This window comes from Flectobacillus longus (genome assembly GCF_030056705.1).
In the GTDB taxonomy this organism is placed as follows: Bacteria; Bacteroidota; Bacteroidia; order Cytophagales; family Spirosomataceae; genus Flectobacillus; species Flectobacillus longus.
The window spans coordinates 1-57,671 of record NZ_JASHIC010000006.1 but is presented as its reverse complement, the minus strand read 5'-3'; the positions used below and the strand labels follow the sequence as shown (position 1 = coordinate 57,671).

At 37.5% G+C, this 57,671-nt stretch carries 47 protein-coding genes, 1 tRNA gene and 1 riboswitch (1 of these 49 running past the window's edge); of the genes, 25 read left to right on the top strand and 23 right to left on the bottom strand.

Features of this window, described 5'->3' with window-relative positions; all coding sequences use genetic code 11:
* Positions 1-143, bottom strand: the beginning of a protein-coding gene (locus QM491_RS05475) for an aldehyde dehydrogenase (NADP(+)) (RefSeq protein ID WP_283326268.1). It extends 1,324 nt beyond the left edge of the window; only the first 143 of its 1,467 coding nucleotides appear in the window; the start codon lies at positions 141-143; the stop codon falls past the left edge of the window.
* A gap of 80 nt (positions 144-223) precedes the next feature.
* A complete protein-coding gene (locus QM491_RS05470; protein ID WP_283326472.1) occupies positions 224-1,138 on the bottom strand; it encodes a dihydrodipicolinate synthase family protein in 915 nt (304 codons plus the stop codon).
* Positions 1,139-1,435: 297 nt separating this feature from the next.
* On the opposite strand from QM491_RS05470, the gene QM491_RS05465 reads away from it, so the two are divergent.
* The 4 genes from QM491_RS05465 (at position 1,436) to QM491_RS05450 (ending at position 3,347) form a co-directional block, all read left to right on the top strand.
* Positions 1,436-2,305, top strand: coding sequence for an AraC family transcriptional regulator (locus tag QM491_RS05465; protein ID WP_283326267.1), 870 nt, complete (start codon positions 1,436-1,438; stop codon positions 2,303-2,305).
* Positions 2,306-2,481: 176 nt separating this feature from the next.
* Positions 2,482-2,631 (top strand): hypothetical protein, encoded by a 150-nt coding sequence (locus tag QM491_RS05460; protein WP_283326266.1) that lies wholly within the window; start codon positions 2,482-2,484, stop codon positions 2,629-2,631.
* A 162-nt stretch (positions 2,632-2,793) separates the two neighbouring features.
* Positions 2,794-2,973: a hypothetical protein gene (locus tag QM491_RS05455; protein ID WP_283326265.1), complete on the top strand. Its 180-nt coding sequence runs from the start codon at positions 2,794-2,796 to the stop codon at positions 2,971-2,973.
* A complete protein-coding gene (locus QM491_RS05450) occupies positions 2,970-3,347 on the top strand; it encodes a type II toxin-antitoxin system death-on-curing family toxin (RefSeq protein ID WP_283326264.1) in 378 nt (125 codons plus the stop codon). The genes QM491_RS05455 and QM491_RS05450 overlap by 4 nt, the downstream gene beginning before the upstream one ends.
* A 230-nt stretch (positions 3,348-3,577) precedes the next feature.
* Here QM491_RS05450 and QM491_RS05445 read toward each other — a convergent pair whose 3' ends face one another.
* The 3 genes from QM491_RS05445 to QM491_RS05435 all read right to left on the bottom strand — a co-directional run bounded on the left by QM491_RS05445 (position 3,578) and on the right by QM491_RS05435 (position 9,061).
* Positions 3,578-5,938: a glycoside hydrolase family 127 protein gene (locus QM491_RS05445; protein ID WP_283326263.1), complete on the bottom strand. Its 2,361-nt coding sequence runs from the start codon at positions 5,936-5,938 to the stop codon at positions 3,578-3,580.
* 64 nt (positions 5,939-6,002) lie between these two features.
* Positions 6,003-7,253 carry an NAD(P)/FAD-dependent oxidoreductase gene (locus QM491_RS05440; protein WP_283326262.1) on the bottom strand — a complete coding sequence of 417 codons (1,251 nt, stop codon included), beginning with the start codon at positions 7,251-7,253 and terminating at the stop codon, positions 6,003-6,005.
* Positions 7,254-7,339: 86 nt separating this feature from the next.
* A complete protein-coding gene (locus QM491_RS05435) occupies positions 7,340-9,061 on the bottom strand; it encodes a DUF885 family protein (protein WP_283326261.1) in 1,722 nt (573 codons plus the stop codon).
* Positions 9,062-9,413: 352 nt separating this feature from the next.
* Between QM491_RS05435 and QM491_RS05430 the strand changes: the two genes are divergently transcribed.
* Positions 9,414-9,938 (top strand): helix-turn-helix domain-containing protein, encoded by a 525-nt coding sequence (locus QM491_RS05430; protein WP_283326260.1) that lies wholly within the window; start codon positions 9,414-9,416, stop codon positions 9,936-9,938.
* Here the strand turns inward: QM491_RS05430 and QM491_RS05425 are convergent.
* Both QM491_RS05425 and QM491_RS05420 read right to left on the bottom strand, forming a co-directional pair.
* Complete coding sequence (locus QM491_RS05425) at positions 9,928-10,890, bottom strand: HNH endonuclease (RefSeq protein WP_283326259.1); 963 nt, start codon at positions 10,888-10,890, stop codon at positions 9,928-9,930. The two genes, QM491_RS05430 and QM491_RS05425, sit on opposite strands and share 11 nt — an antisense overlap.
* Positions 10,891-11,029: 139 nt before the next feature.
* Positions 11,030-11,102 (bottom strand) — tRNA-Phe (locus QM491_RS05420).
* A gap of 367 nt (positions 11,103-11,469) precedes the next feature.
* Here QM491_RS05420 and QM491_RS05415 point away from each other — a divergent pair.
* The 5 genes from QM491_RS05415 (at position 11,470) to msrC (ending at position 15,890) form a co-directional block, all read left to right on the top strand.
* Positions 11,470-12,798: a 4Fe-4S dicluster domain-containing protein gene (locus QM491_RS05415; protein WP_283326258.1), complete on the top strand. Its 1,329-nt coding sequence runs from the start codon at positions 11,470-11,472 to the stop codon at positions 12,796-12,798.
* Positions 12,799-12,930: 132 nt separating this feature from the next.
* Positions 12,931-13,929 carry an alpha/beta hydrolase gene (locus QM491_RS05410; RefSeq protein ID WP_283326257.1) on the top strand — a complete coding sequence of 333 codons (999 nt, stop codon included), beginning with the start codon at positions 12,931-12,933 and terminating at the stop codon, positions 13,927-13,929.
* A 12-nt stretch (positions 13,930-13,941) separates the two neighbouring features.
* Positions 13,942-14,736: a (Fe-S)-binding protein gene (locus tag QM491_RS05405; protein WP_283326255.1), complete on the top strand. Its 795-nt coding sequence runs from the start codon at positions 13,942-13,944 to the stop codon at positions 14,734-14,736.
* Between the two features lie 74 nt (positions 14,737-14,810).
* Positions 14,811-15,302 (top strand): hypothetical protein, encoded by a 492-nt coding sequence (locus tag QM491_RS05400; protein WP_283326254.1) that lies wholly within the window; start codon positions 14,811-14,813, stop codon positions 15,300-15,302.
* Between the two features lie 102 nt (positions 15,303-15,404).
* On the top strand, positions 15,405-15,890 hold the full coding sequence (gene msrC, locus QM491_RS05395) for a free L-methionine (R)-S-oxide reductase MsrC (RefSeq protein ID WP_283326253.1): 486 nt from the start codon (positions 15,405-15,407) through the stop codon (positions 15,888-15,890).
* Between the two features lie 236 nt (positions 15,891-16,126).
* Here msrC and QM491_RS05390 read toward each other — a convergent pair whose 3' ends face one another.
* Positions 16,127-16,537, bottom strand: a complete 411-nt coding sequence (locus tag QM491_RS05390) for an RrF2 family transcriptional regulator (RefSeq protein ID WP_283326252.1) — start codon at positions 16,535-16,537, stop codon at positions 16,127-16,129.
* A gap of 372 nt (positions 16,538-16,909) precedes the next feature.
* On the opposite strand from QM491_RS05390, the gene QM491_RS05385 reads away from it, so the two are divergent.
* Positions 16,910-18,259 (top strand): flavin monoamine oxidase family protein, encoded by a 1,350-nt coding sequence (locus tag QM491_RS05385; RefSeq protein WP_283326251.1) that lies wholly within the window; start codon positions 16,910-16,912, stop codon positions 18,257-18,259.
* A gap of 122 nt (positions 18,260-18,381) precedes the next feature.
* On the top strand, positions 18,382-19,095 hold the full coding sequence (locus QM491_RS05380; protein WP_283326250.1) for an SIMPL domain-containing protein: 714 nt from the start codon (positions 18,382-18,384) through the stop codon (positions 19,093-19,095).
* A gap of 176 nt (positions 19,096-19,271) precedes the next feature.
* Here QM491_RS05380 and ftsZ read toward each other — a convergent pair whose 3' ends face one another.
* From ftsZ to QM491_RS05360, 4 genes are all read right to left on the bottom strand, one after another.
* Positions 19,272-20,675: a cell division protein FtsZ gene (gene ftsZ / locus QM491_RS05375; protein ID WP_283326249.1), complete on the bottom strand. Its 1,404-nt coding sequence runs from the start codon at positions 20,673-20,675 to the stop codon at positions 19,272-19,274.
* Between the two features lie 373 nt (positions 20,676-21,048).
* Positions 21,049-22,542 carry a M20/M25/M40 family metallo-hydrolase gene (locus tag QM491_RS05370; protein ID WP_283326471.1) on the bottom strand — a complete coding sequence of 498 codons (1,494 nt, stop codon included), beginning with the start codon at positions 22,540-22,542 and terminating at the stop codon, positions 21,049-21,051.
* 475 nt (positions 22,543-23,017) lie between these two features.
* Positions 23,018-23,554 carry a thioredoxin family protein gene (locus QM491_RS05365; RefSeq protein ID WP_283326248.1) on the bottom strand — a complete coding sequence of 179 codons (537 nt, stop codon included), beginning with the start codon at positions 23,552-23,554 and terminating at the stop codon, positions 23,018-23,020.
* A gap of 72 nt (positions 23,555-23,626) precedes the next feature.
* A complete protein-coding gene (locus QM491_RS05360) occupies positions 23,627-24,583 on the bottom strand; it encodes a TIM barrel protein (protein WP_283326247.1) in 957 nt (318 codons plus the stop codon).
* A 203-nt stretch (positions 24,584-24,786) separates the two neighbouring features.
* Here QM491_RS05360 and QM491_RS05355 point away from each other — a divergent pair, with 203 nt between their 5' ends.
* The 3 genes from QM491_RS05355 (at position 24,787) to QM491_RS05345 (ending at position 28,830) form a co-directional block, all read left to right on the top strand.
* Positions 24,787-25,779: an ion channel gene (locus tag QM491_RS05355; protein ID WP_283326245.1), complete on the top strand. Its 993-nt coding sequence runs from the start codon at positions 24,787-24,789 to the stop codon at positions 25,777-25,779.
* A 216-nt stretch (positions 25,780-25,995) separates the two neighbouring features.
* The gene (locus QM491_RS05350; protein WP_283326244.1) at positions 25,996-26,907 is read left to right on the top strand and encodes a S66 peptidase family protein; all 912 of its coding nucleotides are present in this window, start codon (positions 25,996-25,998) and stop codon (positions 26,905-26,907) included.
* A gap of 384 nt (positions 26,908-27,291) precedes the next feature.
* Positions 27,292-28,830, top strand: a complete 1,539-nt coding sequence (locus tag QM491_RS05345) for a YifB family Mg chelatase-like AAA ATPase (RefSeq protein WP_283326241.1) — start codon at positions 27,292-27,294, stop codon at positions 28,828-28,830.
* Between the two features lie 188 nt (positions 28,831-29,018).
* Here the strand turns inward: QM491_RS05345 and QM491_RS05340 are convergent, their stop codons facing one another.
* Positions 29,019-29,885, bottom strand: coding sequence for an AraC family transcriptional regulator (locus tag QM491_RS05340; RefSeq protein WP_283326239.1), 867 nt, complete (start codon positions 29,883-29,885; stop codon positions 29,019-29,021).
* Between the two features lie 285 nt (positions 29,886-30,170).
* On the opposite strand from QM491_RS05340, the gene QM491_RS05335 reads away from it, so the two are divergent.
* On the top strand, positions 30,171-30,734 hold the full coding sequence (locus tag QM491_RS05335; protein WP_283326237.1) for an RNA polymerase sigma factor: 564 nt from the start codon (positions 30,171-30,173) through the stop codon (positions 30,732-30,734).
* Between the two features lie 142 nt (positions 30,735-30,876).
* Positions 30,877-31,713, top strand: a complete 837-nt coding sequence (prmA, locus tag QM491_RS05330) for a 50S ribosomal protein L11 methyltransferase (protein WP_166552589.1) — start codon at positions 30,877-30,879, stop codon at positions 31,711-31,713.
* Between the two features lie 485 nt (positions 31,714-32,198).
* On the opposite strand, the gene QM491_RS05325 is transcribed toward prmA, so the two are convergent.
* A complete protein-coding gene (locus QM491_RS05325) occupies positions 32,199-33,434 on the bottom strand; it encodes an alkaline phosphatase family protein (protein ID WP_283326236.1) in 1,236 nt (411 codons plus the stop codon).
* Between the two features lie 348 nt (positions 33,435-33,782).
* Between QM491_RS05325 and QM491_RS05320 the strand changes: the two genes are divergently transcribed.
* From QM491_RS05320 to QM491_RS05295, 6 genes are all read left to right on the top strand, one after another.
* On the top strand, positions 33,783-38,495 hold the full coding sequence (locus QM491_RS05320) for a hypothetical protein (RefSeq protein ID WP_283326235.1): 4,713 nt from the start codon (positions 33,783-33,785) through the stop codon (positions 38,493-38,495).
* A gap of 199 nt (positions 38,496-38,694) precedes the next feature.
* Positions 38,695-39,948, top strand: a complete 1,254-nt coding sequence (locus QM491_RS05315) for a metal-dependent hydrolase family protein (protein WP_283326234.1) — start codon at positions 38,695-38,697, stop codon at positions 39,946-39,948.
* Positions 39,949-40,430: 482 nt separating this feature from the next.
* Entirely contained in the window at positions 40,431-41,903 is a 1,473-nt protein-coding gene (locus QM491_RS05310) for a DUF4301 family protein (protein ID WP_283326233.1), read from the top strand.
* A gap of 313 nt (positions 41,904-42,216) precedes the next feature.
* Positions 42,217-43,053 carry a hydroxymethylglutaryl-CoA lyase-like TIM-barrel protein gene (locus QM491_RS05305; RefSeq protein ID WP_283326232.1) on the top strand — a complete coding sequence of 279 codons (837 nt, stop codon included), beginning with the start codon at positions 42,217-42,219 and terminating at the stop codon, positions 43,051-43,053.
* 32 nt (positions 43,054-43,085) lie between these two features.
* Entirely contained in the window at positions 43,086-44,282 is a 1,197-nt protein-coding gene (locus QM491_RS05300; RefSeq protein ID WP_283326231.1) for an acyl-CoA dehydrogenase family protein, read from the top strand.
* Between the two features lie 126 nt (positions 44,283-44,408).
* Positions 44,409-45,014 (top strand): porin family protein, encoded by a 606-nt coding sequence (locus QM491_RS05295; protein WP_283326230.1) that lies wholly within the window; start codon positions 44,409-44,411, stop codon positions 45,012-45,014.
* 238 nt (positions 45,015-45,252) lie between these two features.
* On the opposite strand, the gene QM491_RS05290 is transcribed toward QM491_RS05295, so the two are convergent.
* The 7 genes from QM491_RS05290 to QM491_RS05260 form a co-directional block, all read right to left on the bottom strand.
* Positions 45,253-47,691 (bottom strand): TonB-dependent receptor, encoded by a 2,439-nt coding sequence (locus QM491_RS05290; RefSeq protein ID WP_374761246.1) that lies wholly within the window; start codon positions 47,689-47,691, stop codon positions 45,253-45,255.
* A 103-nt stretch (positions 47,692-47,794) separates the two neighbouring features.
* Positions 47,795-47,891, bottom strand: a riboswitch (TPP riboswitch).
* A 61-nt stretch (positions 47,892-47,952) separates the two neighbouring features.
* Positions 47,953-48,930, bottom strand: coding sequence for an AAA family ATPase (locus tag QM491_RS05285; protein WP_283326229.1), 978 nt, complete (start codon positions 48,928-48,930; stop codon positions 47,953-47,955).
* A gap of 274 nt (positions 48,931-49,204) precedes the next feature.
* The gene (locus QM491_RS05280) at positions 49,205-50,449 is read right to left on the bottom strand and encodes a DUF4350 domain-containing protein (protein WP_283326228.1); all 1,245 of its coding nucleotides are present in this window, start codon (positions 50,447-50,449) and stop codon (positions 49,205-49,207) included.
* Between the two features lie 127 nt (positions 50,450-50,576).
* Complete coding sequence (locus QM491_RS05275; protein WP_283326227.1) at positions 50,577-51,137, bottom strand: hypothetical protein; 561 nt, start codon at positions 51,135-51,137, stop codon at positions 50,577-50,579.
* 22 nt (positions 51,138-51,159) lie between these two features.
* Positions 51,160-51,906 (bottom strand): DUF4129 domain-containing protein, encoded by a 747-nt coding sequence (locus tag QM491_RS05270; protein WP_283326226.1) that lies wholly within the window; start codon positions 51,904-51,906, stop codon positions 51,160-51,162.
* Positions 51,907-52,114: 208 nt separating this feature from the next.
* Positions 52,115-53,080 (bottom strand): DUF7847 domain-containing protein, encoded by a 966-nt coding sequence (locus QM491_RS05265; RefSeq protein ID WP_283326225.1) that lies wholly within the window; start codon positions 53,078-53,080, stop codon positions 52,115-52,117.
* A gap of 146 nt (positions 53,081-53,226) precedes the next feature.
* Entirely contained in the window at positions 53,227-54,177 is a 951-nt protein-coding gene (locus QM491_RS05260) for a stage II sporulation protein M (protein WP_283326223.1), read from the bottom strand.
* 70 nt (positions 54,178-54,247) lie between these two features.
* Here QM491_RS05260 and QM491_RS05255 point away from each other — a divergent pair, with 70 nt between their 5' ends.
* Positions 54,248-54,982: an RDD family protein gene (locus QM491_RS05255; RefSeq protein WP_283326221.1), complete on the top strand. Its 735-nt coding sequence runs from the start codon at positions 54,248-54,250 to the stop codon at positions 54,980-54,982.
* A 5-nt stretch (positions 54,983-54,987) separates the two neighbouring features.
* Here the strand turns inward: QM491_RS05255 and QM491_RS05250 are convergent, their stop codons facing one another.
* Entirely contained in the window at positions 54,988-55,848 is an 861-nt protein-coding gene (locus QM491_RS05250) for an AraC family transcriptional regulator (RefSeq protein ID WP_283326220.1), read from the bottom strand.
* 206 nt (positions 55,849-56,054) lie between these two features.
* Between QM491_RS05250 and QM491_RS05245 the strand changes: the two genes are divergently transcribed.
* Positions 56,055-56,837 carry a phytanoyl-CoA dioxygenase family protein gene (locus tag QM491_RS05245; protein WP_283326218.1) on the top strand — a complete coding sequence of 261 codons (783 nt, stop codon included), beginning with the start codon at positions 56,055-56,057 and terminating at the stop codon, positions 56,835-56,837.
* Positions 56,838-56,961: 124 nt separating this feature from the next.
* On the opposite strand, the gene QM491_RS05240 is transcribed toward QM491_RS05245, so the two are convergent.
* Positions 56,962-57,156, bottom strand: a complete 195-nt coding sequence (locus QM491_RS05240; RefSeq protein ID WP_283326217.1) for a hypothetical protein — start codon at positions 57,154-57,156, stop codon at positions 56,962-56,964.
* Positions 57,157-57,671: the final 515 nt, after the last annotated feature.

The following is a 57,671-nucleotide window of genomic DNA, read 5'->3' as shown; positions in this document are numbered from 1 at the left end:
ATTGCCACCAACGAATCTTTCAATGCTTCTATTTCTTCTGCAATGGTTTCTAGAAATATAGCACGGTTTTTACCCGATACTTGGCGATAATGCTCAAATGCCTCTTGTGCTTGTTGCATTACCGTTGAAATGATTTGAGACATTTTTTTAAATTTGAAAATGTGGGAATTTGAAGATTTGAAAATGAACGATTTACACATTTTCAAATCTCCAAATCTTCAAATTATAATACAATCGCCTTATAATCTGGCAAAGTTGGTCTGATTGCAATAGCGCCATCGATAAGTGCTAAAATACGTTCTCTTTCAGCACCGCTAATCACCAAACGTGGCGCACGTACCGCTTCACTACCCAAATCAACTCTTGATTCAGCCAACTTGATGTATTGTACTAATTTTGGATGAATATCTAGTTCCAACAATGGCATAAACCAACGGTAAATGCTAAGAGCTTCTTCGTAGCGACCAGCTTTTACTAATTTATAAATGGCCACTGTTTCCTCAGGGAAGGCACATACCAAACCTGCAACCCATCCATCAGCACCCATCACCAATTGTTCCATAGCAATGGTATCTACACCACACATGATTTTGAAACGGTCGCCAAAACGGTTACGCATTCTGGTTACGTTGGTCAAATCACGCGTAGATTCTTTTACTGCCTGAATATTTTCGCACTCAGCCAAGGCAGCGAACATATCTAATGTTACTTCAATTTTATAATCTACAGGGTTATTGTAAATCATGATAGGAAGCGTAGTTGAATTGGCTACCGCTTTGAAATATTCTACTGTTTCGTAGTCATCTGCTTTATAGCGCATAGGAGGAAGCATCATCAAACCAGCTGCACCCCATTCTTCGGCTAGTTTAGCCAATTGAATTGCATCTCTGGTAGCTCCTTCTGCAATATTTAACACTACTGGAACACGTCCTGCTACCTTTTCAACGGTAAACTTTACCAACGCTCCTTTTTCTTCTAGACTCAGTACACTTGCCTCACCTAAGGTTCCGCCAAGAATGATACCGTCGACACCTGCCTCAAGTTGGAATTGCAAGTTTTTGTCAAATAATTCAAAATCAAGTTGGTCATCTGTACCAAACTTTGTCGTCACAGCGGGAAATACGCCTTGCCAATTGATTGCCATAGTTCTGTTGTTGTTTTTTATCAAAATTACCCAAAACACAAGCGGGTCAAAGGTTGATTTTTAATCAATTATAGTCAGATATTAACCTGTTTATGTGTGATATGTCTATAAAGTTGTTTATATTTAGCTAATTAGTAGAAAATAGTATTTTGGTAGCATGAAGGCAAACTAATTTTAGCTTTTGGGTATTGGATTTGGGCAGCGGAGGTTAGATTTTATTTTGTCATAGACATATTGATAGAGTGCCTATAGATTCATGTTGAATTCTTTTAACAAGTATTTAATCAGCAAATGAAAGTACTACAATTTACCATTCCCGTACCGCACGATCATACGATTATTGTTCAGCAGGACATTATGCCGTATTTCTATCCACATTTGCATAGACACGAGGAGATACAGATTACATGGGTGCAGCAAGGCGAAGGAACTTTGATTGCGGATAATAATATGCACACTTTCAAATCGAATGATATTTTTTGGTTGGGAGCCAATCAACCACACATGTTTAAGAGTGATCCGAGCTATTTTTTACCTAAAAGCGAATTAGAGATTCAAGCCTTGGTACTATTTTTCAATCCTCATGGACCATTATCAGCTTTGTTTAATTTACCCGAAATGCTCAATATAAAACGCTTTTTACAACAAAATCCCAACGGATTTAAGATACCCACAGAAAAAGCGGAGGAGGTTTCGACCAAAATGATGCTCATTCATGAACATATTGGTATCGAGCAAATGATTCATTTTATGGATTTGCTGAGGCTAATTTCTAGCATAGAACCACTAGATGCACTTTCGGAAGGCTCAAGACCAAAACTTTACAGTGAAAACGAGGGATTGAGAATGAGTAATATCTATAATTTTATCATTCAAGAATTTGAAAAGCCTATTACACTCGAAGATGCAGCCAATAAAGCGCACATGACTCCGCATGCTTTTTGTAGATATTTCAAAAAGCATACAGGTCATACCTTTTTATCTTTCTTAAATGAAGTACGTATTAATGAAGCCTGTAAAAAACTCACCAACGAATCTCCCATCGGTATTGCGCAAGTAGCTTATAGTTGTGGTTTTAATAGTATTACCAACTTCAACCGTATCTTCAAACGCATCAAGGGCAAATCACCAAGTGAGTATTTGGAGGAGTTTTTTAAGTGAAAGACTAACAATTTCAGATTTGGGATTTCTGATTTCGGAAATAAAGTAAAATAGCTTTAATTTTTACGAAATATAGAAAATTACACTTCCGAAATAAATAGTTTTCGAATCCTTCGTACAGTACTAATTTCAGATAGTGGATGTTGGATTGCGGAAGTATGATATCCTATTTCAAAATGAAGGTATTTTTCAATTTTACTGAAACCAATAATCCTAAATTAGGACTAAACGAAGATTTCTATTTTGTTCAAAAGAGTTCTTATTTATTGGTATTTTTGGGTGTAGCTGCAACTGCAAGAGTTGCAGCTACACCAATTTTATTTTAATTACAAAGCTCAATACAGTACTATCAACGGTTGTTGGATAACTTTCCTACAAGACTAGCGCAGCGCTTTGATTATGTCTCAGTTATTTTAATGAGACATTTCAGGAATATTTATTAAATTAAACCATAGAAAATTACGTTTTCAACAAAAGATAATATTGAAATGGAAACTAAACAGGAAATCATAGAGATTGTAGATAGGCTTCCCGATAACGTTTTGACGGAAGTTTTACAAATACTTCGACAATTACAGGAAGATTCCCAAACTAAGATACAATTATCCTCAAACTTGAGTATCGTATTAAAAGAAGATAGGGAATTGCTTAAAGAGCTAGCAAAATGATTGATTTTCAAGAAGTCATAGAGATACATCAAGTTTTAGTGAATGAATTTGGTGGATTAAGCGGTATTAGAGATGAAAATGCCCTTAAGTCTGCTCTTACAAGACCATTTAGTGGTTTTGGAACAACGGAGTTTTATCCCACAATTGAAGAAAAAGTTAGCGCTGTAATTGAAAGTATAGTCAAAAATCATCCTTTCGTTGATGGAAATAAAAGAACAGGATATGTGATTATGCGTTTGTTATTAATGCAATTTGGGAAAGATTTACAGGCTACACAAGATGAGAAATACAATTTTGTAATAGCTATCGCATCAGGTAAGTTAGCATTCCAAGAAATTGTTGTTTGGGTAAAAGAACATGTAGTTGTTAAGTAATCATACAACATAAGATTGCGTCTTAAGCTAAGTCATATCTAACATAGTAGCATCAAAAAAGGGGTCGAAAAATATTTTTCGACCCCTTTTTTGATAAAAACTTGAAGCATAATCCCAATCCTAAAAATTCGGAATGACTCATGTTTAGCGCTTGAAATGTCTTGTTTTCGATTATAGTTAAAGAATGGGATTTCTTATTGATACTACTATTATGAACAACTCCACTCTCATTATTCCAAACTCCGTACTCCAAAAACTCTTCCTGCGGTTTTGCCTGTGTGTGCTTTGATGGTTACTCTGATTTTATCTTTATTAGCAGTAAAAGAAGTATTAAGTGGATAAGATATATCATAAAACTTACCAGTCGAACCACCTTTCAACTCTTGTGTTGCCAATACTTGACCGTCTACTAAAATATCGAAGAAACGACCTTTGTCATCACCAATATAAGTCATCAAAATCGATGCTTGGGTTGAATTAGCTTTGATTTTTAGGTCAAATGAGAAAGAGCCTCCTTTTCTGACTTCACGACCTGTACGTCCTAGCGCGTCGCTCACATAAGATTCGCCATCGATGGTGAGGTTGTGGTCACGCTCGGGTTGCATTTCGCCAATTCTGAAATTATCTACTGTTTTATCTTCTATCTCTTTCTGACGTTTTTTCTCTGCTTCATAAGCTGCCTTTTTCTCTTCCCAACCAGCTTTGGTAAAATAATCCCAATACACGCTGTAATGTTGTTGATAACTTTGATAAAAAGGAATTAGGGTTACTTCAAAAGGAACAGCCACTTGTTGGGTTTTGAAAGTTAAGGGAGAATTTTCTACACTTTTTACCCACTGATTTACATTTTTATTATCCGTCAACAAAACAGGAATACCATATACTGGATCGGGATTTTCTTTGCCTAATTGTCCTGCCAAAACCAAAGGTCCGTACAATAAAGCGATACGGTCTTTGTTGTCAGGCATACTTTCGCTGTAAACCTGCATAGGCATATCGAGTGTCACTTGATCACGATTATTCCATGTTCTTTCTACGACAATATAGCCATTGGCATCTGGCTCCGAAGCAACCGACTGTCCATTAACTTTTACTTGAACGCCATTGGTAGCCCACCAAGGTTTACGAATTTTAAGGGCAAATTTTTGAGACTTACGAAGTTCTAAAGTGAGTTGTGAATTGCCTTGAGTCGGATATTGCGTTTGTTGTGTCAATACCAAGCCTTTTTCTTTCCAATTTAGACGAGAAGGAATAAATAAGTTCACAAACAGACTGCCATCAGCACCTTGAAAATAGATACTTTCGTTGTACTTCACATGGTTTTCCATTCCACTGCCAACACAACAAGTAAAGGTATTGAACTGGTCGCTGAAATCTTTTTTAGTACCCATTCTCAAGGGTACAAAATAGCACATCATACCACTTTCAGGATTTTGTGATGCCAAAATATGGTTGTAAAGCGCTCTTTCATAATAGTTTGTCAACTCGCTATTGGGTTGCCAAGTAAACAAATGGCGAGTCAGCTTAAGCATATTGTAGGTATTGCAGGTTTCGCAAGTGTTGTCGCTTAAATGTTCGCTTAATTTGTCAGGCTCACCACAGTATTCGTAATTACTATTTCCGCCAATCACATAAGTATGATGGTGTACCATAATATCCCAGAAGAAGCTTGCGATAGTTTTATCAGACTCCAGTCCTGTTAGTTCGTATTGTCGGGCACTTCCAATGGCTTTGGGTACATTGGTATTCGAATGTTTGCCAGCCATCGGATTAATACGTTTCGACAAAGGAACCATCACAAAGTCGTCATAAAATTTATAAGACAAATCGAGGTACTCTTTTTTACCCGTAATCGCATATAAGTTAGCCAAAACCTCAGCCATTCCGCCGTATTCACATTTAAGCATTTTTTGTAATAACTCTGGCGAAAGCGGATTAACTGTTTTTCCTGTCCAATCTGCCATGCCCGTTACTACTGCTAAAGCTTGTTGGTTGCCACAATACAAATAAGCATCTAACAAACCCGCCATGACTTTATGAACTGTGTACCAAGGACTCCAACCGCCGTTGAGGTCAAAACCTCCAGACTTAATTTCGCCACGTGCTACTTTCGTGAAAATAGAATCTTCTTTCGGAATAGCGCCTATATAACCCGTTTTGCGCGCTTTTTGGCATTCAGCCAAAGCTGTTACTATTTCGTTGACATGGTCTTTAAACACTTTTTGCTGTGACGAAGCATACATCATCGCACACGCTGAAAGATAGTGCCCAAGCGTATGCCCCGAAAGCCCTTCACTTTCCCATCCGCCATACACTGCGCCTTTGGTAGGTAAACCTGCATTAAGATAAAAACGATGTAACAAGCGTTGCGGCTCGATACTCAACAAATACGCTGCATCTTTGTCCATCGCATTTTTGAATGGCGAACCTTCTAATAAAGTCACTTCGTCCAAGTCGAATGGATAGGCCTGTAAGGTAACTTTGGATTGTACTTTAAAGCGTTTGTCAACTTTGAGGGGGGTATAGTTTTGGGCATTTATTTTTCCCAAAAACAATAAACAAAAAATAGAGAGAAGGGTGAGATTTTTCATAGAGAAGAAGATAAAGAAAGGCTTTTATCCAAGAATGATGTCATAAGATAAAAGCCTTTACTTTTTAGTCAAATCGTTGTGGATTGAATGCTTGAATATTGATACTGGTAGGTTTTTCGCTGATAATTTCTTCGACCAATTTTCCTGTACCAGGGCCAAGGCTAAGTCCCATCATCGAATGCCCAGTGGCGATTACTACGTTATCATACGTATTGGTACGACCGATATAAGGTAAACCGTCTGCCGAGCAAGGTCGGAAACCATGCCAGATGTCTTTTTCGGCAGGAAATGCGATATCAAAAGTTGGTAAAAAGCTTTTGACTGATTGTAAAATTCCTTTTACACGTTGGAAATTCGGAGGTGTGTTTGTCGAGACCACTTCCATAGTACCTCCCATACGAATCTTGTTACCATCCATTGGCGTTAATGCCACACGACCTTCTGCCAAAATAATAGGATGGTTGATTTGATGAGGACTATTTTCCAAAGTCAAAGAATATCCTCTACCTGCCATCAGTGGAAGGGTAATATCGACCAACTCAGCTAGTTCACGACTCCAAGAACCAGCCGCTACCACTACTCCATCGGTAGCATATTGCTGTTTGTTGGAACGGATATGTGTGACTTTTCCATTCTTTTTATCAAAACCAGTAATACTTTCATTCGTTTTGATTTCGATACCTTTTTGCTTTAAATCTGCGATAAGATTTTTCATCAAAAGATTCGGATAAACGTGAGTATCGCAATTAAACTGAAGTCCCCCAATGGCATTGAGGGGCGTTTGTGGTTCTAATGCCTGTAACTGTGTTTTATCAAGATATTTTACATCAAGACCTAATTCATGTGCTTTTTCGACGGTATGATGTGCGTGTGCTGCCACGGCTTCTGTTTGGAAAATCTCAAGCATACCCTTACGCTCGTAGCCAAAGTCAAAAGCAGCGTCCGCCTCCCATTCTTCAAACAGTTTTTGACTCAATAAAGAAATATCTCTCAAAGGCACTGCCGAATTCTCTACATGTTGAGGATTGGCACTTTGCATAAATTTGAACCCCCAATTGATTAATGCTTTATTCAAAGAAGGTTTTACGTAAAAAGGACTCAAAGGATTAAACATCCATTTGATTCCTTGCCAAATAATCCCTGGTGCTGCCAAAGGCACAAAATGACTTGGACATACATAGCCTGCATTACCATAAGAACAGTTATCCGATAAATCTCCTTTATCAAATACCGTCACCTTATAGCCCGCTTCATGCAAATAATAAGCAGAACTTAATCCTACAATCCCCCCGCCAATAATTGAAATGTGATTCATGGTATGTTGATTTGAAAATTTGAAGATTTGAAAATTTGAAGATGAGTAATCACATTTTCAAATTTCCAAATCTTCAAATTCTCCTATTATTTAAGTGAATAAAATCTCCAGTTGGTTTGATAATCTTTCGGTAAAAGTTTGCGAGAAAGGATAGCGCGCATCATTTCGATGGGGAGCTTGTTCTCCTGCATAAATTGATCATGAAATTGTTGGTAGGTCATTTTTTTCGTACCTACCAATTCATCTTTCAATGCTCTGATTTGTAAGCCTCCAATCATATAGGCGATTTGGTACAATGGGTCATAACCTCCTACAAACGAACGGCGTACTTCGCCCTCGGCATTGGCATATTCGTGACCTACTCGGTCTACCAAAAAGTCGATACACTCTTGGGGCGACCATTTGCCAATATGATAATTGAGCGAGAAAATAATACGAGCACAGCGGTGCATACGCCAAAATAGCATCCCAACTCGGTCTTCTGCCGAACGAGGGAATTTCAAATCATATAACAGCATTTCCCAATACAATGACCAGCCTTCTACCCAAAATGGTGTTTCGAAATGACGATAGGTTTTGTATCTACGTGTCATAAACGATTGTAAACCGTGTCCTGCAATGAGTTCATGATGTACGGTAGCTCTCGAAAAATGAGGGTTGTTACCACGCATACTCATCATTTTTTGGTCATGCGTCATCGTGTTGGTAGGATACGAAACAATAAACTCTTCACCACCTAAGAAGAAAGGATTGACCAATTGACGTTCAGGACTCATCATCGACAAGCGCCAAGTTTCTTCTGCCAATGGTGGAATCGTAATCAAGTTGTTGTCTTTCAAAAAAGCGATTGATTCCTCATATAATTTGACCATCGCCGCAGGCTGTTGTCCAGGCGGAACGGCCGTTTGCTTTACTTTTTCTAAAGCAGCTTTCCAATTATCGCCAAAACCCATCTCACGACTAGCCTTGAGCATTTCGGCATCGCACCAAGCAAATTCCTTGTTGGCTATCTCCACCAGTTCTTCTGGCGAGTAAGGAATCATTTCTAATTTCAGTTTACGCGTGAGCTCTTCTTTGCCAATAGGATTGCCTACAATTCCCGAAGCATCGTTTTTGACTTGAGAACTTACGGTGGTAGCTTTCAGAAAAGCCGAAGAATAGCCCTTTAAGACGCTATCTAACTCGGCATAAGGTTTTGCCATCCACCAAGTAAACATCGGGTCATAGCCATTATAAAAGCTATAAACAGAATTTAAGGCAGATTTTAACCCCAAAGCAATACGACTACCTCGGTTAGATAAATCCTTGGTAAGGGTTTTTGTTTCCTTTAATTTGGCTTGTAGACTAACAATTTGTTTCGCACATTGATTAAGCTCCGATGCCAATTTAGGCGAATCGGGCATTAGACCTCTGCGGCGAGCTTTTTCGGCATCATAAATTACTTGTGCAAACGGAAACCAGTTTGCCAACTGCTGAAAGGCGGTAGCTTCTTCTTGACTTTGATAAATGACATCTTCCCAATCCCTTTTGATCAATAAGTAGTCCACACGCCCGCCAGCATCGAGGGCATTATAGTCTATTGGCTGTAGTTGCGTAAGATAAGACTGAGCTAGGGTTTTGAATCGCTCTCTACGCTCAGGAGAATGGTCAATCGTGTAAAAACGCTGTAAGTTGCCACGATCGGCATGATACATCTCGATAAGTTGTCTCAAAGCATCATTAGCAGCTATTTTCTGTGCCCAGCTAGGAACCGCACACAGCAAAAGCATCCCCAAAGTAATAAAGTATAATTTGACGAAGTGTTTCATACATAATGATAGTTAAGATGCCTAAGACGGTTTCCCAAGATAAATGGGTATAATGTAAAATTACTTTATTCAAGAAGGAAGCGCTATGTACATTTTATCAAGATATAATCAAATATTAACCAAGGATATAGGAAATTGTTGGAAATGGTGGTAATAAATAGGTATTGGAAATTTAGATAATGAGAATTATAGTGAAAGTATTATTCTGATTCATGATAGCAGAATAGCGTAAGTAGAAAATAATCAGAGGGTTAATGTTGAGATTTTTTATAAATTCATTAGTATTGTGAGTGATGTTACCTAATTAGGTAACATTTTGCAATTGGATAAAAATATTATTGAAGGACTAGCCATGAATAAATTACCCCGTATTACTAAGATAGTATCAGTTGAGCCGTATAAAATCACTGTAGTTTGGACTACGGCTGAGATACGAGTGATAGATTTCGAGCCATTTTTTCAACAATGGAATAAAGACGCTAACTCACATCTTCTAGCACTGAAAGATTGGGAGGTGTTCAAGCATGTGACAGTGAGTGAGTCAAAAACATTAGAATGGTCGAATCATGTCTCGGTCTTAAATTTTAGAAATAAGCGCATTGAAGTTTCAACTAGCCTCGACCCAGACGTGCTTTATGAACAAAGTCTTTTCATCAAGAATATAGATACAATACCTGTAGGAGTTATGTTGAAAGAAGCCAGAGAAAAAGCAGGTCTTAGCCAAGCAGAAGTAGCCTTGAGCGCAGGTACAACCAGAAACTATATTTCAAGAATTGAAAACGGTAAAAGCGATATTCAATTAGAAACCCTTCACAAAATTGTAGCATTAGGCTTGGGAAAGGAATTGAAGGTGGAGGTGGTAGATTCTATTCTTTAAAGATATGCTCTCGATGCCAACGAATATTTTCAATATTAGGATAGTGTTTTGATCCAAATGGCATTATAATCTTTTTTTGACGTAATTGTGCCAAACTGTAAGGGTGTTCTGTATTTTCACTAATTTGTGTAGAAACCAAAACTCTAAAGTGGTCATCAATACTTACAAGACCTTTATCAAACGCTGTATGTAGGTTTGGACAAAGGGCTAATCCATTCGTGACTTTATCATCTCTTGAAACACTAAACGGGATGATGTGGGCAGCTTCAATTAAATCTCCACCAAAATCAGTGATAAGTTTCATTCCTGACATACAACAAGTGGAGGAGTAAACCTTTCTGATTAGGCGTGGAAATAAACCACTTCTTACAAAAACTTCTTCTTCATCGATTGAGTTGAAGCCAATGTCATAAGTTGGAGCCTCTTTTTCGTTCAACAAAAAGCCTTCTAAGTCGTTGATATATCCTTTTCCAAATTTTTTGGCAATGACGAATTGTTCCTTCGTTTTTGTAAAATAGGTATCAAGAATAGTATGTTGGGCTAAAAGTCTAAATTCTGAATTTTGTAATAAGTGATAAAAGTCTTCCTGAAATGACGCGTATTTAACTACGTCCTTTAAAACATTAATGCTTTTGATATGATTTGTGAGGGTGAAGCCAAAATTGAGATGAAGTTTCCAAAAAGGCTCTCCCACTAGCTTTTCGTTTTGAAGATAATAAAAAGGCTGAGTAAAGTCTGGACTATGTGCTGTATCAACCAAAAGAGTCCAGTTTTCTCTAAAATAGGCTACAAAGTCAGGGTCAATGTAAAATTCATTCTTTAGAAAGTGCCCGTTTTCAATTAACTCGATAATAGTCAAGATTAGAATAAGCTTATGTGGAGCATTTCCATATTTGGAAGTGCCTTGTCGAATTGATTTGAGTTTTTGAATAGAACTTCGAACATCAATCATTTAAAAATGAGTTAAGATGTGAGATAAATAAGATTTAGAAATAAAATATAGCAACAATTATTGTAGAGAGAAAGAAAACGTTCATTTTTCCCCCTAAAATCACAAAACCCCCTCAGAAATGAATCTGAGAGGGTTTTTGTGGTAAAGGGCGGACTCGAACCGCCGACACACGGATTTTCAGTCCGATGCTCTACCAACTGAGCTACTTCACCGTTCTGATTTCCCGTTACATTTTCGTGTTTTGTTCGTGTGTTTCGGGACTGCAAAATTAGTAGACAGAATTTAAAAACCAAAATGTTTTCGCAAAAAAAATGAAAAAAAAATGCGAAATCTTTAAAATTAGGGGCTTTTTATTTGATTTTCAGAAAGTTACATTGATAAAAATTTTTACAAAAAAATAGAAAAAAATTAAAATAGTATGCTTGCATACTATTTTAATTTTACCCATCTTTGCAATATGCAGTTTTTTCATGAAAAAATATTAATTGAATATATTTGGTAGCTTTTTAAGACAAAATCAAGTGGTTTTCTCAAGGTTTTGTCCCCATCAAAAGTAATCAGCAATAATCTCAACTTACTATGCAAGTCGTACAACAAATTCTATTTCTGTTAGCATTAGCTGCGGCAGGGTATTTTATCGGACAACGAATCAAAACTATTCGCAACACGATTTTACTAGGTCGTGACGAAGACCGTAGCGACCGCCCCGAAGAACGTCGTGCCATGATGCTACGAATTGCTTTTGGACAGCAAAAGATGTTTGATCGTCCGTTGATTGGTTTAATGCACTTTGTTATTTACGCAGGTTTTTTGCTAATCAATATTGAGGTGCTCGAAATCGTCTTAGACGGTCTATTGGGTACTCATCGCCTATTTGCTCCAATTTTGGGCGATACCTATCCCCTGTTGATTAATTTTTTCGAAACAATGGCATTTGGGGTATTGGTCGTATGTGTAATTTTCTTGGTTCGTAGAAATATCACCAAAGTAGAACGTCTTCAAGCTACACGCCACCGTGAGTTGAGTGGTTTTCCAGAAATTGATGCCAATACGATTTTATTTTCAGAAATTATCTTGATGTTTTTTCTTTTGAGCATGAACGCTGCCGATAGTGTTTTGCAATCGAGAGGTGTTGAGCATTTTCATCCTGTAGGAACTTTTGCGTTTAGTGGATTTCTCAAACCGATTTTTGAGGGATGGAATACAACCGCTTTGATTGCGTATGAGCGTTTGGCTTGGTGGTTGCACATTCTGGGGATTTTGGCTTTTGCCGTATATGTGACTTATTCAAAACATTTGCATATTTTCTTGGCGTTTCCCAACACCTATTTTTCAAACTTGGAAGCCAAAGGACAAATGGCTAATATGCCGTCGGTGACGCAAGAAGTAAAAATCATGCTGGGGCTCGAACAACCTGCCTCAGAAGCACCTGCAGAAATTGCTCGTTTTGGAGCTAAAGACATCAAGGATTTGACTTGGAAAAACTTGATGGATGCTTATTCTTGCACCGAATGTGGTCGTTGCACTTCGCAATGTCCTGCCAATCTCACAGGAAAGGCGTTGTCGCCACGAAAAATCATGATGGATACTCGCGACCGTCTGGAAGAGGTTGGACGCAATATGACGCAAAATAAAGGGCAATTCGTGGATGATGGAAAGTCCTTGTACGGCGATTATATCTCAGCCGAAGAATTACGCGCTTGTACTACCTGTAATGCCTGTGTACAAGAATGTCCTATTAATATTTCGCCATTAGATATTATTCTGCAATTGCGTCGATACCAAATCATGGAAGAATCTGATGCCCCAGGCTCATGGAATGCGATGTTTTCGAACTTAGAAAACAATCAGGCTCCTTGGAAATTTTCGCCAGCAGATCGATTCAATTGGGCGCAGAAAGAGGGATAAGGTTCAAAGGCACAAAGTGTTTGTTTCATTCGAAAAAATTTGAGCTGTAAAATTAACTTTCACTTTGTGCCTATGCGCCTCTGCCACTTTGTCCCTCATACAAAACTTTTAACTCAAAAAACAAAACATAATATGCGTCGCTTCATCAGCATACTTTTCGGGGTCATCGGGTTTGGTGGTATTCTCTACTTGTTGGGACCCAAACCTGATGCTCCAACTTTGAAAGACTATAGCTTTAGTCTTCCCGATTCTTTGAATGCTCTCGAAGCTCAAATAAATGCCGAAGAAAAAGCCGTGAAGGGTATTAGAGAAGACAATCAGGCAAGAATTATTTGGGCTGATTCTTTACAAAAAAAGCCAACAGATGTTGCGCTTTTGTACGTTCATGGTTTTTCGGCAAGTCAAGAAGAAGGTGACCCCGTTCATACCAATTTGGTAAAAAAGTACCATGCCAACTTATACCTCGCACGTCTCGCTGGGCATGGGATTAATTTGGGCGATAGCACCATGAAAAACCTTACAACAGACCAAGTATTAGAGTCGGTAGAAAAGGCTTTGGCTATTACTAAAAAACTAGGCAAGGAAGTTATTGTTGTAGGCACGTCGTTTGGCGGAGCGCTAACCTTATATCTTGCTTCGAGACATCCAGAAATCAAAGCAATAGTATTGTATTCGCCTTGTATTGAGATATTTGATAAAAATGCAGCAGCGCTTGATAATCCTTGGGGTAAAAAATTAGCTACTGCTATTATGGGTTCAGAAATACGAGATTTTAAACCCTACAATCCACTTCATGCCAAATATTGGTCAACACATTATCATGTTGATGGCTTAATTGCTTTGCAAAATTTCTTGACTCATGTGATGACACCAGAGACTTTCGCGAAAGTAAAATGCCCAACTTATTTAGCCTATTATTATAAAAATGAACAAGAACAGGATAAAGTAGTATCAGTGCCTGCTATGCTCAAAATGTATGATGAATTAGGCGTTGATGCTTCGAAAAAGGAGAAACAGGTATTCCCGAATGCAGGCAACCACGTAATAGCCTCGTATGTACTTTCGAAAGATTATGAAGGAGTACAGAAAGGCACAGAAAAGTTTTTAGACGAAAAGGTTTTCCGACCATAAAATATTCAACAGATGTCACAAGCGCTAGAATTCAAAGTGCCAACCATGGCTGATATGGCTATGCAAGGTGAAACCCCAGAAATTTTGTTTTGGGTAGGTTGTGCAGGGTCATTTGATGACCGATATAAAAAAGTTACGATTGCATTTGCCAAAATTCTCCATCGTGTAGGAATCAAATTTGCGGTTTTAGGTACCGAAGAATCATGCACTGGCGATCCAGCACGTCGTGCAGGTAATGAGTTTTTGTTCCAAATGCAAGCGACGATGAACATCCAAGTACTAGATGGTTATGGCATCAAGAAAATTGTAACAGCTTGCCCACATTGCTTCAATACCCTCAAAAATGAATATCCAGCTCTGGGAGGAAATTATGAGGTATTGCACCATTCGGAGTATTTGCAACAGTTGATTAACGACGGTAAAGTCAAAATGGCTGAAGGTGGTAGTTTCAAGGGCAAAAAGATTACCTATCATGATTCTTGCTATTTGGGTCGTGCCAATGAGGTTTATGAGGCGCCAAGAGCTGTATTAGAAGCCCTCGATGCCGAATTGGTAGAGATGAAGCGTTGTCGTACCAAAGGTCTGTGCTGTGGTGCAGGTGGTGCACAAATGTTTAAAGAGCCTGAAAAAGGTAATAAGGATATTAACGTAGAACGCATCGAAGACGCCCTAGAAACTGGTGCACAAACCATTGCAGTAGCTTGTCCATTTTGTATGGTCATGATGTCGGATGGGGTGAAAAATAAAGAAAAAGAAGACTCCGTAAAAGTTTATGACCTAGCGGAACTCATTGACGCAAGTATGTAGTTGTTGGTGTAGGCTTTGGCAAAGAGATTCCCTATTTTTATCTTTGTCAAAGCTTACTAAAAGCCATTACAATTATGTACGTAGCATTCGAAAATATATCTCCTTCGGCACGTGTTTGGGTTTATCAAACAGAACGCCTTCTTTCATCTGACGAAACAGCTTTTGTTGGTCAATATCTTCAACAACAAATTGAACAATGGGCAGCACATGGTGCACCGCTATTGGGAGCTTTTCAGGTTATTCAAAATCGATTTATTATTGTAGCCGCCGACGAACAGCAAAACGCTGCTTCGGGATGCTCTATTGATGCCTCTGGACGTTGGTTTAAGGAGTTGACACAACACCTCAATGTCAATTTCTTTGATCGCTCAATTGCCTATTTTAAAGGCGATACCATCGAAACTGTTGAGATGTTGAAAATCAGAGGATTGGTAACTTCTGGCGAAATTACTCCTGAAACTCCTATCGTCAATACACTTGTCGCTACAGTTGCCGAGTTCCAAGAAAAATGGACGCTTCCCGCAGGCGATTCATGGATGGCGAGATATTTTAAGCAATTAGTTTAGGGCTAAGGGGTTAGACAAGGAGGCAATAGATACATTGTTCTGAAAGCTGACAGCTCAAAGCCAAAAGCCAATCAGGCAAATCAACAAACAATTAAAATCAAAATGGCTGAGAATTTATTTATTCCAGAAACAAAAGATAGAAAAGAAATATACGAGGCCGTTATCCCACAGATAGAGGCTTTGATTAGTACCGAAAGTGATTTGATTGCCAATTTGGCAAATATTTCGGCAGTACTGAAAGAAGCATTCGGTTTTTTCTGGGTAGGTTTTTATTTAACCAAAGGAAATCAACTTGTTTTAGGACCATTTCAAGGGCCTTTGGCATGTACTCGTATCAACTTTAATAAGGGCGTTTGTGGACATTGCTATACCACAAAAGAAACGGTAATAGTACCTGATGTGGAGGCTTTTCCAGGTCATATTGCTTGCTCTTCGGCGTCAAAATCGGAGATTGTATTGCCAGTTTTTGATAAAGAAGGAAATGTGGCGATGGTATTGGACGTAGATTCTGATTTGCTCAATGACTTTTCGGAAGTAGATGCAGAAGGTTTAGGAAAAATCATGAAAGCCTTGGAAAAAACGCTCTAAATTTCTGTAATGCAGAATCATCCCAAATTTAGTGAATTAAGATTGAGCGATTATTTTAAAATTTGTATTCTAGCAGTAGAGAATTGCGTCTTAAGCCGAGTTATATCCAGAATGGTATCATCAAAAAAGCGGTCGAAAATTATTTTTTCGACCGCTTTTTTGATACAAGTTGGAGAGTAATCATAAAATTACTCAATCACAAATCACTGAATAAGAAATGACTGATTCTGGTTGATTTATTTAATCAAATCAGCCAAAGTAGTTTCTTCCAATACCGTAAGGTTAGCGTCACGCCACTTCTCCATTACGCTACGAAGCGAACAAGCTTCCTCACTTACACAGTCGTCACACTTGCCATAAAAATGCAAAGAAACACAAAGTGTTGGTGATATTGGGCCATCTATAATGCGGATAATTTTAGCAAAAGTTACTTGATCAGGAGACATTCTTAGGTAATATCCGCCTCCTTTTCCTTTTTGACTTTGTAAAATGCCGTGATTTCTTAGTTCCAAAAGAATAGCCTCTAAGAATTTCTTTGGAATGTGCTCTGATTCGGCAATATTGGCAATCAACAAAGGCCCTTTCTCATATTCACGAGCTAGTACTTTTAAAGCTTTTAAAGCGTATTTGGCTTTCTTGGAAATCATATTCTGTTTAGTTTCTTGATGCTTGAATCTTTTACCAAAGGATTTTGGGCTCTACTTCATGGAAGCCTATCTCCTCCATAACAAATCCAGTATCCAGAGTAGTTCTATTTGCTTTATAGACAAAGCTACATAAAATTTATGGGATTTGATAATTTTTCTAAAATTTGAATATGCTCAAAAAATGACTATATTTCAGCGAAAATGCTAATTTTTTCACAAAATAATTATAGTTAAAAGGTTGCTGAAAAATGATTTTTATCATAAACCTGTTTCATCTGCCATCGACTAGCAAAGAGTAGGACAACTATGGAATTATCCTAATAGCCTGTTGTCTTCATATATCATTTGAATTGCTATAAAAACTCTCATTTCATGAATAACTCCACAGATGTCATAATTGTTGGGGCTGGTTTTGCGGGACTTACTGCCGCCAAGGCTTTGCTACAAGCTGGAAAAACGGTGCGGATTCTTGAAGCCCGCTCTCGTGTAGGCGGACGCGTACATACCGAGCATTTTGACGATTTCTATCTGGATATGGGTGGAACTTGGGTTGGTCCCTCGCAAGATAAGGTTTATGCTATGTTGAAAGAATATCAACTAGCCACATTCCCAACCTACGATGAAGGAAAAAGTACCTTAATCATGAATGGAAAACGTAAAAACTATAAAGGATTAATACCCCCCTTGCCTATTCCTGCCTTATTGAGTTTAGATTTTGCGATAAAGAAAATCAATAAGTTATCTAAAACTGTTGATCTTGCAAGTCCTTGGAATACGCCAAATGCACTGCATTGGGATAGTATGACTTTACAAACATGGATGAATCAACAAATGCGTTTTAAAACTGCTCGAAAACTTTTTGGGATAGCTTCTGAGGCTATTTGGGCAGCGCATCCAAACGAAGTCTCCATGCTTCATGCTTTATTTTATACTAAATCAGGAAGAGATTTTGATACCTTGATGAATGTAAAAAATGGAGCTCAAGAAGAACGAATTTTGGGTGGAGCACAAACTTTAGCCCTCAAAATAGCGGATGACTTACCCGAAAATACGATTCTCTTGAATCATCGTGTAGACTCAATCGTGCAAGATGAACAAGGGGTTGAAGTTATTGGGAAGGATTTTCATTATCATGCTTCCAAGGTTGTTGTAGCAATTCCGCCTACCCTCACGCACAAAATACAGTTTTCGCCAGCATTGCCAGCCAACCGACAGCAGTTAGTTCAGCGTATGCCGATGGGAAGTGTTTGGAAATGTTATGCGGTATATGAAAAACCATTTTGGCGAGCAAAAGAACTCAATGGTTTAGCTGCAAGTGACGAAGGATACGTGAGCGTAACTTTTGATAATTCTCCCAAAGATGGCTCAAAGGGGATTATGATGGGATTTGTATTAGCAAATCAAGCAAAGGCTTTTTCTCTTTTGTCAGAGTCGCAACGTAAGGAAGTAGCGCTAAAACAGTTTACCCAATTTTTTGGTGAAGAAGCTCAAACTCCCCTATTCTATGTAGATAAATCTTGGGCAGAAGAAGAATTTTCGGGTGGATGCTACGCTGGACTGATGCCTACAGGAGCGTGGACAAGCTTGGGGAAACACCTTCGTGAACCTATAAAAAACATCCATTGGGCAGGTACTGAAACTGCTGAAATTTGGAATGGATATATCGATGGTGCTATTCGTTCGGGTGAAAGAGTGGCTAATGAAATTTTAGAAAAAGTTTAATAAATAGCCTTGTAACTAATTTTGGGGCTATTTGTTAAACTTTTGTTAATACATACTTGAGCTATCCAAAGCCCGTTGTAAAGACATAAATTGATATTTCAAAAACAAATCTTTGTACTATTATGAAAAAATTAATGATGGCCTTGGCAATGTTTGGAGGAGTTTTATTTTCGACTCAAGCACAAAATAACGATAAAGCCCCTGTGAAAAAAATTGAAGTGACTGGTACAGCCGAAGAAGAGGTATTACCAGATAAAATCTTTGTTTCGGTTACTTTGAGAGAATATTTCAAAGATAAAGACAACAAAAACCGCGTAGATATTTTGGTATTGGAACAGCAATTACAAAAAGCTGTGGCTGATGCAGGTTTATCTAAAGAAGCCCTAACTGTTGGAGGTATCAACGGTTACCGTGAATGGTGGGGAAAGAAAAAGCCAACTAATTTCTTAGAAAGCAAAACCTATACGTTGGCATTAGCAAATCTTTCTAAAATTGATGCTATTCTGAATCGTGTAGATGAAAAAGGCATTTTATCAACAAATATTGAACGTTTTGAATACTCAAAAATTGATGAGTTGAAAAAGCAAGTAAAAATTAAGGCTCTCCAAAATGCCAAAGAAAAAGCTAACTATTTATTAGCAGGTATCGGCGAACAATTAGGTGAAGCTCTAGAAATTTATGAAATTGACAACGGGTATTATCCTCAACCAATGTATGCTGCCATGAAACGTGAAATGGCAATATCAGCAGATGCAGCTCCAATGCAAGAGAGTACAGTAGATGTCCAAAAAATCAAGGTAAGATTTGATATGAAAGCAGTGTTTAAAATTAAATAAGGTGTTGAGTATTAGTGCAAATACGCTTTAGGCCGTAGGCGTTAGGCAAAATAGAAACACTTTTAAACTTTTAGCTTACGACATATAGCGTACAGCCTATTGCAAGTTAAAGTTAAATTAACAATTATTCAGGTGATTATAATCAAAAAGGGGTATCGATTCCGATACCCCTTTTTTTATTCGTACAATGGTTGGTCAAATAACTCAACTTCAGGAACTTGACTGATATCGATTAACTGAACCTTGTGTCTCAAATAAGCAGGAGTCTCAAGGTCTGTCTCGTTAGGAATCTTTTGGCAGAAAGCATCAATCATACGTCTAACACGAAGGGTATCGTCTTCTTGTTTATAGTAGAATGTGGGCTTATGTTCAACTCTTTCCTCCTCTTCGTCTTCGTACACTTCTTCTTCCTCATATACCACTACAGGTGGTTGAGGTTGAGGAGTAGGTACTCGTTGTGGGTTATTAAAATTAGTTATAGGCTTCGGTGACAATGGTCTATCTACAAGATCTTTAATTGTAGTAGGTTTTGGCTTAGCCGGAGCAACATACTCTTTTTCTTCACCGTTTTTGCCATTTACAGGTAGTGGAGCATCGTCGCCTAAGTCAAATCCAGCAGCGATAACTGTTACGCGCATTTCTTCGTCCAAATCATCATCTAGGATAAATCCAAGTTTGAAACCAGCAGGAGCTTCGCCAATTTCTCTCATGATATAGTCAGTGATAATTTGTTGTTCTTTTACACCCATAACTTTAGCTTTACTAGTAGCTACAGTTACAAGGATACGTTTAGCACCTTTGATATCTTTGTTATTAAGTAATGGCGAATCGAGGGCACTTTTGATAACTTCCGAAGCACGATTTTGTCCCTTGGCCGAAGCTGTACTCATTACAGCTTGTCCTGCATTGCTAAGTACTTTTTTTACATCCTTAAAGTCGGCGTTGATTTTACCAGACTTGGTAATTACTTCAGCTACTGATTTGGCGGCATTGGCCAACACATCATCAGCGTGCTCAAATGCTTCTAGTATATTTAGATCTTCATAAATCTCAAGTAATTTGTCGTTAAGTACTACCAATACTGTATCACAGGTACGCTGTAATTCCTCGATACCACGCATAGCAGCATCGATTTTTTCTGTGCCTTCCCAAGAGTAAGGCGCAGTAACAATAGCAACTGTAAGAATATCAAGACTCTTAGCAACTTTAGCAATCACAGGTGCAGCCCCAGTACCTGTACCACCTCCCATACCTGCGGTGATAAATACCATTTTGGTACCACCTTCTAACAAAGCAGTAATTTGAGCAGCACTTTCTTCAGCAGCTAATCTACCTTGCTCTGGCTCAGTACCAGCTCCAAGCCCTTCGGTAAGAATGGCACCTAATTGGAGTTTTGTTGGAACAGAATTATCATTTAGCGCTTGTAAATCGGTATTACAAACCACAAAATCAACATCCTGAATTTTCATTTCATACATGTGACGAACAGCATTGCTACCGCCACCACCAACGCCTATGACTTTGATAATATTAGAAGGCTTATCATCCTTTAGTTCGATATTATGATCAAAAAATGCCATACGCTTAAACGGGTTAAGGATTAATAATATTCAGTAAGGATAAGTTAAGTACTATTCTGGTTGTAAATACAGAATAATCCAGTAATAGATGGCCGCTACCTCGGTCAATTTACTTTGGTGTGCAAACCGCAAATTTAAGCTCTCAAAATTACAAATAATTTTAAATTACTCAGGTATTGTAAGTACCTATCAATATGACATATACTATAAAATTACATAAAAGTTGCCAGATTGATACATTATGCTTTTGATAATCAGCATATTTTAGTGAGTGGTCGATTTATAAACTTAAAAATCCTTTTTATTCGTATGATTTAAAACCATAAAAGTTGGAGTTCGTTATGGCAGAACACCAACTTTTATAAAAATATGTTTATTCGCTAGCTCCCCATTTCCATTCACGACCAAGCTCAAGCTCTTTGCGAAGGTTTTGCTTTATGAAGAAATCACGTGTAGAGTAATAATCCATTTTTTTGGCAGGAATTTCTTCAGCGTTTGCCATGGCATACAACATCATAGCTGTGTAACGAACGGTGTTATTGATTTCATCTTTTTTAATCAAATCAAATTTGTCACAATTGGCATGATAGCAACCAATAGCTTCTGGGGCAATACTACCGATTGGCGACGCCGTAGGAATACCTTCAAGCATAAATGTTTGATGGTCTGAGTGTAACCCTGCTTGATTGATAACGGTGTTTTTGAACGATGGTTCAACTTTTTGAATTACCTGTCCAAATCTTGTAAATAAAGGTACCATTTCATCACGACCTGAAGTATTGAATCCATTGGCGTTATTGGCCATGTCTAGATTAAACATAAAAGCTACTTTATTGATAGCATTGCTTTTATTAAGTTTCTCAATCATTGCTTTTGAGCCTAGTAGACCTTCTTCCTCACCCATAAACATTACAAATTCGATTGTTCTTTTTGGTTTGAGCTTTAAGGCTTGGAAGGTACGGGCAATATCCAAAATTGAGAAAGACCCGATGCCATTATCCAATGCACCATGTGCCAAATCCCATGAGTCGAGGTGACCGCCAATGACAATTTTCTCATCTTGATGACGTTTGCTACTACCTTTGAGTGTTGCAATAACGTTACGAGCTTTAATCATTCGACTAAAGTTTTTCATGTCAATCATCGCTACCAAATTCGGTTCTTGACTCAACCAGGCACGAAGTTCCATACCACTTTCAAGTGATACACAAACGGCAGGAATTTCTATCAAGCTTCCTGTTACAGAAGCCGTTCCTGTCAATAGCACATTTCCTTTTACAGTATTCACAAAAATAACGCCTACTGCACCATATTGCATGGCAAGGGCCGTTTTTTCGGAACGGTGCAAATTACGAGGGCCTTTGATTGGAGCTAACAAGCCAATATTGACAAGGGCAATTTTGCCAGAAAGCTTCTCTTTCACGGCTTGAAAATCACCTTCTAAACCATTGCCTACATCGACAATTTCAGAAGTAACTTTTGCCTCCACAGGAGTCATTGCCAATGAAACGACCTCTACGTCTCGGAAATTATCACTTTTGCGAGGTGCAATAGCTAACGTAACGGTATCGCGTGACCATGCTTCTACCTGAAATGGCTGGTATTTGACATCGCTAAAACCATAAGATTTTAGTAATGTGTGTGCATATTCTTCTGCTTTTTTTCCATTGCTACTACCAGTAAGGCGATGACCAATGGTTTTGCAGGCTTGTCCTAGCGTTTCGTAAGCTTTCCCATTTGACAAAACTTCGGTATTGATTTGGCGAAAAATGTCTTCTAATTCGTCAGTTTCGTCTTTGATAGGGTTATAGGCAGCGGTACCAATGAGTAATACTACGGCAAGCATACTCAATAAACTTTTTTTCATCATGTTATGTTAAACAAAATTTGCTAAGAGTGGACACCCAATAGAATCAATAAAATAAACGAAATGATAATAGTTCACACAAGAATAGCATACAATTCAAAGTAAGAATTCAAAACTGGCGACGAAAGGGCGATGGTAGTTGTTAGAATGTTGACTACAATTTTATACAAATGACAATACTCTCCTAATTTATCGTACAAATAGTTGATTCCCAAAGAAAAGCAATTTAAGGCTATATGAAGTTATCTTTATTCCGTTTATTGGAATATGTAATTATCGAAATTTACAAAAAAAACCTTGTGTAGTAAATGCTTAACAATCAAAATTTAGTATATGTGTGGTTTGATAAGTATCACCTCTTGGTTATCAGTTGTGGATAACGTTTCTGATAGTGAAAATTAGATACTTACTTAAAAAGGCAAAAAACTTCAAAAATATACTGAAGCTTTTTGCCCAATCAAATCATAATGCTGATTTATTTTGTACTACCGTATTGTTTTGGGTAAACATCTTTTTGATATTTGTCCCATTCTCCTTTTTTGTAGTGATCGTCACCAAAGTAGGTAATAATTTGGTGAAACTGTTTTGCATCCTGATAGCCTGGCACTGGCTGAATCATATTAAATTTTTCGTCCAGATACACAATCGTAGGAAACGACATTTTTCCTTGTAACAATTGTACGCCTGCTTGGTTATAACCATTTTGCCAAATATACTTTTGTGTTCCAATCGTAATATCGTCTTTCTGCTCGGCATCGAGTTTTACGGCGTAATACTTTTGATTGATATACTCAATAACTTTGGGGTCAGTAAAGGTTTTTTGATCCATTACTTTACACCATCCACACCAGCCTGTGTACACATCGACAACAATTTTGCGAGGCTCTTTCTGAATAGCCTGAAAAGCTTGCTCAAGGGTCATCCATTTGATTTTGGGCTTTGTAGCCGTATCTTGGGCATTGGTATATTGGACAAAGAGTAAGCAAAGTATTGCTAACAAGAACTTTTTCATATCCTAAGTAAAATGTAGTTTATAGTTGATAAAACTGCTGGTATCCAGTTTGCTAACTACAAAGTTACAGGCTTAACTCAAGATTCCTCCCACTTTTTGGAGTAATTTTAATGTAGCCTTAATTCCTTCGTCTTCGCTCAGCTCTTCACCTTCAAATTCGATACCTACGATACCTTTAAAACCAGCTTCTTTAACAATTTTCATCAAGCGCATGTAATCCATATTGCGTTCGTTGCCATCGGCATCAAAAACATTTGTTTTAGCACTTACCCCTTTGGCAAAAGGCATCAATTCTTTTACGCCCTTATAGCGGTCATATTCTTCTACACAAGTTCTCCAGTTGGCAGTATCACGCTTGATGCAGAAGTTACCAAAGTCTGGCAATGTACCGCAGTTTTTCATGTTTACGGCCTTCATAACACCCGTAAGCCATTCGCCATTTGAGGAATATCCTCCATGGTTTTCAACAATGACATTAATCTTCATCGTAGCTGCAAACTCACTAAGCTTAGCCAAGCCGTCGGCTGCATTTTTTGCTACTTCTTCGGCAGAGCCTTTACCTCCAGCATTGACACGAATGGTTTTACAGCCCAAAAGTTTAGCAGCTTCTACCCACTTTTTATGATTATCTACGGTTTGTAATCTTTTCTTTTCATCCGAATCTCCCATGTCGCCTTCGGCATCGCACATGATTAGGTGGTTTTTTACACCATTATCGTTGCAACGCATCAGTAATTCTTTCAAATATGCGCTATCTTTTCCGTTTTCTTTAAAATCTTTGCTAGATGACTTAAAGCACGTATTTACGTATTCTACAATACCGATACCAAAATCTTTACGAGCTTTTACAGGAAAATCAAGGTTGGTCATTTGTCCACCAAAAATTGCTTTGTGTAAAGACCATTCGGCCAGAGAAATTTCGAAGAAAAGCTTTTTGCCTGCTTCAGAAGCAGCTAGCATGTCTGGCGCAAAAGCCATTACACCGCTGGCAGCAGCAAACGTTTTGAGAAAGTCACGACGTGAGTTCATTGGATAATATTTGTTAAATTGTTTATTGGTAAATATTTATGATGCTCTGAGGTAGGAACCTATTCGGAAGTTATTGAAATTCGTTGAAGAAAAAAAAAGTATTACAGGGTTTTGAAGGTTATATGAGTCTTCTTACAAAATACGAAACAATTTGGACTTCAAAATATGTTAGCTATACAAATCTCTTTTCAACATATATATACATGGCTTTATTACGCTATAAAAACGATAAATACCTCAAACAGGAAGAAAATAGACAAGAACTAGGATTCGGCAAACAAGTAGGCGAAGCCCAACGATTGGTCAATCGAGATGGAAGTTTTAATGTCAAAAGAGTTGGCTCTTCTATTCTCGACCGTATCAATATTTATCATGAACTGATTACATGTACATGGCCTCAATTTTTTATGATAGTGGTTGTGTATTTTATGGTGGTCAATCTGCTATTCGCAGGATTGTATAATCTCATCGGAATGGAGCACCTTCAGGGAGCCGATATGAGTACGCCTACTATGCGGTTTATGGATGCTTTTTTCTTTTCTGCACAAACCCTTACTACGGTTGGTTACGGACGTATTGCCCCAACGGGCTTATTGATGAGTACCGTCGCATCGCTGGAGTCGCTATTGGGGCTAATGGGCTTTGCGATTGCTACGGGGTTATTGTATGGTCGTTTTTCTCGTCCTATTGCTTATATTTTATATTCTGATAAAGCTGTTGTAGCCCCCTATTTGGATATGACAGGTTTGATGTTTCGTATCGTAAACGCTCGAGATAACCAAATAATCGATTTGTCGGTAGAAGTTAATTTGTCGATGCTTCAGAAAGATGAACATGGCAGAAAAACACGCTCTTATAATCGCTTGCATTTGGAGCGTAGTCAAGTAAATTTCTTTCCTGGCAGTTGGACAATCGTTCATCCTATTACCGATGAAAGCCCGTTGTTTGGTATGAGCCAAGAGGAACTTCTTGAAAAACATGCAGAGTTTTTGATTTTGATAAAAGGAACCGAAGATACCTTCAATCAGACGGTTCATTCTCGTAGCTCATATCATGCCGAGGAGGTAATATTTGGACAAAAGTTTGTTTCAATGTTTGGTGAGATAGATAGTAATGGTCATGTAGTCTTGGATTTGAGTAAATTATCAGAGACAAATCCAGTGCCATTGGCCAGTGAATTGTTTCCTGAAGAGTAAATACTAATACGCTCTAGGCTGTAGGCATTAGGCAAAAATTATATTCACCATATCGAGAAATACTTTTTGCTTATGGTATAAGTTGACTTTGAGGTCAACCTATTTTAGGCAAGGACAAAGCACAACTATTAACTATTAACTTCTTTTCACTTATCTCTTTAGAATTTTGTAAATTTACATCTTGTGTAAACGGTAAAATTTAGATTGAATAATTAGATGCAAAAACCTCCATTTTTGAAAAAAGGCGATACCGTAGGAGTATTGGCATTGGCGTGGAAAGTCGCTTTTGAAGATTTAGAAGCAGCAATTGCTTATATGGAAACAGAATGGGAACTCAAGGTTGTTTTGGGTGAATCATTGAAAACAAGCTACAACCAGTACGCTGCCACAGACGAAGTTCGAGCCCGTGATTTTCAACAGATGTTAGATAATCCATCTATCAAAGCGATTTTTTCGGCAAGAGGAGGTTATGGAAGTGCAAGAATTTTAGATCAAATCAATTTTGATGCTTTTTTAGAAAACCCAAAATGGTTGATTGGTTTCTCTGATATTACGGCAGTGCTTTGCCATGCTTTTTGTTTGGGCGTCGAAAGTATCCATGGCGTAATGCCTAAATTGTTTTTGCAAGAAGGTGGAACACAAAGTTTGGAGTCACTCAAAGACTTGTTATTTGGAAAACCTGTTTCTTATCAAGTACCAAGCCATCCCATGAATTATAAAGGAAAAGCACAAGGACAGTTAGTTGGGGGTAATTTGGCGTTGATGGTGCATTTGATTGGTTCTAGGTCGGAGGTGAACTTAAGCGGTAAAATTCTATTTCTAGAAGATGTTGGCGAATATCATTACGCACTCGACCGCATGATGATTCAGCTCAAACGTACAGGGCAGTTGGCTGAGCTAGCAGGTTTGATAGTAGGACATTTTTCAAATCTATCTGACGACCCTTCTATCTATGGCAAAACAGCTTATGAAATCGTTGAGGAAGCCGTTGCAGAATATCAATACCCTCGCTCTTATGGTTTTCCAGTTGGGCACGAACCCGAAAACTGGGCTATGCCTGTAGGCCGAGTAATGGAATTAACCGTACTCGAAAATCATTGTACACTGGTCGAAAGACTAATTGAGTGATTGGTGATTGAATGAATGAGTGATTTTTTTATTAATTTATATCTTTTAAAAGATATAGTTTACCCCGTATAGGTGGTATTTTTGAAACAATCACTCACAACAAACCCAATAACCAAATGAACAAGTAATCGTGCAGAATTAAGTTTGATGAATTAATGATGTGAAATTTAGTGGGCAAAATTAACTTAGTTTTACTCGCATTAAGCTGTAGGCTTTATGCCATAGGCTAAAAGTTAAAAAGTATTTTTCAGAATAAGTAAAGCTTTTTTGCCTAACACCTAAAGCGTATTAATGTAATTTTATTTAGGTAAGGACAACTCAAAATTTATCACTCAGAACTCAACACTCATATATACATCTATCATTTTACCTAACATTTTAATTATGCTTGCTAAAACTTATGGAAGTGCCGTTCATGGCGTAGATGCTACTATTATTACCGTTGAGGTAAGTGAAGGTCAAGGACAAGGATTTTTTATTGTGGGGCTACCTGATGGAGCCGTGAAAGAATCTGCTCACCGAGTCGAATCTGCGATTAAACAAACAGGCTATTTTTTTCCACGGACCAAGGTGGTGGTAAATTTGGCACCTGCCGATATTCGAAAAGAAGGCTCTGCATACGATTTACCGATTGCTTTGGGGGTAATACACGCCTCCGAACAGGCGCATTTACCTGTCTTGGAAGACTATGTTATTATGGGTGAATTGGCATTGGATGGCGCTTTACGACCGATTAAAGGTGTTTTGCCCATTGCTATTGAAGCACGTAAGCAAGGATATAAAGGTTTTATTTTACCTGTCGAAAATGCCTCAGAAGCCTCTATTGTGAATAATCTGGATATTATAGGGGTTAAAAATATTGGTGAATCCATCGGGTTTTTGAAAGGAAGCCTTGAAATAAAACCGACTGTAACAGATACGAGAGATATTTTTTTCCATTCTCAAAATGATTACGATGTCGATTTCTCGCATGTCCAAGGGCAAGAAAATATCAAACGTGCGCTTGAGATAGCCGCAGCAGGCGGTCATAATGCTATTATGATTGGACCTCCTGGAGCAGGGAAAACTATGCTTGCCAAGCGTCTGCCAACGATTTTGCCTCCACTTACTTTACAAGAAGCCCTCGAAACGACCAAGATTCATTCGGTGGCGGGCAAGCTAGGTACGAAAGCTACTTTGATTTCTACCAGACCATATCGTTCGCCTCATCATACCATTTCGGATGCTGCCTTGGTAGGTGGAGGCTCAAATCCCCAGCCTGGCGAAATATCGCTAGCACATAATGGCGTATTATTTTTGGATGAATTACCCGAATTCAAAAAATCTGCATTAGAAGTGATGCGTCAACCTTTGGAGGAAAGAAAGGTCAGTATTTCGAGAGCAAGATGGGCGGTCGAGTTTCCGTCTAATTTTATGTTGATTGCTAGTATGAATCCTTGTCCTTGTGGCTACTATAATCATCCCGAAAAAGAATGTAGTTGTCCTCCGGGAACGGTTCAAAAATATTTGAATAAAATCTCAGGTCCACTGCTCGACCGCATTGATTTACACGTAGAGGTAACGCCTGTCAATTTTGACCAGTTATCTTCTACTCGTAAAACTGAAACTAGCGAGGAGATAAGAGAAAGAGTTATCAAGGCGAGATTGATACAGACGGAACGTTTTAAAGATTTCACCGCAATACATTCTAATGCCATGATGCCTTCGCAGATGGTGAAGGAAGTGTGTGCACTAGAGCCTGTGGGTGTTTTGTTACTTAAGCGAGCTATGGAAAAACTCCAACTTTCTGCGCGTGCTTATGACCGTATTTTGCGTGTAGCACGTACGATTGCTGATTTGGCAGGTACCGAGAACATACAAACCGAACATATCGCCGAAGCTATCCAATACCGAAGCCTAGATAGAGAAAATTGGGCGGGATGATTTATTGAGTGAGTTGGTGAATGAGTGGTTGAGTGATTGTTTTATTAAATTTTATCTGTAGATACGCAAAGCATTGTGTCTTAAAGCGAATTTTTATTTCTGAAAATACTGTTAGAATATTTACCTGAAAGGCAATAATTACATCAGGAAACAATCACTCAACCACTCATTCACCAACTCACTCAATATCAAACTTTATACAACTGCTGATATTCATTGGGGCGCATTTTCATGATGCTTTTGAAAGTACGATTAAAATGCGATAGATTATTGAAACCACTTTCGTAGGCGATTTGGGATATACTTAGTTTTTCTTCTGCCAATAGTTTACAGGCGTGCCCGATGCGAAGTTCTAATAAAAACTGAAAATAGGTTTTGCGAGTGTGTGTTTTAAAATATCTACAAAAAGAATTAACACTAATATTGGCTACATCTGCTACTTCTTGTAAAGTAATATCTCTCGTAAAATTATTGAGAGAAAAGGAAAAAATCTGATCAATACGTTTGGTATTCTGTTCGTCCAAACTTGCCGTGCCTTCTGTTTGTGATACGTAAGTGTACTCTGTCGTCGCTGCAAAAATTTTAAGGACTTTTAGCAGTAAAATCACACGGTCGATACCCGACGACTGTCGCATTTGGTCAATCAGCACACCCGCTTGGTCACGAGCTTCTCCTCGAATCATCATTCCCTTTCGGATTCTCGAAAATAAATCACTCAAACCTACCGCCTCGGGTAACTTCATGAAGGTCTCACCCCAAAAATTTGGGTCAAAGTGAATCACATTCGATTTAGAAAGCAAATCCATACTTTGCTCGAAATATTGAGGGTCGCTTCTAAAAAAATGCGGTGCATTGGCGCCAACAATAATCAAATCGTCTTCACGATAATTACTCACACCATCGCCTACCAATAGCATTCCTGTACCATTTAGGATATGTACAATTTCGATTTCGGGGTGATAATGCCAGTGACTATAAAAATATGGCACTGCATCTTGGCGTATGCTAAAAGATTGCTCGGGACCTACCTGAACTTTACGAAAAAGAGGCTTCATTGTGAGTAAATTATTGACATATATTACAAATCTACTATATATATGCCAATATAGTATCAGAAACTACTAATTAACGAAAAGTTTTATTCAATTTTTTTTAGTCATTTTGTAAAGAAATCTTACCAAAATATCTTCGATTTATTCTATTTATATTTACTATATAAAAATCGGAAATATAGTGCTGTTTTTTACTATATACGACAAAATAGTATAATCGAATTTTTTAATATATAATATATTGCTAAACTAGAACTTGTTGTGTCCCTTGTATAAAATAATTGTCCTATGAAAAAATTAACTGCCCACGAAAACCTTACCTTATGGCAACAGTTTAAGTCTGGTGATGCCCATGCGTTTCAGTTGGTGTATTTGAAGTACTACAAGGTTTTGATTCGCTATGGCAACAAAATCTCGATGGATACCGAGCAGGTAATGGATGCAGTTCATGATTTATTCCTTAACCTTTGGAATCGTAGGACTTTCCTTTCGGACACTGACAATATAGAACCTTACCTTAAAACCTCTCTTAGGCATGAGCTAGTACGTCGTGTGGCCGAATCACGCAATAGTTATTCTTTTGATGATTCGCCAGAATTAACGTATGAGTTCGAAAAAGATGCCTTTTATTATCAGCATGACAGCGACGAGCGTGAGGCAACTTTCCAACGTTTGGAAAAGGCTGTAGAAGACTTGTCACCACGTGTTTGGGAAACACTCAAAATGCGTTACTTCGATAAAATGGGGAATCAAGAAATTGCCGAAAAGATGGGTATTAACTATCAATCGGTGAATAACAATATTCACCGTGGTGTCGAAACTCTTCGCCTCAAGCTTGACCAAGTAGCGTAATAGCGAGCATGAAATTTGAGAATGGCCTCCTTCGGGAGGCTTTTTTGTTGTAATAGGCTTTGGAGCATCTGCGATTTTCTAAAAACCACTACCTTTGTAAAAAATTGAAACGTCGATTGCGACGTATTTTCATCATATCGTAATGAACTATATAGAACTGAAACTCACTGTAAATCCAGAATTTGCAGATATTTTTATGGCCGAGCTTGGCGAAATCGGCTTCGAAACTTTTACCGAAGAAAGCTATGGCTTGAATGCCTATGTTACTGAAGATTTGTTTTCGGAAGAAGCTGTAGACGAAATCATGGAAAGATACTTAGCCATGACTCCTATTAGTTATAGCTACAGCACGCTCGAAAAGAAAAACTGGAATGAGGAGTGGGAAAAAAGCTACGAACCTATCAGTGTAAATGGTTTGGTACGTGTGCGTGCGAGTTTCCACGAACCAGACGACCAACACCGTTTTGATATTGTCATTAATCCTAAAATGTCTTTCGGTACGGGTCACCACGAAACTACTTCGATGGTTTTGGGTATTCAAGGCTCACAATTGGCAGATGAGCACCAAGGCAAAAAAGTACTTGATGTTGGTTGTGGAACGGGTATTTTGGCAATTATGGCAGCCAAATTAGGTGCTAGCTATGTTTCGGCATTTGATATTGAAGAATGGGCTGCCGAAAATTCACGTGAGAATGTGGAGTTGAACCATTGTGAAGGTGTAGTGGTAAGACAAGGAACAATCGACGACGAACCAGCAGATTTGTATGACATCGTGTTGGCAAATATCAATCGCAATATTCTAATGCGTGATATTCCGAAATATGTAACTTTTATGTTGCCAAAAGCCTATTTGGTCGTGAGTGGTTTTTATGAGCATGACATTGCAGATATTGAGCAGGTAGCCAACGAAGCAGGTTTGAAAAAGACCTTTTTTGATACCAAAAATAACTGGGCATCGGTTGTTTTTGAAAGAGAGTAATTGGTTATTTCAGATTGCAGATGTTGGATTTCGGAAGTACTATTTTATTTTTTCCAAGAGAAGGTTTTTCTATATTTCCGTAATCCGTTATTCCAAGTTCAATATCTTTTATTTGTTGCTAGTTAAGTGCTGATAATCAGTAGGTTTGCAATGAATATGGTTTTAGTAATTGAGTGACTATTTTTAGCTAGTAGAGACGCAATGCTTTGCGTCTAAAAGGTGTCATTTTGAAATATATTATATATCAAAAAAGGCGTTCGAAAAACTAATTTCGAACGCCTTTTTTGATAAAACTTTGCCAGATATGACTTGGCTTAAGACGCAATCATTGCATCTCTACAGTTAGAATACAAATTTTAAAATAATCACTCATGCGCTCAATCACTAAAGTCGGAATGACTTATGTTTCGGTATATAAAATGGTAGAAATGTAATGCTTTACGTGATAGAAAGACACCATCACCTCTCTACAAAAATCGCAACATTTATTTCTTAATAATCCCTTGTAAAACTTTTGGATCTCCGTCGATTGGAGGGGTGCTAATGCCTAAAAGCTGTGCAATAAATGGATATACATGAATATTTTGGAAGGTAGGAATTTTTATCCCTTTCTTGATATTTGGACCGTTAGCATAGAAAATCGCCCCCATTTCTGGACAAGCTGTTGGGTCGAATCCGTGTACGCCCCAAACTTTACGTTTTTCTGGTTTTTTAGCGAGAGATTCTTTGTTGTAAAAACCATAACCAGGCTCTACTACCAATAGCATATCACCAATACGAGCGTTGGTATTGAAATGTAATTTTTCTGGAATATCTGCTTTTTTGTAAATCTTAAAATGCTTCTCTTTTGCTGCTATTGTATTGAATATTTCGTCGGCTTTGTCTTTATTTTTCAAGAAAATATTGCCGTGTGTGCTATTATTTACAAAAAGAAAATCTTGTTTATTTAATCCTTCCAAGAAATCATCGGCAATGATAAACGTCTCTGGACGATTTTGCATTTCGTACATACCGTGGTCGGCTGTAAGTATAACATTTACAGGTAATTTGATTTGTTTCAAACCATTCATCAACATACCCACCAAGCTGTCTGCTTCCATCACAGCAGCTTCTGTTTCAGGTGCATTAGGACCATATTCATGTCCTTGTGTATCGACCATTGAAAAATAAATCGTAATCAAGTGCGGACGCTCAGCTTCTGGTAAATTCAACCAATCAAATACGGCCTGAACACGTTTAGGGTGAGGTACTTTGTCGTCGAAACGATGATAATAGGTTGGGTATTGACCTCCAATTGGGGCTTCGGAACCCACCCAGAAATATGAGGCGGCTTTCATACCATTTTGTTGAACTAATTGCCAAATAGGCAAACCTCCATAGTAATAAGGGTCTTCTACTTTATCACGCTGACGAATTGAATAAAAGGTATCGCGACCCGCATCATAAAAAGTATTATCAATCAAACCATGATGGTCAGGATACAAGCCCGTCACTAAAGTATAATGATTAGGAAAGGTTTTGCTCGGATACGAAGGAAGCATCACTTCGGCGGCAGCACCTTTTTTGATAAAATTTTTGATGTGTTTTACAGGATATTTCTGAACATAGTCATGACGGAATCCGTCAAATGAAACCATAACTACATAGGGTTTATCGCTGTTTTGACCAAGGCTCACCAATGCCCAGCAAAGAAAGCACACAAGGCTTACTAATTTTTTCATGAAGTGTAATATTAAAATGAATGATAAATTATGTTTTGGTTTCGGGCTTTCGATACAACCGAAAGGGTCTGTTTTTTGTCTTTGATAAAAGAAGGTTTTGCAACTTATAGGTTGAGCTACCTCAGTTTGAACTAAAAAACTTTACCAAAAGTAGCTTTTTCAGAAGAGAAGGTAATTAAAATTCGACGAAAAGTCCCTTTTTCATCACAAGACAAAGTCCTTTAGCGAAAAGCTGTGTAATCCTCGGACTTGGCAATACCTTTGCGAAAAAGTCGTTATTTTTACCAGAACAACCTATGGTTTCGGAGAAATTCCTCCAAATCACTCTAACACTAAAAAATACTATCCATGAAACTCAAAATTTACTTTTTGTTAGTTCTGGGCTTACTTTTTACCATAAAATCCTATGGTCAAGGTCTAAAACTATCAGATAAGCCAGAGGAATTTTTGGCTGATGCCCAAAATGTGCTGAGTGTATCGGGTAATCCGCAAGCCGAAAATATAGCCAAGGGCTTTGAAAAACTATGGAACTCCGAAAAACTGGGTAGCCCACAAAAGACCAAGATAGCGAGCCTTTCTAATTTTATGTTCAAAAAAGGATATAAACCTCCCCATTTTTCGAACCTATTTGATGTTTTTGTAACAGGCTCAAATACTAGTCAACTTTCAGGTACTACGCTAGATGCTTTTCTCGAAACGCTACGTAAATCTGTAGAGAGCAACGATACTAAAACAACACTTCGCTTGATAGAAATTACGAAATTGTTGTTTGGTAATAAGGCTGTGTATTATACCAATTACAATCGCTTGTATGTGTTGGATGGTAGTATTAGTTTTCAGTTTAATGACCAAAAAGTAGAGCTTTCAAATACAACTACCACGCCAACCAACAATAATACTGCTTCTGCCGCTCCTTCAAATAACGATGGCTGGGACGATGCCCCTCCTACACCAAGCAACAATGGCGCAACCCCTGCGCCTATGGAAGAAACAGCTCCATTGTTTATCAACCCTGGTCCTGCGATTGTTTTTAAGACTATCAATCTTTCTATTGTTACTGCCAGCGATTCGGCAACGTTGATAGGGACTAATGCTACGTTGGGTATCAAAGATGGAGTATTGCTGGGTACTGGTGGAAAATTTACATGGGAGACGGTTGGTTTGCCACAGGCTTTTGCCGTGCTGGACAATTTCAGTATGGATATTCGTAATCCAAGGCTCAAAGCTGAGTCGTCGACTTTGACTTATGCTGATAAATTAATCAATCCTATCAAGGGTGTCTTTGAGTTTCAGAGCAAAAAACGTCCTAAAAACGTAGTATCGACCTTTCCTCGTTTTATGTCTTTCAAAAATGAGGCAACTCTAAAAAAATCTACTGATTTTGAGTACAAAGGAGGTTTTGCTTTATCAGGAAGTACTATTTTGAGTTCTTCTTTACAAGATAAATATACAACCATTGTTGTGAAAAAAGATGGCAAAATAGCCTTCAAAATATCAGGAAGAAGATTCATTGTTGGGGACTCTTTGATAACTTCCCCTGCGGCAACCTTTACAGGATATTTTGCCGAAAATGACTCTATTTATCATCCTTTAGGAAAATTGATATATGACCGTCTGCAACAAAATCTGCGATTGAGTAAAGTAGACGAAGGAGGCTTTAAAGAAGCGAGTTATGTTGATAGTTACCATAAATTAGAAATTACTGCCGATGCTATGCGTTGGAGCTTGCGTGATCACAAGGTAGATTTTTATATTTTGGTGGCCAAAAATGTCGTTCCTGCTCTATTCGAGTCATTTGATTATTTTAATCCTGAGCGCTTCAACAAAATTTCAGAAACGTTTAGTTTTAATCCATTAGTGGTAGTAAATAATTATGCCAAAAAGAATAATCTAACTACTGTCAAGCTTTCTGAATTGGCAAAAGCATACAACAAAGACCTAGTTACGTTAAAACCTGTGTTTTTGGCCATGATGCAAAAGGGATATTTTGAATATGACCCTGAGGTGGAAACGATTAAACTTTCAAGAAAAGGAAGCCATTATTTGTCCGTTCAAACTACCAAGCGAGATTATGATAACTTACTAATCCCTTCGCTTTATGCCACAAGTAGTAAAGATACTACTGCAAATGCCACCTTGAGTTTGAAGGATAATCAATTGATTATTAGAGGTGTAAAGCAGTTTTATTTATCCGATTCGCTCAATGTATTTATGGCGCCTTACGATAATCTCATTAAGGTAAACAAAGACCGAAACTTCGGGATTAGTGGAGAGTTGAAGACTGGTAATTTTAGATTTAGAGGAAAAGATTTATCCTTTAATTATGGGGAATTTAGCGTCAAATTGAATAAAATCGACTCTATTACCTTTATTCCTCAAAAAGAACTTGCCAAACGTGGTAGAACTGAAATTGGTGGTGATTTGAAATACGAATCAGGGACGATTTATATCAACAAACCTGACAACAAATCGGGTCGTCAGCGATTGGTTGAATACCCTCGCTTGGTTGTACCTACTGGTGTTACGGCTTATTTCGACCATGATTATCGTGGACAAATGGCATACAACAAAAAGGTATATTTCAAAGTGCCGAGCATTGATTTTGATAGTTTGAATATCAAGGATATTGACTTTGTAGGTACATTCTATTCAGATGGTATCTTCCCTCCTTTTAAAGAAACCTTGATTTCGATGCCAGACAATACCCTTGGGTTTAGCCACAAAGTAGCAGAGGGCAAATACGTGCTTTACAATAGCAAAAGCTTTATCAAGTTTGAAGAACCATTGATAATGGACAAACGAGGTTTGCATACCGCTGGTGAAATCAACCACCTGACGGCGCAGATTCAAGCAAAAGAGGCTGTGTTTACACAGGATTCGGTCAACGCGACAGGTACTATTGGTAAAATCAATGAAGGCGCTGTAGGACAAGCCTATTTTACCAAGGTAGATATTAAAAACTACTCTTTAAAATGGCAGCCCAAAGTGGATAGTATGTTGATTGAAACCAAAGGTAATTCATTTGAATTTTATGCAGCTTCTTCAAAACTAGAAGGGAAACTATTGGTTCGTCAGTCGGGTATGTTTGGTTTTGGTAAAGTACACCGCCAAGATTCAGAGACGGAGTCTGATAATTTCAAATTTGGAAAAGATGGGTTCTCCGCAGAACCAGCCAACTTGATGGTAGGTAGTAACCTAAAAGCGGCTAAACCAGCTTTGTTTGGCAAGCACATGAATGTGTATTTTAATTTGACTACGGGTAAAGTAAATATCAAAACTCCTGCCGTGCTCAAGCTCGAAGATTCTACCAGTATGTATTTCCCTTATACAGCCTACCGCACTTCTATCAATAGTGCAGAATGGGATATCAATAAGAAAAATATTACAATGAAAGGTGATATAAAAACATCAACCTTTACTTCAATCGAGCCATCGCAAGAGGGTTTGACATTCAACGCTTCGGGAGCTCTTTATGAGATTGAAAAACAATCACTCAATATTAGTGGAGTACCGTTTATTAAATCAGCTGATGCCAAAATTATTCCCGACCAAGGCCAAGTATCGATTCGCCGCGATGCCGAAATGAAGACTTTCTACAATGCCAAACTAGAAATCGATACGCTTACAAGTTATCATAAACTTGTTGGAGGTAATATTCGAATTTTGTCAAGAAATGCTTTTGAAGGCGATGCCATTTATCGATTCCCGAACTTGATTGGCGACACATTAAACCTTAAAATAGGAAACTTTACCTTCAAAGAAATCGGTGCTGATGACCGTAAAAATAAAAAAGTAAAAGCTATTACGACTACTGCTAAAGCGACAGTAGATGAGAAAGACAAATTCCATCTTTCGTCAAAAATTCTTTACAAAGGCGACGTAATTTTAACAGCGTCTGAAAAAAATCTCAAAATGGAGGGTTTTATCAAACCCGAAACCAAAGGTCGTTCAGATGTAATTAGTTGGATTCCATACAAAGGCAATAGCACCAACAATCTGACACTAGACGTACAACCAGAATTAAAAAGTGATATAAATACACAATTGCTAGCGGGTTTGCACTTCCGTACAGCTTCTACAGGATTATATACGACCTTCTTATCAGAGAAAACGGATGCGAAAGACGATAATATTTTTGTGGTAAATGGTAAGTTCAGGGATATTCCTAAGTCTTCAAAATTTGAAATAGGGTCAGAAGAAACAGAAAAGTCTTATGAAGCCTCACGTTATATTTACGATGATGCTAAAAAAACTTTAGCTTTAGAAGGTACGTTCAATTTCTTTACACCAAATAATTATATTCAAGGAGCTGGTTTTGCGGATATTCGTATTGATAGTAGTAAATATAAATTTGATCAAATGCTATTAGTCAACTTCCCTATGCCTTCGGAAGTATTAAAAGCGTTATCAGATAAAATTGTCAAAATCAATCTGGATTCAAGAGATAATGGCAGTGCCGATGAACCTGAAGATAAAGAGCGTTTGATGTCAAAATTAGCAAATTTAGTAGGAAACAAAGCTGTAGAGTCAATTGAACGTCGCTTAAAAAATGAACACGTACCCGTACATACTATCAATTCCAAATTGAATACCTCATTGGTGTTTTCAAAGGTTAATTTGCGTTATTCAGACCAACAGTCAGCTTTTTATTCAATAGGCAAGCTAGGTCTGGCAAGTATTGGAGGAACAGATATTAATTCGGAAGTTGATGGATATTTAGAAATACGCAAAACCAACGAAGGTGATGAATTCTATTTATATTTAGCTCCAAACGAAGATACATGGTACTTTATGGGGTATATTAAAGGTGAGATGGGCGTGATTTCATCAGATGCAGAATTCAATAATGCCGTAGCAGCTAAAGCAAAAGGTGTGAAAAAAGGTAGTGGCAAAAACGCTTATATTTTCCTAGGCGTTGGCGCCGAAGAAAAACTTGCATTCGTGGAGCGATTTATGGAAGCTTATAGAGTTAAGGATACTAAGCAGAAAAAAGTTGCACAAGGTGACGACAAAACTAAAAAAGTAGAAAAGAAAAAAGAAGAAGCCAAAGACGGTTTCTAAAGTCCAAAAGCCACTTCGAAAGAGGTGGCTTTTTTGTTATAAATCTTTCCAGAAAGATGCCTATAGAAGGATGAATTTTTAAGGAAGAATTTTTACATTTACGATTGTGGTATTTTTACAAAATATTCCCAACTCATTCATCAAACTAAAAGCTCTAACCGACAAGACTTGTTTTGCTATTGGAGCTCTATTTCAAGAAATGTTTAAAAAGGTTTTACTCTCTGGATTCATGCTTGTTGCAGTACTACAAGCATCGGCTCAAGAAAAATGGCTCTTACTGAAGCCACAGCAAGTTTTTGATGGCGAAAACTTACAGTCTAACTGGCAAGTATTGGTACATAATCAGCGGATAGAAGCGGTTGGAGCAGCATTAAAAATACCAGCCAATACCGAAGTAATAGATTTGCCCAATTGTACGTTGCTCCCAGGGTTAATAGAAGGACACTCGCATTTACTTTTACATCCCTATAATGAAGTCACTTGGGATGACCAAGTTCTACGAGAATCACGTGCTGAGCGTATTTTACGAGCTGGTAATCATGCTCGTAAAACTTTGTTGGCGGGTTTTACTACAGTCAGAGATTTAGGTTCAGAAGGTGCTGATTATGATGATGTAGGCTTAAAACAATCCATCGAAAAAGGCGTAATTCAAGGTCCTCGTATGCTAGTCGCAGGTCGAGCACTTGTAGCCACAGGAAGTTATGGCCCTAAAGGATTTCAGTCGGACGTAACAGTCATACAAGGAGCCGAGGAGGCAGATGGTGTTGATAATTTGGCAAAAGCAGTGCGTACTCAAATCGGCAAAGGAGCCGATGTTGTAAAGGTATATGCTGATTACCGTTGGGGGCTATTCAAAGATGCCCAACCTACTTTCTTAGAGTCTGAGCTCAAAATGGTAGTGGATATAGCACGTAGTTCAGGACGAGACGTTGTGGCACATGCTTCTACTCCAGAGGGTATTCGACGAGCAGTGGTTGCGGGCGTAAAGACTATCGAGCATGGAGATAATGCCACACCAGAGGTTTTTGCTTTGATGAGACAATACGATGTGTGTTTTTGTCCAACATTGGCCGCAGGCGATGCTATTTCACAATATAGAGGTTGGAAAAAAGGACAAGAACCCGAACCAGAGCGTATAATAACTAAGCGTAAAACTTTCACACAAGCCTTAGAATCTGGAGTGAAAATTTGTATGGGAGGCGATGTTGGTGTATTTAATCATGGCGATAATGCACGCGAAATAGAATTGATGGTAGAATATGGCATGAAACCACTCGATGTATTACGTTCGAGTACTTCTATCAACGCAGATGTCTTTAAATTAAGAGAATTAGGAAGAATCAAAGCTGGAAATTTGGCTGATATAATTGTGGTAGAAGGAAACCCTATTCAAGATATTAAAGCCATAAAAAAGGTGAAAATAGTCCTCAAAGGAGGAATCCGAATCGATTAATAAATTATTGAGGAAAAAAAAGTAAAAGTAGATGAAGGCTTCTCAAACAAATGAGTATATTTAAAATCTATTGGTCTTCTTAACATGATATTTAGAGATGTTAAGAAGCAATTTCGAGACCCCGTATTGCCTAAAAAACTTGGGGAATTAACTAAAGTAGATACCCTGCATCTTTGACCTAGTCACGACTATAAAGAGAATATGAGCCTCTACTTTTACAAGTTCAAAAAGCGTTTTGGAAAGGTAAATTCAGATTCATTGAAATAGCTACCGCTCACTAACTTTTATGCTAAATTCATCTAGAAAAAGGTATATTTGTTGATGGAAGGAACATGGATTTTACCCTGAAATAATGATTTTGAAGACCAAGCAGACTGCCTGTATTGGAACTTTGTACCAACCACAACTCAGCAAATTCGTACCAATTAAATAAGTAATATAGATTTTATCCCATTAAAAAATACTCTTACTCCAAAGCGACTATGTTTTCAGAAAAAGACCTTTTACAAATTCAATCCAAAAACATTGCGATAGAGACGGTAGAGCAGCAAATTGAGGACTTTAGAACGGGCTTCCCATTCATGAGTCTAGAAAAAGCAGCAACTGTCAACGACGGTGTGATTCGCTTATCGGATGAAGAAGTGAAGCATTATGCCGATAGCTACGCTCAAAACTCAGCGGGTCTCAACTTATTAAAGTTTGTGCCTGCATCAGGTGCAGCTACTCGTATGTTTAAGTCCCTTTTTACCTTCTTGACAGAAAATAAAGCAGATAAATCGGTAGATCAGTTTTTTGAAAAACTACCTTTGTTTGCCTTCTACAAAGACTTATTGGAGTTAATTCCAGAAGATGCAGAAAAGCAAACCATTGCAGAGTATTTCTTGACAGAAAAAGGCTTGAACTACGGTTATTTACCAAAAGGCTTATTGAAGTTCCATACTTATCCTGATGGCTGTCGTACTCCTCTAGAGGAGCATATTATCGAAGCAGCTAATTATGGCGCTTCAGAAGGCGTTGCCAACTTGCATTTTACGGTATCACCAGAGTACAATGCTGGTTTCCAAGGCTTAACAAAAAGTATCTTACCATATTATCAGAGAGCTTTAAATACAAAATTCAATGTTTCGTTTTCTGAACAAAAAGGCTCAACAGATACAATAGCGGTAAATATGGATAATTCTCCATTCCGTGAAAAAGATGATACCTTATTGTTCCGTCCTGCTGGTCATGGAGCCTTGATTGAAAACTTGAATGATATCGATGCTGATATCGTATTTATCAAAAATATCGACAATGTTGTGCCTGATCGTTTGAAAGGTACAACGTATGATTATAAAAAGGCGCTTGCAGGTATTTTGTTGAATTATCAATCAAAAATCTTTGCTTTTGAAGCTGCGCTTGAAGCTGGCGCAACGCCAGAGTTATTGGCAGAGCTAGCTGACTTCTATGAAAAAGAGATTTGTGTATTACCTCCTGTAGGCTTCGATACTTACTCAGACGAGCAGAAAGTAGCATACTTCAAAACAAAATTGAATCGCCCTATTCGTGTGTGTGGGGTTGTGAAAAATACAGGTGAACCTGGAGGTGGTCCGTTCTGGTGCAAAAACTCTGATGGAACAGCTTCATTACAAATCGTAGAGTCTGCACAAATAGATGTGGATAGCGCTGAGCAAAAAGCTATTTTCAATAATTCAACGCACTTCAACCCAGTTGATTTGATTTGTGGTTTGAAAAACAGTAAAGGCGAAAAATTCAATTTGTTACAATTTAGAGACTCCAAAACTGGTTTCGTAACCGTAAAGTCTCGTGACGGAAAAGATGTAAAAGCTCAAGAACTTCCAGGCTTATGGAATGGTGCGATGTCTGATTGGAATACTGTTTTTGTAGAAGTTCCATTGATTACGTTCAACCCAGTAAAAACGGTGAATGACCTTTTAAGAGACGAACATCAATAATTTTTACATATTATAAATTTGAATCCCTCAAATAAGTATCGCTTGTTTGAGGGATTTTTTATGGTATTTACATAAATGTTTGATTACTTCAAGTATCTAAAATCAAAATCCTCAATCCTATATTATAATAAGCGCTTTGTATTAGGCGTTTTAATAACAAATACTTTCACTCTCAAAAAAAGATATTTCTAATTACCTAACCATTGTAATTGCATGAATCCCAGTCAGAAATCTTCTGATTGGGATTTTTTGTTTTTTCATAAGAATCATTCATATTGAGTATTGAAACAATTATCAATAAATAAAAAAACCTATGAAAATTATCGAATGTCCAAGAGATGCCATTCAAGGCTGGAAATCACCTGTTTCTACTGCTTTGAAGGTCGAATATCTGAATACACTTTTACAGGTCGGATTTGATACACTGGATTTTGGTAGCTTTGTTTCACCCAAAGCTATTCCTCAAATGGCCGATACAGCGGAGGTATATCACCAGCTACAATTGGATGGTATTTCAACCAAATTGCTAGCAATAATAGCCAACATAAAAGGAGCCGAACAAGCTGTTTTGTTTGAGCATATTACTTATCTGGGTTTCCCCTTTTCTATTTCCGAAACTTTCCAACAACGCAATACTAATAGTTCAACTACGCAAGCTTTCGAAACGGTTAAGGTAATCCAAGAACTATGTCTCAAACATCAAAAAAAGCTTGTTGTTTATTTCTCCATGGGTTTTGGCAATCCCTATGGCGATCCATATAGTCCTAATATTGTCGGAGAATGGGTTGAAAAAATGGCTTTGTTGGGTGTTGAAATTATTGCTTTATCAGATACCGTTGGCGTTGCAGAATCTGCATTAATTGGGCAATTATTTAGTCATTTAATTCCGCTTTATCCTCAAATAGAGTTTGGCGCACATTTGCATGCGAGTCCTTTTAATTGGGAAGAAAAAATCCAAGCTGCATATCATGCAGGTTGTCGTCGTTTTGATGGAGCACTTGGTGGCTTTGGAGGTTGTCCAATGGCCAATGACGAACTTGTGGGAAATATCAATACGATTAATCTTATTGAAAAATTTGGAGACATATATCCCATCAATCATCAAGCTTGGCAAAATGCGATGGACTTGAGTCACAAGATATTTATCTAGCTTTGACAGGGCATTTCAAAACAAACAAAACCATGGAATTTTATCAATCAAACAAAGTTGATGACTTCGAATCACCAGATTTTTATCAGATAGATGATTTATTGACCGAAGAACACCTCTTGATACGTCAATCAGTAAGAGATTTTATTAAAAAAGAAGTCTCTCCTATTATTGAAGATGCTGCCCAAAAAGCAGCTTTTCCAGCTTATTTAGTCAAAAAATTTGGAGAAATGGGACTTTTTGGCCCAACAATTCCTGAAAAATATGGCGCTGGAGGGTTAGACTATATTGCTTATGGCCTAATGATGCAAGAGGTTGAAAGAGGCGATTCAGGTTTGCGCTCTATGGCTTCTGTACAAGGTTCATTGGTGATGTACCCGATTTATGAGTATGGTTCAGAGGAACAAAGACTAAAATACCTTCCTAAGCTAGCTTCTGGTGAATATCTTGGATGCTTTGGATTGACAGAACCAGATTTTGGATCAAACCCTGCGGGCATGAAAACCCGAATCGAAGACAAAGGAGATTACTATTTGCTGAATGGTTCAAAAATGTGGATATCCAATGCACCAATGGCGGATATTGCTGTAGTATGGGCAAAAAATGAGCAAGGACGTATCAAAGGGCTTATCGTAGAACGTGGAATGGAAGGCTTTTCAACACCCGAAATACATCAAAAATGGTCTTTGCGAGCGAGTTGTACGGGTGAATTAGTATTTGATAATGTTAAAGTGCCTAAAGAAAATTTGTTACCTAGTGCCGATGGCTTGCGTGGTCCTCTGGGTTGTTTGGACTCAGCTCGCTATGGCATAGCATGGGGTGCTTTGGGTGCAGCAATGGACTGCTATGATTCTGCAAAAAAGTATGCTCTTGAAAGAATTCAGTTTGATAAACCTATTGCCTCGTTTCAATTAGTTCAAAAGAAATTGGCTGAGATGCTTACCGAGATTACCAAGGCACAATTAATTTGCTGGCGATTAGGGATGCTCAAAAATGCAGGAAAAGCTACTACCGCACAGATTTCATTGGCCAAGCGCAATAATGTTGACATTGCTCTAAAAATAGCTAGGGAGGCACGCCAACTACATGGAGGTATGGGCATTACAGGCGAATACCCAATTATGCGACACCTCATGAACCTCGAGTCAGTGGTTACTTATGAGGGCACGCACGATATTCATTTACTGATTTTGGGTGCTGAAATAACAGGGATTTCGGCATTCAAATAATAAACCGCTTACTCAATCAAGCAAAAGGTGCTCAATAATTTGAGATAAATTTGGGTTTTATAGTCAAACAGCCACTCAACTGGGTCTGTCGTGATTGTTTTATTTTTCATTAAAATCCTTAATCTTATGCGTAACATTAAAAAATTCGCCGTCCTTGCTTTATTGTGTGTATGTTCGCCACTTTTAAAAGCACAAAATTTATCTTTTGGTCCTACAATTGGAGTAAACTCTTCAAGTCTTTCAGGATTATCTGATACAAAATCAAGAACTGGGCTTTCTACTGGACTTTTCTTGAATTATAGCTCTACTTCACATTGGGGCTTTGGAATGCAGGTATTATATAGTCAACAAGGTGCTAATTATGAGAGAAGCGATGATTATCTCAAACTGGATTATGTACAAGTTCCTTTGCTAGCAACGTATTATTTTGGTTCTCAAAAAACAACAGGTTCTTGGAGACCCAAAGTATTTGCTGGACCTCAAATAGGTTTTTTAACAAGTGTAGCCAATAAAAGTGGATATGATTATGCTGGTAGCTATAGTTCAACAGATGTAAGTGCTGTTTTGGGAGCAGGCGTAAATTATGCACTTAGCCAAAAAATGTGGTTGAATTTAGATGCTCGTTATGCACTTGGGCTTACAGATATTGCCAAAAGTCCAACTTTAGATGTATCCAATCGTGTATTTAGTGTTAACCTAGGACTTAGTTTCCCACTTGGTACGTACAAATAAAAAAGGCTCGTAAGATTACTTACGAGCCCGAGAACCACTTACTAGGAATAACTTTATAGATTATAGAAGTATTAATTTGCTTTAAGGAAAAGACGAATGTGTACACGTGTTTTTTATTTCCGAAAAATAGCAAATATTCATTAGGTAGTGGTAGCGAATCTTATTAAACGGTCGTACTTTATGCAAAAGCCCCGAAATATCAATATTTCGGGGCTTTTGTTTTACAAATTACAAGGTCTTAAAACTTGATATTTACTCCTAACAAGAAGTTGAATCCTGCTTGTGGATAGTAAAAGTTTTCAGTAACAGTTTTGCCTTCGTAGATATAGCTATAAGTATAGCCATTTGACTCATAAAGCGTATTGAAAATGTTGTTACCCAACAAACTCAATCCTAACTCTTTACAGAACGAAGGTTTGAATGTATAAAGAATTCGTAAATCGTTGGTGAAATAGGCATTCAACTTACGATTTTCATTGCTTGTATTATCCATATATTGCTTTCCAACATATTTTGACAAGAGTCCTAATTCTAGCCCTTTAGTTGGGGTATAAAGTAATTGCGAACCTCCGATTACATTGGGTGAAAAGGCTATGTCTGTTTTAGCAAACTTGTTTTCCACATCAATATAAGGTTCGTCATAACTTGGTACTACCTCTGTGAAATTATTGATTTTGTTGCTTGAAAGAGTGGCATTTACATTCCATTTCAATGCTTTTGTTAATTGAACTCCTGCTTGCAGCTCAAGCCCCATTCTGTAGCTACTTGGTACATTGACACGAATTGGAGTGCCCACATCGTTGAGCTTTCCTGTCAATACCAATTGGTTTTTGTAATCCATCCAATAAGCATTTGCTTCAAAAGCGACTTTTCCTTTTTGTGTTTTAAAACCTGCTTCCAAATCACGCAAGGTTTCTGCTTGCGGTGCTTTTCCTGGGTTATCTACAAAATCTGAGCGGTTAGGTTCTTTGTTACCAATGCTATATGACAAAAATGCGGATGTCCCTGCCGAAATTTGATAGGTTAAGCCCATTTTAGGATTAAAGAAATTATAATTTTTGCTTTGCGAAATATCCACCAAATTATCGTCAATTCCTTTAATACTATAACCAACAGTACGATATTGTAAATCAGCAAATGCATTTAATTGCTCGCTTAATTGATAATAAACTTTTCCGTAAATATTAAAGTCTGTTTTTAGAGCGGTGCCACTGTAGTATTTATCGCCTAGCTTGGCTGTAGAAGCGTATTGTGCCCAAATAATTTGTCCGTAATGACGACCATCATATTGGTTCCAAGCACCGCCAATATTGGCACTCAAGCGATTATTACCTTTATAATCGAATGAAAATGTACTTCCATAAAAATCATTGTCTAACCATTTCTGACGAACCAAGTCCGTTTTTGTGATAGTCGTATTGCCTATAACTACATTAGGCAAGCCATATTTCGAGAATTTGTCTTGCTCTTTGAATTGCTCATAGTAGCCACGTCCGTAAGTATAATGCAAGTTGAAGTTGAATGTCCAGTTCGACGAAAGGCTATGCGATGATAATAATTGGTAATGGTCTTGCTGATAATTATCGGTTTGGTTTGGATACGTATAAGGATTGTAAGTACGATTGGTGCTCAATAAGTACTCAGGCACACCTTCCCAAGCTTGGTAAGTTTTTTCTTTTCCAGAAAATACATTCAAACGATAAAAAGATTTTTTGGTAAAATATGCACCTGATAAGTAAAACGAACGAAGGTCTGAAGAAGCACGATCGATATAACCATCAGATTTAAGTCTCGACAAACGAGCATCTAACGTAAAACGATTATTCAAAAGACCTGAACCTACTAAAACGGTATTTTTGAAAGTATTAAATGATCCAAACGAATTGTTTGATTCTGCGTAAGCATCTTTTCTAAATTCGTTTGTAGACATATTGACACTTGCTCCAAATGCTCCAGCTCCGTTGGTAGACGTACCCACGCCACGCTGAATCTGAATCGAGTTGGTCGAACTAGCAAAATCTGGCATGTTTACCCAATAAACTCCTTGCGATTCGGCATCATTGAGCGGAATCCCGTTGATGGTAACATTGATACGAGTCGCGTCTGTACCACGAATACGAATACCCGTGTAACCAATCCCAGCACCTGCATCGGAGGTCGTTACCAACGAAGGCGTAAAGTTGAGTAATTGGGGAATATCCTGACCCAGATTTTGTTTTTGAAGGTCTTCTTTGCTCACATTGGTATAAGCAACAGCAGATTTTTCATTAGCACGAGTAGCATTTACCACTACTTCGTCGGCCATAAATGAGCTTTTTTGAAGCGAAAAAGAAATGTTAGTATTTTGCTGAAGCTCGATAGAATTGCTTTGTTTCTCAAAACCTACGAAGCTTACCTTGATGGTATAAGTGCCTTTTTTGAGGTTTTTGATAACAAAATTACCTTGTGCATCAGTAATAGTTCCACGCATTGTATTGTCGATAGTAAGTGTTGCACCAGCCAATCCTTTTTTAGTTTCGCTGTCAGTTACTTTACCCGAAATACTCAATTGTGCATAAGCCGATATGGTGAGGCTGCACAATAACATAACCATAAAAGCCTTTTGAGCCAACCCACTTTTGAGTTGTGTCAAAAGAGTTTTTGCGAAAAATCGCTCAGTCGTTAAATTTTTCATCATTTTTGAAAACATAACGACAGGTAAAGGAGCCAAATCCTGTCTGATTTAACAATAATAATAACCCGTAAAAAATTGATTAATTGAACGATAGAAAGATTGTATCACGATCTATCATCAAAATCCCTTCGACAGCATTACCTGTATCAGGTTCAATGGGTATAATCTCAGCCCGTTGTTATGAGGCACCCCTTTTTTGTGATTGTGAGTACAAAGGTATGATGAAAAACAATACAATCGATTTAGAATATAGAAAAGTTTGAATTATCGTGGGACTTCTACTTTTTGTATGACCCCTTTGAGAACATCCTCTATGTTAGTTCCTTCCATTTCCTTTTCTGGTGTAAGTGCCACACGATGACGAAGAATAGCCGGCAACAATTCTTGAATATCTTCTGGAGTAACAAAATCTCGCCCACGAATAGCAGCAAAAGCTTTAGACGCTTGTAACAAGGCTACCGAAGCACGTGGAGATGCTCCTAAATACAGGAATTTTGAACGACGAGTTTCGTGGATTAATTTGGCGATGTATTCCAAAATATTTTCATCTACAATAACCTGTTTCACTTTTGTTCTTAAACTGTATAATTGTTCAGTTGATAAAACTGATGAAATACTTTCTTCTACCTTGCCAGCATCCTCTTTAGCACGACGCTGATGCCCTTTCAAAATATCAATTTCTTCGCTGAGATTAGGGTATCCTACCAAAATCTTGAACATAAAACGGTCAAGCTGTGCTTCTGGTAGTCGATATGTCCCTTCCTGCTCGATAGGGTTTTGAGTGGCAATTACCAAAAACGGAAATGACATTGGATAAGTAGTACCCGCATTAGTAATCTGACGCTCTTCCATCACCTCAAACAAAGCTGATTGAGTTTTAGCAGGCGAACGATTGATTTCATCGATTAGTACAATATTGGAAAAAATAGGACCTTTTCTAAACTCAAAATCACTGACTTTGGGGTTAAAAACGGCCGTGCCCAATACATCCGAAGGCATCATATCAGGCGTAAATTGGATACGACTAAAGTCAACCGAAATCGTGCGTGACAACAGTTTTGCCATCAAAGTTTTAGCAACGCCAGGCACACCTTCCAATAATATATGTCCATCGGCTAAAAGTGCTGTAAGCAACAAATCAATCGTTTGTGGCTGTCCAATAACAATTTTGCCTATTTGTTCGCGTATTTCTGTAACCGCTTGGTGTAATTCGCTTAAATCTATGCGTGATTCAAAATTCATAATTTTGGTAAAAGAGCGTGAAATGGTATCAATAAGTATAAGTTACAAGCTGAAGTTTCTCCATTACTTGAGTAATATATTAATCAGTTTCAAAAGATCCTATAAAGCTTTTGAAAAGACTTATCTCTGAAAAATCCTAATAAACAGACATATTTATTATCCGCTTTAAGCGATATTTCCTAGACTGAATGATTCGTTTTTTAGTAAACTACATAAATATTCTACCAACTGCCAAAAGCCGATTGCTCAAAGCCGACCGCCGAAAACTCTTCATTTATGCTTTGACCGTTTGATAAAACTCTTCAATGGCTTTATTGAGTGCAATAAGTTCTTTTTCGGAGATGCTATTTACCAGATTCAATTGCTGAATGGTATGAAAAAGAGCTTGTAGCTTACCTAATTCTACCCCAGATTTATTACTTAGCTCGTCCAAAAAATCTTCATTAACTAGAAGGGTATTTAGGTAGAATTTATCTCTAATAAAATGTAAAAAATGAGCTATTTTTTTCTGAGCAATAGTTAAATGCTCCTTTTTATTAAAATACAACTGCCCTATGGTTTTTACAAATAAGACTGAGGTGTTTTGAGGAGTATCAATAACTGGAATGATTCGTTGACGACGTTTTGCCTCAAAGAACATAAAAAATATAAGTGCTAAAAGTGTCAAATAATAAGCCCATCGTAAAGCTGGCTGACTAACAATAAACCTAAAAGGGGACTCATCGTAAGAGGCATCGCTAGCTTTACGGATAGATTTGTTCATTACCCTAAAGCGAGCTCCTATAGAAGGTGCCTGATAATATTCATCCCAATAAATGGTTTGTTGCGGAAGATAGCGTAGGGCATTTATTGAAAAATAGCAATTTTGGGGCTTAATAAGATAATAGTTACTAAAAACTCTAGGCGTGGAGTTGAGCAACAAAGTGCCTTTTCCCCATTTTACCTTAATAAAAGTAGGCTTTTTGAGATGATTATAAGCCAGAACAGTCCACGGTATTGTGGATTTATTAGTATCAACAAAAAAAGCTTCAGCATCTTCCATTCTAAAAATAAAGGGCTTTTTCTGACGGAGTTCTGGGTGGGTAAAATTAAGTGCGGCGGCTGTACCCTTTTTTAAAATACTAATATAATCTGTCGAAATATGCAGCGTATCGCCAAGTGAGCCAAAATCTTCTGCCGCGATAAATACAGTATTTCCTGTCGAAACAAACTGTAGCAATTTTATTAATGAAACAGAGTCTAGCGTAAAGGTATTGCAGATGTTGATATAAGAAGTATTTTTTAATTCAGTGCGTTGCTCTGTGTGTCTAGCTAAAACAGGGAACTTTTCGTCGTGAATTTCTTGAGAAGGGAATAGCTCAGGAAGAATTTTATATAAAATTTCGCCCCCAAATGGAATATCGTCTTGGTTGGAATAGGTAGGTGTCCAAATGACTGGCTTGGGTTTATATATTTCGACCAATATAAACCCCAATAGTGTAATACCTAATACAATAAGATATTTAGTTTTCTGCGTCATTCAGCGGTGCGAGGTGATTTTGTGTAAATAAGTTTTGGTCTGGGTATTAGTTCCACACTTTTTCCACAAATCTATGAATCTATGTGAAATAAAAAAGCATTTGAGCTAACTCAAATGCTTTTTTATTTTATTCTTCCTCTTCTTCGTCATCTGTCACAGTTGTGATACTTTTGACCTTTGAGTTTTCACAATAAATTTCTAGGAATGAATCCGAGCTACCAAACTGTACGCTAATGGTAATCCAAGATGGATTAAACTCGTCTATATCACGGATTTTGTAAGATTTAGGAAACATCTTTTTCACTTTTGCGATAGGGTCTCCCACTTTTAATCCTCCAAGGTTGTCGAGTTGGAATTTCGTTGACTTTAATTCAAAACCACTTACCATTTCGTCCATTACATAGAAAGAATCCTTGCCATAAAGATAAATTTCAAAATGGTCACTATTTTGAGCATCAGGAGTTTCTTCTTTTCTAACAGAATCTGGTGAGCCTAATTTTTCTAATAAAGCGCCATAAGGTCCTCCTAATTTTACACCAGAAATGACAGTTGATTCAAAATTGATGGTATCATATTCAACTTCCTCGATGCGTCTATGTTGGGTTGTTTCTACAATAGTGGTTTTAAAAGAGCTGAATGTTAGGGCTGTTGAAACCCCCAACAAAATAATTAAGCTTATCTTTTTCATGTTATTATCACGCGTTTTGAGGCTAACGCCTACTTCGTGTTATACTGCGATTAAAGTTGGAAAATTGATTTTGTATAGATTCAAATTCGATTGCACTAATCAAAAAATCTCCGTACCAGATGTATTCAAAAAGGGTGGTAAGTGATTCAAATTCTTGACGTAATTCGATTGGTTTTAACTCGTAAATATAACTTCGATTGGTTTTGTTCAATCGCCACTCGATTAAGTCTTGATTACTCAATGATTTTAGCACTTGTAAATAGTACAAGCGAGTAGCCAACTTAAACTGCTGATCAGACAAAGCACCCTCGATTGCTTTTTCAAAATCTAACGCATGAATATCTTGTGCTAGTACTTGATAATCAATAGAAATAGATTTGTCGTTGCGCCCGAAGATGTTTGCAAATTCAATACCAATTAGCTTCATTATCACAAAGATTATCACAATTGCCAGAAATACATACATGCCTATCTTCAATGATTTGCCTGTAGTGCTTTTCTCAAAAAACTGTGAAATCCAACGTAAAAACATCAGCCAAAGCCTACCACTCCACGACATTTGTTCGATAGGAACGGTTTGATATTGGTACTTTTTTTCTTTTCGAAAACTCGTTAAAGTTTTGTCTGGTTGCTTGGGCGGACTAAGTTGCGTGAGTGAATCAACACGGCTTATTTGACCTTGAAGACGGCAAATTGGCATTAGAGTCACCCAAAAACATAGTATGACGTATTTTAAAGTAATAGGAATATGTCTTTTTTTAACACTCATTTTTGAGTTAGAAAAATAATGGACAAATTTCAAACCATTGTGGATTTGGGATTTCTGATTTCGGAAATATTGAAATATACCTTCAGTTTATCTAAAGTAGATTACACTTCAGCAATCCAATGTCCGAAATAGATGTTTTATAAAATCCTTCGTAAACGATTATATACAAGTGCTGACTTCCAAGCTTTGCATTGGAAGTTCGAAGTCACTAATGATTACCCAAATTATTGATTTGCTTAAATAGGCTATTTCCATCTTTTCTTTCGACAAGATTAAAATACTGGAACCCTAAAGCAATATAGGTAATAGCTGATAGAATAGACGAGCCTACCATCGAAATTGCTGTTGATCCCACTACCACCCAGTCGCTAGTAATACCAGATTGGATATTTAACATTTTTAAAACTGTTAAAATACCCGCAGGAAGACTAAATACTAGTCCGATAAAGTAAACAATGATAGACACAATCATAACCAATCCGAAAGTAGACCACCACTTACCTTCAATAAGGTATTTGGCTCTACGAAGCGAAAAACTTGGGCTAGCTTCTTCAAAAACAATAATGGCTGGACTAAGTAAAAACATAATCATAAAATATAGCATGACTGCAAAAATCCCTAAGCCAAAAATGCCAATAATCATAGGTCCAGCAACACCACCCATAGCTACACCCAAGGCTCCAGTAGCAAGTGATGCTAAAATAATAATGCCAAAAAAGACAAGTAATACCAAGAAAAAGCCTCTAAAAACAGGAAGAAAATGGTGCTTCACTTTTGCTGTTACTCTTTCTACAGTAATTCTTGATACTGAGTCTTCCAAATAGCATTGCATATAACTATAAACCGTTACTACTAAGAGAACCATTGAAATCACAGTTGCAAACAATAATATAAAATAAGCAGGTCCGATGATATCGATACCACTTTTACTAAATCTTCTTAATATTTCTTCGACACCAGCGTTGGCATCCATGGGTGTGTCAGAGGCTGTGCTATTTAATACATTGATTTGATGAAACCCTCCAGCAATACCTGCAATGAGTAAAACAGGGCCAACGATAAATAATAAGGCAATAAATAAGTCTTTGAAATTGAGACGAACAAAAGAGAAGGTATCGTTAATTTTTTGACTAAAATCACGCTCTCTTTCAAGAGGTAAGTACTGTTTTTCCATAATAGTTGTATTGGTAGTAATCGAGGGAATAAGCTAAAAATAAGGTTTTGTGAAAATGGAATAAGTATTTTGCTTTCGTAAATGTTAATACGAGATTGCGAGTTAAGATTTTTAAATTCAAAATTCGTTCCTCTTATCGCTGTATTTTAACATAATTGACTTTTCTGAAATACTTTTTGAGGATATACGATAAAATACCACACAATAAACATAAAAGACGGTACAATTATGAGTAAACTATAAAAGGTATTTAGATGCTGTCGTGTAATAAAGCTTTCGATAAAGCCAGCCATAATAAACAAAGGTACTAAAGCAATAACGATTTTAATGCCATTTTTTGCGCCAATCTTGAAAGATTCTAAACGCGAGTAAGTTTGAGGAAATAAAAGACTATTTCCCATAACTAATCCAGCACATCCTGCTACAATAATTGATGAGATTTCTAAAACTCCATGTAGCCAAATCGTTAATAAGGATACTTTTAGGAAACCTTGCTGATAACAAAAATATTGGAATACTCCCAGCATAATGCCATTGGTGATGAGCATATACGCTGTGCCTGCCGAAAACAAACATCCCATAACAAAACACACAAAAGAAACTTTTATGTTATTAGAAGTAATTTGCAAAAACATCATTAGCGGGTCGCTTCCTCCATATACTGCCAAAGGGTCTCCTTTTCGAATGTTTTCCAGCGTCATGTCGATATAGTCGTCGCCTAAAATGAGTCGAGCAAAAGTATCGTCGTATGCCACAGATATAGCACCTATTACAGCCGAAATAAACGTGATACAGAAGGCTACCCAAAGCTCTTTTCGAAAGCGAAATAAGAGATAGGGCACTTCAAACTTCCAAAATTCAACAAAACGATTGGAGGATTCTTTTTTATTGGCGTAGATTTTTCGGTAAAATTGAGCCGTTAATTCATTCAAATAACGAGTAGTTGTTGAATTAGGGTAAAACGTTTGTGCGTAGGCTAAATCATCAGTTAATTCTATAAATCTTTCGGCTAGTTTATCAGAATGAATATTTTGTACATCTTCTTCAAAAGATTGCCATTTATCAAGATTTTGTTTCTTAAATAATGCCTCTCTCATGGTGTATTTTTGCTTAAGGTAGTTTAATTTTAAGCAATATATCAAAATAACTTTACCACTGTGATAGATAATGAGTAAAATAAAAATACTGACAGCTCAAAATGTCGAAGTAGCTTTTACACCAGCTAGTATTGGAGATAGAATTATCGCATATCTGATTGATTTGGTAGTTTATTTCGCATGGATTCTTGCTTTTACCCTAATTGCTACATGGCTCGACGATAGTCTATTTAATAATAGAATCAGAACCATTCTTTTCTTTGGATTGGGTATATTACCTCTGTTTTTTTATGATTTAGTTTGTGAAATATGGCTCAATGGCCAAAGTGTTGGAAAAAGAGCTCGTAATATCAAAGTGATTAAATTGGATGGAAGTGCTCCCACAATCGGTGCATATATATTACGATGGATTTTTAGAATTATTGATTTTAGCATTTTTGGTCAATGGGTGGGTGTCGTAGCGATTGCCGCAGGTGGTAAAGGACAACGCTTGGGAGATATGGTGGCTGGTACTACTGTAGTTCGTATAGAACCTAGGGTATCGCTTGAGGCACTTCGTCAGCCTGTACTCGACGAAGCTTATGAGGTGATGATTCCTGAAGTAAGCTTGTTGTCGGATGCCGATATTGAAATTATTCGACAGGTAATTCAAAGAGTAGAAGAAACACAAGATGAACGTTTGCTGAGCCAAACAGCACAAAAACTTAAGGAAATTATGCAAGTAGAGTCAAGTCTCGATGATAATGCCTTTTTGACACAAGTCCTTAACGACCATACGTTTTTGATGGCCTATGGTGACGAATAATGGTATTACATTGCTTGAAAAAGCTTACGATAACTAAGTGGGCTTTGTCCTGTAAAGGTTTTGAATTGTTTGTTGAAATGCGATACATTGCCAAATCCACTTTCAAAACATACTTCAGCTACTTGTTTGTCGGTACCAATTAACAAGTTACAAGCGTGTTTGATACGATATTCGGTAACTACATCGAGAAAGGTCTTCTTTGTAATTTTTTTGAAGTATCTACAAAAAGCAGTTTCGGTCATATTTGCTAAATATGCCGCTGTTTCTAAATGAACTTCCTGTGTATAGTTTTCAATCACATAGGCATAAACTTTATTGATTCGTTCTAAATCGACTGTTGCTAACTGATATGCAGGATTTTGATTTTCTAAAAGTTGGTGGTCTTGTGGAGCCTGTGCGATGGTATTTAACAAGTCTAACAATCCTAATACTTTCTGAACAGGGGGAACGTTTAGTAAAAAAATCAATTCTTTCGCAATTCTATTTCTGGTATTGCCTGTAATAACCAAGCCTGAAGCTGATTTTTCCAGTAAATTGCCAATTGCTTGCATTTCGGGGGTTAAGAAAAACTTTTCTCCTAAAAAATCTGCTTTAAATTGTAACACCAAAGCTTGAGCAGAATCTTCCATTCCAATGGTTTCATTTTTCCAGCAATGAGGCAAGTTGGGTCCTATCAGTACTAAATCTCCTGCACTAAAATCTGCTACATGATTGCCTACATATCTTTTACCTTCACTCTTTATAATGAGAGTTAACTCATATTCGGGATGAAAATGGTAGGGAGCATCAAAATATGGCAAACTAAAATGTCTGAATCTCAAGGATTGATTCAATCCATTATCTAATTGCTCTAAGGAGGCTTTCATTTGATAAAAATTATACTTAGTATAAGAATTTTGATAGGAAATAGGTAAAAATGCACAAATATTGGTAAAAAACGACAAAATACTCCCGAAAAAATTTATGTTATTTTGTCTTCGCCAAGAATCAAAAATACGGCAGTCCGTCTAAAACTTGTTATTATTTTAGTATTAAATGTATGGTTGGTTTATCTTTTCCCGACTTATCCTATATGTTCAAGATTAGTTCTCAACAACAATCCGAGTATCAGCAAAATGGACATATTTTGCTACATAATATTGTAGATTCGGATGATATAGACCTTTATCGACACCTAATTCATAACGGTGTAGAGAAATTCAATACGGAGTTTCGTGAGATGTCCGAGCGAGATACTTATGGTAGAGCCTTTCTGCAAGTGATGAATCTTTGGGAGGTTGACGAAGACATCAAGAATTTCACCTTTTCTAAACGATTTGCCCAAATTGCTGCCGATTTGATGGGGGTCGAAAAAGTACGTTTGTACCATGATCAAGCACTTTTTAAGGAAGCTGGCGGTGGTCATACCCCATGGCATCAAGACCAGTATTATTGGCCTATCGATACTAGTAATACTATTACAATGTGGATGCCTTTGATAGATATTTCTGAAGAAATGGGTATGCTTACCTTTGCCTCAGGCTCACATGAATTAGGTTTTTTAGGAAATCTAGCAATTTCTGATACATCAGATGATGTACTTGGGGATATCGTGAAAGAAAAAGGCTATCCTATTATAAGAGCCTCCTCGATGAAAGCAGGCGATGCTACTTTTCATGCTGGGTGGACTTTACACAATGCCCCAGGAAATAACTCGTCAAAGACGAGGGAAGTCATGACTATTATTTTTGTAGCCGATGGAGCAAAAATTTCTGAGCCTCAAAATGCTCACCAAGAAGCAGACCGCCAGAGATGGATACAAGGTTTACCTGTCGGAGGCTTAGTAGCATCTGAATTAAATCCTATTTTGAATTAAGGGATGTAATCAGAAGCAAGTTAGATATAGCACACATGTATAAGTTTAGCGCTTTACATAAATAATCCGTTCAGATTAATTTTCTGAACGGATTATTTATTTTTCATGCTATGATGTAAAAGCCCTAATGCTTGGGACAACCACAATCTTTTTTACGAAATAAACCCCATAAAAACCCTTTTTTACGTCTTCTTTTATAAGCGCTTTTGGTAGTTGTTGTCGAGATATGTGTTTCAATAGACTTATACTCTACTGTATTAGCTTCTGATTCTAGTTGTAAACAACATATAGCAAAACCCAATAAAATTACCTTTTTCATAAGTGTTTGGCGTTGTTATATAGGAAAATGATTGCGTGATAACGGACACAACTAAAAGCAAAGTAAATAGATATTGCTGAATTATTAGTAGTTAGATAACGAAAGCTTTGAGATTTAAGTATAAAAAAAGGGAGGCATTCCTAATTTAGTGATTTACAATTGAGTGAATGAGTGATTATTCTAAAATTTGTATTTTAGCTGTAGAGACGCAAAGCATTGCGTCCTATGCCAAGTAAAACATAGCATAGTAATATCAAAAAGGGCGGTCGAAAAACTAATTTCGACCGCCCTTTTTGATACTATATTTCAGAATGATAACTCTTTAGTCGCAAAACATTGCGTCTCTACAAGTAAAATTCACATTAAAAATAATCACTCATTCACTCAATTACTCAATTGTAGATTTACGCTTACAAAATAATATTTGGTAATGAGGGAGTTAAACCGATCACTCAATGGTAGATAGATACTGAAGTGATGTTTGGTTACTCCTTCATGACAAATGCTCATAACGG

Coding starts and splice junctions, on each gene's coding strand:
- ftsZ (WP_283326249.1), bottom strand. CDS start 20,675: ATGGCATTTTTTGATCATAATATCGAACTAAAGGATGATAAGCCTTCT.
- QM491_RS05400 (WP_283326254.1), top strand. CDS start 14,811: ATGTACGTAGCATTCGAAAATATATCTCCTTCGGCACGTGTTTGGGTT.
- QM491_RS05250 (WP_283326220.1), bottom strand. CDS start 55,848: ATGAAAGCCTCCTTAGAGCAATTAGATAATGGATTGAATCAATCCTTG.
- QM491_RS05430 (WP_283326260.1), top strand. CDS start 9,414: ATGAATAAATTACCCCGTATTACTAAGATAGTATCAGTTGAGCCGTAT.
- QM491_RS05380 (WP_283326250.1), top strand. CDS start 18,382: ATGAAAAAATTAATGATGGCCTTGGCAATGTTTGGAGGAGTTTTATTT.
- QM491_RS05465 (WP_283326267.1), top strand. CDS start 1,436: ATGAAAGTACTACAATTTACCATTCCCGTACCGCACGATCATACGATT.
- QM491_RS05295 (WP_283326230.1), top strand. CDS start 44,409: ATGCGTAACATTAAAAAATTCGCCGTCCTTGCTTTATTGTGTGTATGT.
- QM491_RS05280 (WP_283326228.1), bottom strand. CDS start 50,449: ATGACGCAGAAAACTAAATATCTTATTGTATTAGGTATTACACTATTG.
- QM491_RS05255 (WP_283326221.1), top strand. CDS start 54,248: ATGAGTAAAATAAAAATACTGACAGCTCAAAATGTCGAAGTAGCTTTT.
- QM491_RS05435 (WP_283326261.1), bottom strand. CDS start 9,061: ATGAAACACTTCGTCAAATTATACTTTATTACTTTGGGGATGCTTTTG.
- QM491_RS05320 (WP_283326235.1), top strand. CDS start 33,783: ATGAAACTCAAAATTTACTTTTTGTTAGTTCTGGGCTTACTTTTTACC.
- QM491_RS05390 (WP_283326252.1), bottom strand. CDS start 16,537: ATGATTTCCAAGAAAGCCAAATACGCTTTAAAAGCTTTAAAAGTACTA.
- QM491_RS05340 (WP_283326239.1), bottom strand. CDS start 29,885: ATGAAGCCTCTTTTTCGTAAAGTTCAGGTAGGTCCCGAGCAATCTTTT.
- QM491_RS05345 (WP_283326241.1), top strand. CDS start 27,292: ATGCTTGCTAAAACTTATGGAAGTGCCGTTCATGGCGTAGATGCTACT.
- QM491_RS05350 (WP_283326244.1), top strand. CDS start 25,996: ATGCAAAAACCTCCATTTTTGAAAAAAGGCGATACCGTAGGAGTATTG.
- QM491_RS05240 (WP_283326217.1), bottom strand. CDS start 57,156: ATGAAAAAGGTAATTTTATTGGGTTTTGCTATATGTTGTTTACAACTA.
- QM491_RS05440 (WP_283326262.1), bottom strand. CDS start 7,253: ATGAATCACATTTCAATTATTGGCGGGGGGATTGTAGGATTAAGTTCT.
- QM491_RS05385 (WP_283326251.1), top strand. CDS start 16,910: ATGAATAACTCCACAGATGTCATAATTGTTGGGGCTGGTTTTGCGGGA.
- QM491_RS05285 (WP_283326229.1), bottom strand. CDS start 48,930: ATGAATTTTGAATCACGCATAGATTTAAGCGAATTACACCAAGCGGTT.
- QM491_RS05275 (WP_283326227.1), bottom strand. CDS start 51,137: ATGAAAAAGATAAGCTTAATTATTTTGTTGGGGGTTTCAACAGCCCTA.
- QM491_RS05310 (WP_283326233.1), top strand. CDS start 40,431: ATGTTTTCAGAAAAAGACCTTTTACAAATTCAATCCAAAAACATTGCG.
- QM491_RS05450 (WP_283326264.1), top strand. CDS start 2,970: ATGATTGATTTTCAAGAAGTCATAGAGATACATCAAGTTTTAGTGAAT.
- QM491_RS05445 (WP_283326263.1), bottom strand. CDS start 5,938: ATGAAAAATCTCACCCTTCTCTCTATTTTTTGTTTATTGTTTTTGGGA.
- QM491_RS05305 (WP_283326232.1), top strand. CDS start 42,217: ATGAAAATTATCGAATGTCCAAGAGATGCCATTCAAGGCTGGAAATCA.
- QM491_RS05410 (WP_283326257.1), top strand. CDS start 12,931: ATGCGTCGCTTCATCAGCATACTTTTCGGGGTCATCGGGTTTGGTGGT.
- QM491_RS05405 (WP_283326255.1), top strand. CDS start 13,942: ATGTCACAAGCGCTAGAATTCAAAGTGCCAACCATGGCTGATATGGCT.
- QM491_RS05315 (WP_283326234.1), top strand. CDS start 38,695: ATGTTTAAAAAGGTTTTACTCTCTGGATTCATGCTTGTTGCAGTACTA.
- QM491_RS05365 (WP_283326248.1), bottom strand. CDS start 23,554: ATGAAAAAGTTCTTGTTAGCAATACTTTGCTTACTCTTTGTCCAATAT.
- QM491_RS05300 (WP_283326231.1), top strand. CDS start 43,086: ATGGAATTTTATCAATCAAACAAAGTTGATGACTTCGAATCACCAGAT.
- QM491_RS05265 (WP_283326225.1), bottom strand. CDS start 53,080: ATGGAAAAACAGTACTTACCTCTTGAAAGAGAGCGTGATTTTAGTCAA.
- QM491_RS05415 (WP_283326258.1), top strand. CDS start 11,470: ATGCAAGTCGTACAACAAATTCTATTTCTGTTAGCATTAGCTGCGGCA.
- QM491_RS05460 (WP_283326266.1), top strand. CDS start 2,482: ATGAAGGTATTTTTCAATTTTACTGAAACCAATAATCCTAAATTAGGA.
- QM491_RS05335 (WP_283326237.1), top strand. CDS start 30,171: ATGAAAAAATTAACTGCCCACGAAAACCTTACCTTATGGCAACAGTTT.
- QM491_RS05455 (WP_283326265.1), top strand. CDS start 2,794: ATGGAAACTAAACAGGAAATCATAGAGATTGTAGATAGGCTTCCCGAT.
- msrC (WP_283326253.1), top strand. CDS start 15,405: ATGGCTGAGAATTTATTTATTCCAGAAACAAAAGATAGAAAAGAAATA.
- QM491_RS05325 (WP_283326236.1), bottom strand. CDS start 33,434: ATGAAAAAATTAGTAAGCCTTGTGTGCTTTCTTTGCTGGGCATTGGTG.
- QM491_RS05260 (WP_283326223.1), bottom strand. CDS start 54,177: ATGAGAGAGGCATTATTTAAGAAACAAAATCTTGATAAATGGCAATCT.
- QM491_RS05245 (WP_283326218.1), top strand. CDS start 56,055: ATGTTCAAGATTAGTTCTCAACAACAATCCGAGTATCAGCAAAATGGA.
- QM491_RS05370 (WP_283326471.1), bottom strand. CDS start 22,542: ATGAAAAAAAGTTTATTGAGTATGCTTGCCGTAGTATTACTCATTGGT.
- prmA (WP_166552589.1), top strand. CDS start 30,877: ATGAACTATATAGAACTGAAACTCACTGTAAATCCAGAATTTGCAGAT.
- QM491_RS05425 (WP_283326259.1), bottom strand. CDS start 10,890: ATGATTGATGTTCGAAGTTCTATTCAAAAACTCAAATCAATTCGACAA.
- QM491_RS05290 (WP_374761246.1), bottom strand. CDS start 47,691: ATGATGAAAAATTTAACGACTGAGCGATTTTTCGCAAAAACTCTTTTG.
- QM491_RS05360 (WP_283326247.1), bottom strand. CDS start 24,583: ATGAACTCACGTCGTGACTTTCTCAAAACGTTTGCTGCTGCCAGCGGT.
- QM491_RS05270 (WP_283326226.1), bottom strand. CDS start 51,906: ATGAGTGTTAAAAAAAGACATATTCCTATTACTTTAAAATACGTCATA.
- QM491_RS05355 (WP_283326245.1), top strand. CDS start 24,787: ATGGCTTTATTACGCTATAAAAACGATAAATACCTCAAACAGGAAGAA.